54 protein-coding genes (2 of these 54 only partly in view) are annotated in these 55942 nt (G+C 68.5%); 26 read left to right on the top strand and 28 right to left on the bottom strand.

The window, feature by feature from the left end; translation table 11 throughout:
- From pqqF to NF616_RS16970, 4 genes are all read right to left on the bottom strand, one after another.
- On the bottom strand, positions 1 to 2250 hold the 5' portion of the coding sequence (gene pqqF / locus NF616_RS16985; protein WP_252274496.1) for a pyrroloquinoline quinone biosynthesis protein PqqF. It extends 210 nt beyond the left edge of the window; 2250 of the gene's 2460 nt are visible here — the first part of the coding sequence; the start codon lies at positions 2248 to 2250; its stop codon lies off the left edge, out of view.
- A 51-nt stretch (positions 2251 to 2301) separates the two neighbouring features.
- Positions 2302 to 2574, bottom strand: coding sequence for a hypothetical protein (locus tag NF616_RS16980; protein ID WP_252274494.1), 273 nt, complete (start codon positions 2572 to 2574; stop codon positions 2302 to 2304).
- A gap of 83 nt (positions 2575 to 2657) precedes the next feature.
- Positions 2658 to 2894 (bottom strand): hypothetical protein, encoded by a 237-nt coding sequence (locus NF616_RS16975; RefSeq protein ID WP_252274492.1) that lies wholly within the window; start codon positions 2892 to 2894, stop codon positions 2658 to 2660.
- Between the two features lie 86 nt (positions 2895 to 2980).
- Positions 2981 to 3271, bottom strand: a complete 291-nt coding sequence (locus tag NF616_RS16970; protein ID WP_252274491.1) for a transcriptional repressor — start codon at positions 3269 to 3271, stop codon at positions 2981 to 2983.
- Positions 3272 to 3561: 290 nt separating this feature from the next.
- On the opposite strand from NF616_RS16970, the gene NF616_RS16965 reads away from it, so the two are divergent.
- The 5 genes from NF616_RS16965 (at position 3562) to pdeM (ending at position 9951) form a co-directional block, all read left to right on the top strand.
- Positions 3562 to 3855 carry a hypothetical protein gene (locus NF616_RS16965; RefSeq protein ID WP_252274489.1) on the top strand — a complete coding sequence of 98 codons (294 nt, stop codon included), beginning with the start codon at positions 3562 to 3564 and terminating at the stop codon, positions 3853 to 3855.
- Between the two features lie 92 nt (positions 3856 to 3947).
- Positions 3948 to 4967: a ligase-associated DNA damage response exonuclease gene (locus NF616_RS16960; protein WP_252274487.1), complete on the top strand. Its 1020-nt coding sequence runs from the start codon at positions 3948 to 3950 to the stop codon at positions 4965 to 4967.
- Positions 4964 to 6685: an ATP-dependent DNA ligase gene (locus NF616_RS16955; RefSeq protein WP_252274486.1), complete on the top strand. Its 1722-nt coding sequence runs from the start codon at positions 4964 to 4966 to the stop codon at positions 6683 to 6685. Before NF616_RS16960 ends, NF616_RS16955 begins: the two co-directional genes overlap by 4 nt.
- Positions 6686 to 6702: 17 nt before the next feature.
- On the top strand, positions 6703 to 9261 hold the full coding sequence (locus NF616_RS16950) for a ligase-associated DNA damage response DEXH box helicase (protein WP_252274540.1): 2559 nt from the start codon (positions 6703 to 6705) through the stop codon (positions 9259 to 9261).
- 30 nt (positions 9262 to 9291) lie between these two features.
- Positions 9292 to 9951, top strand: a complete 660-nt coding sequence (gene pdeM, locus NF616_RS16945; RefSeq protein ID WP_252274539.1) for a ligase-associated DNA damage response endonuclease PdeM — start codon at positions 9292 to 9294, stop codon at positions 9949 to 9951.
- A gap of 331 nt (positions 9952 to 10282) precedes the next feature.
- Here the strand turns inward: pdeM and NF616_RS16940 are convergent, their stop codons facing one another.
- The 6 genes from NF616_RS16940 to NF616_RS16915 form a co-directional block, all read right to left on the bottom strand.
- Positions 10283 to 11443, bottom strand: coding sequence for a phospholipase D-like domain-containing protein (locus NF616_RS16940; RefSeq protein WP_252274484.1), 1161 nt, complete (start codon positions 11441 to 11443; stop codon positions 10283 to 10285).
- The gene (locus tag NF616_RS16935) at positions 11440 to 12027 is read right to left on the bottom strand and encodes a YceI family protein (RefSeq protein WP_252274483.1); all 588 of its coding nucleotides are present in this window, start codon (positions 12025 to 12027) and stop codon (positions 11440 to 11442) included. The genes NF616_RS16940 and NF616_RS16935 overlap by 4 nt, the downstream gene beginning before the upstream one ends.
- Before the next feature lie 90 nt (positions 12028 to 12117).
- A complete protein-coding gene (locus tag NF616_RS16930) occupies positions 12118 to 12447 on the bottom strand; it encodes an amidase (protein ID WP_252274481.1) in 330 nt (109 codons plus the stop codon).
- Positions 12444 to 13553, bottom strand: a complete 1110-nt coding sequence (locus NF616_RS16925) for a serine hydrolase domain-containing protein (RefSeq protein WP_252274479.1) — start codon at positions 13551 to 13553, stop codon at positions 12444 to 12446. The genes NF616_RS16930 and NF616_RS16925 overlap by 4 nt, the downstream gene beginning before the upstream one ends.
- A 134-nt stretch (positions 13554 to 13687) precedes the next feature.
- Positions 13688 to 14473 carry an oxygen-binding di-iron domain-containing protein gene (locus NF616_RS16920; protein ID WP_252274477.1) on the bottom strand — a complete coding sequence of 262 codons (786 nt, stop codon included), beginning with the start codon at positions 14471 to 14473 and terminating at the stop codon, positions 13688 to 13690.
- 661 nt (positions 14474 to 15134) lie between these two features.
- Positions 15135 to 16013 (bottom strand): acyl-CoA dehydrogenase family protein, encoded by an 879-nt coding sequence (locus NF616_RS16915; RefSeq protein WP_252274475.1) that lies wholly within the window; start codon positions 16011 to 16013, stop codon positions 15135 to 15137.
- 138 nt (positions 16014 to 16151) lie between these two features.
- Between NF616_RS16915 and olsB the strand changes: the two genes are divergently transcribed.
- Both olsB and NF616_RS16905 read left to right on the top strand, forming a co-directional pair.
- Complete coding sequence (olsB, locus tag NF616_RS16910) at positions 16152 to 16895, top strand: L-ornithine N(alpha)-acyltransferase (RefSeq protein WP_252274474.1); 744 nt, start codon at positions 16152 to 16154, stop codon at positions 16893 to 16895.
- Positions 16896 to 16989: 94 nt separating this feature from the next.
- Positions 16990 to 17763 carry a lysophospholipid acyltransferase family protein gene (locus NF616_RS16905; protein ID WP_252274472.1) on the top strand — a complete coding sequence of 258 codons (774 nt, stop codon included), beginning with the start codon at positions 16990 to 16992 and terminating at the stop codon, positions 17761 to 17763.
- A 139-nt stretch (positions 17764 to 17902) separates the two neighbouring features.
- Here NF616_RS16905 and NF616_RS16900 read toward each other — a convergent pair whose 3' ends face one another.
- Positions 17903 to 18478: an acyl carrier protein phosphodiesterase gene (locus NF616_RS16900; protein WP_252274470.1), complete on the bottom strand. Its 576-nt coding sequence runs from the start codon at positions 18476 to 18478 to the stop codon at positions 17903 to 17905.
- Positions 18475 to 19500, bottom strand: a complete 1026-nt coding sequence (locus NF616_RS16895) for an AraC family transcriptional regulator (RefSeq protein ID WP_252274469.1) — start codon at positions 19498 to 19500, stop codon at positions 18475 to 18477. Before NF616_RS16895 ends, NF616_RS16900 begins: the two co-directional genes overlap by 4 nt.
- A 125-nt stretch (positions 19501 to 19625) precedes the next feature.
- On the opposite strand from NF616_RS16895, the gene NF616_RS16890 reads away from it, so the two are divergent.
- From NF616_RS16890 to NF616_RS16875, 4 genes are all read left to right on the top strand, one after another.
- Positions 19626 to 20774 carry an alkane 1-monooxygenase gene (locus NF616_RS16890; RefSeq protein ID WP_252274467.1) on the top strand — a complete coding sequence of 383 codons (1149 nt, stop codon included), beginning with the start codon at positions 19626 to 19628 and terminating at the stop codon, positions 20772 to 20774.
- A gap of 179 nt (positions 20775 to 20953) precedes the next feature.
- A complete protein-coding gene (locus NF616_RS16885; RefSeq protein ID WP_252274465.1) occupies positions 20954 to 21259 on the top strand; it encodes an ArsR/SmtB family transcription factor in 306 nt (101 codons plus the stop codon).
- Positions 21260 to 21313: 54 nt separating this feature from the next.
- Positions 21314 to 22480: an MFS transporter gene (locus NF616_RS16880; protein WP_252274463.1), complete on the top strand. Its 1167-nt coding sequence runs from the start codon at positions 21314 to 21316 to the stop codon at positions 22478 to 22480.
- 17 nt (positions 22481 to 22497) lie between these two features.
- Positions 22498 to 23547, top strand: coding sequence for an alkene reductase (locus tag NF616_RS16875; RefSeq protein WP_252274462.1), 1050 nt, complete (start codon positions 22498 to 22500; stop codon positions 23545 to 23547).
- 193 nt (positions 23548 to 23740) lie between these two features.
- Here the strand turns inward: NF616_RS16875 and NF616_RS16870 are convergent, their stop codons facing one another.
- Both NF616_RS16870 and NF616_RS16865 read right to left on the bottom strand, forming a co-directional pair.
- Complete coding sequence (locus tag NF616_RS16870; RefSeq protein WP_252274460.1) at positions 23741 to 23929, bottom strand: hypothetical protein; 189 nt, start codon at positions 23927 to 23929, stop codon at positions 23741 to 23743.
- 117 nt (positions 23930 to 24046) lie between these two features.
- Positions 24047 to 24970: a LysR family transcriptional regulator gene (locus NF616_RS16865; RefSeq protein WP_252274458.1), complete on the bottom strand. Its 924-nt coding sequence runs from the start codon at positions 24968 to 24970 to the stop codon at positions 24047 to 24049.
- Between the two features lie 151 nt (positions 24971 to 25121).
- On the opposite strand from NF616_RS16865, the gene NF616_RS16860 reads away from it, so the two are divergent.
- The 4 genes from NF616_RS16860 to NF616_RS16845 all read left to right on the top strand — a co-directional run bounded on the left by NF616_RS16860 (position 25122) and on the right by NF616_RS16845 (position 28422).
- Complete coding sequence (locus NF616_RS16860; RefSeq protein WP_252274456.1) at positions 25122 to 26183, top strand: HlyD family secretion protein; 1062 nt, start codon at positions 25122 to 25124, stop codon at positions 26181 to 26183.
- Entirely contained in the window at positions 26180 to 27208 is a 1029-nt protein-coding gene (locus NF616_RS16855) for a DUF2955 domain-containing protein (protein WP_434091903.1), read from the top strand. Before NF616_RS16860 ends, NF616_RS16855 begins: the two co-directional genes overlap by 4 nt.
- Before the next feature lie 64 nt (positions 27209 to 27272).
- On the top strand, positions 27273 to 27959 hold the full coding sequence (locus NF616_RS16850) for an SDR family oxidoreductase (RefSeq protein ID WP_252274452.1): 687 nt from the start codon (positions 27273 to 27275) through the stop codon (positions 27957 to 27959).
- 61 nt (positions 27960 to 28020) lie between these two features.
- On the top strand, positions 28021 to 28422 hold the full coding sequence (locus NF616_RS16845) for a hypothetical protein (protein WP_252274450.1): 402 nt from the start codon (positions 28021 to 28023) through the stop codon (positions 28420 to 28422).
- Positions 28423 to 28424: 2 nt separating this feature from the next.
- On the opposite strand, the gene NF616_RS16840 is transcribed toward NF616_RS16845, so the two are convergent.
- The 8 genes from NF616_RS16840 to NF616_RS16805 all read right to left on the bottom strand — a co-directional run bounded on the left by NF616_RS16840 (position 28425) and on the right by NF616_RS16805 (position 36899).
- Entirely contained in the window at positions 28425 to 29798 is a 1374-nt protein-coding gene (locus NF616_RS16840; protein WP_252274449.1) for an MmgE/PrpD family protein, read from the bottom strand.
- 12 nt (positions 29799 to 29810) lie between these two features.
- Positions 29811 to 30419, bottom strand: a complete 609-nt coding sequence (leuD, locus tag NF616_RS16835; RefSeq protein WP_252274448.1) for a 3-isopropylmalate dehydratase small subunit — start codon at positions 30417 to 30419, stop codon at positions 29811 to 29813.
- A 1-nt stretch (position 30420) separates the two neighbouring features.
- A complete protein-coding gene (leuC, locus tag NF616_RS16830) occupies positions 30421 to 31842 on the bottom strand; it encodes a 3-isopropylmalate dehydratase large subunit (protein WP_252274447.1) in 1422 nt (473 codons plus the stop codon).
- A gap of 69 nt (positions 31843 to 31911) precedes the next feature.
- Positions 31912 to 32223 (bottom strand): DUF4387 family protein, encoded by a 312-nt coding sequence (locus NF616_RS16825; RefSeq protein ID WP_252274446.1) that lies wholly within the window; start codon positions 32221 to 32223, stop codon positions 31912 to 31914.
- A gap of 2 nt (positions 32224 to 32225) precedes the next feature.
- A complete protein-coding gene (locus NF616_RS16820; protein WP_252274445.1) occupies positions 32226 to 33593 on the bottom strand; it encodes an acyclic terpene utilization AtuA family protein in 1368 nt (455 codons plus the stop codon).
- Positions 33594 to 33595: 2 nt separating this feature from the next.
- A complete protein-coding gene (locus NF616_RS16815) occupies positions 33596 to 34609 on the bottom strand; it encodes a phosphoglycerate dehydrogenase (RefSeq protein WP_252274444.1) in 1014 nt (337 codons plus the stop codon).
- 100 nt (positions 34610 to 34709) lie between these two features.
- Positions 34710 to 35990 (bottom strand): CitMHS family transporter, encoded by a 1281-nt coding sequence (locus NF616_RS16810; RefSeq protein ID WP_252274443.1) that lies wholly within the window; start codon positions 35988 to 35990, stop codon positions 34710 to 34712.
- Positions 35991 to 36116: 126 nt separating this feature from the next.
- Positions 36117 to 36899: a MipA/OmpV family protein gene (locus NF616_RS16805; RefSeq protein ID WP_252274442.1), complete on the bottom strand. Its 783-nt coding sequence runs from the start codon at positions 36897 to 36899 to the stop codon at positions 36117 to 36119.
- A 136-nt stretch (positions 36900 to 37035) separates the two neighbouring features.
- Between NF616_RS16805 and NF616_RS16800 the strand changes: the two genes are divergently transcribed.
- The 3 genes from NF616_RS16800 to NF616_RS16790 all read left to right on the top strand — a co-directional run bounded on the left by NF616_RS16800 (position 37036) and on the right by NF616_RS16790 (position 41638).
- A complete protein-coding gene (locus NF616_RS16800) occupies positions 37036 to 38223 on the top strand; it encodes a citrate synthase (protein ID WP_252274441.1) in 1188 nt (395 codons plus the stop codon).
- Between the two features lie 290 nt (positions 38224 to 38513).
- Entirely contained in the window at positions 38514 to 40265 is a 1752-nt protein-coding gene (locus NF616_RS16795) for a DUF1302 domain-containing protein (RefSeq protein WP_350493498.1), read from the top strand.
- Positions 40266 to 40276: 11 nt separating this feature from the next.
- Positions 40277 to 41638: a DUF1329 domain-containing protein gene (locus NF616_RS16790; protein ID WP_252274439.1), complete on the top strand. Its 1362-nt coding sequence runs from the start codon at positions 40277 to 40279 to the stop codon at positions 41636 to 41638.
- A gap of 145 nt (positions 41639 to 41783) precedes the next feature.
- Here the strand turns inward: NF616_RS16790 and trxB are convergent, their stop codons facing one another.
- Positions 41784 to 42731 (bottom strand): thioredoxin-disulfide reductase, encoded by a 948-nt coding sequence (gene trxB / locus NF616_RS16785; protein WP_252274438.1) that lies wholly within the window; start codon positions 42729 to 42731, stop codon positions 41784 to 41786.
- A 219-nt stretch (positions 42732 to 42950) separates the two neighbouring features.
- Here trxB and NF616_RS16780 point away from each other — a divergent pair, with 219 nt between their 5' ends.
- The 4 genes from NF616_RS16780 to NF616_RS16765 all read left to right on the top strand — a co-directional run bounded on the left by NF616_RS16780 (position 42951) and on the right by NF616_RS16765 (position 47354).
- On the top strand, positions 42951 to 44924 hold the full coding sequence (locus NF616_RS16780) for a sensor domain-containing diguanylate cyclase (RefSeq protein WP_252274437.1): 1974 nt from the start codon (positions 42951 to 42953) through the stop codon (positions 44922 to 44924).
- A 33-nt stretch (positions 44925 to 44957) separates the two neighbouring features.
- Complete coding sequence (gene cysZ / locus NF616_RS16775; protein WP_252274436.1) at positions 44958 to 45704, top strand: sulfate transporter CysZ; 747 nt, start codon at positions 44958 to 44960, stop codon at positions 45702 to 45704.
- A 138-nt stretch (positions 45705 to 45842) separates the two neighbouring features.
- Positions 45843 to 46118, top strand: a complete 276-nt coding sequence (locus tag NF616_RS16770) for a DUF1652 domain-containing protein (RefSeq protein WP_252274435.1) — start codon at positions 45843 to 45845, stop codon at positions 46116 to 46118.
- A gap of 93 nt (positions 46119 to 46211) precedes the next feature.
- Positions 46212 to 47354 carry a glycosyltransferase family 4 protein gene (locus NF616_RS16765; RefSeq protein ID WP_252274434.1) on the top strand — a complete coding sequence of 381 codons (1143 nt, stop codon included), beginning with the start codon at positions 46212 to 46214 and terminating at the stop codon, positions 47352 to 47354.
- Between the two features lie 233 nt (positions 47355 to 47587).
- Here the strand turns inward: NF616_RS16765 and NF616_RS16760 are convergent, their stop codons facing one another.
- From NF616_RS16760 to NF616_RS16740, 5 genes are all read right to left on the bottom strand, one after another.
- Entirely contained in the window at positions 47588 to 48691 is a 1104-nt protein-coding gene (locus NF616_RS16760; protein WP_252274433.1) for an NADH:flavin oxidoreductase, read from the bottom strand.
- Between the two features lie 57 nt (positions 48692 to 48748).
- A complete protein-coding gene (locus NF616_RS16755) occupies positions 48749 to 49342 on the bottom strand; it encodes a TetR/AcrR family transcriptional regulator (RefSeq protein WP_434091897.1) in 594 nt (197 codons plus the stop codon).
- Between the two features lie 125 nt (positions 49343 to 49467).
- Positions 49468 to 50205 (bottom strand): nitroreductase family protein, encoded by a 738-nt coding sequence (locus tag NF616_RS16750; protein ID WP_252274431.1) that lies wholly within the window; start codon positions 50203 to 50205, stop codon positions 49468 to 49470.
- 90 nt (positions 50206 to 50295) lie between these two features.
- Positions 50296 to 50778: a glutathione peroxidase gene (locus NF616_RS16745; RefSeq protein WP_252274430.1), complete on the bottom strand. Its 483-nt coding sequence runs from the start codon at positions 50776 to 50778 to the stop codon at positions 50296 to 50298.
- A gap of 140 nt (positions 50779 to 50918) precedes the next feature.
- Positions 50919 to 51404, bottom strand: coding sequence for an FKBP-type peptidyl-prolyl cis-trans isomerase (locus NF616_RS16740; RefSeq protein ID WP_252274429.1), 486 nt, complete (start codon positions 51402 to 51404; stop codon positions 50919 to 50921).
- A gap of 14 nt (positions 51405 to 51418) precedes the next feature.
- On the opposite strand from NF616_RS16740, the gene NF616_RS16735 reads away from it, so the two are divergent.
- From NF616_RS16735 to yihG, 4 genes are all read left to right on the top strand, one after another.
- The gene (locus NF616_RS16735; RefSeq protein ID WP_252274428.1) at positions 51419 to 51697 is read left to right on the top strand and encodes a DUF3565 domain-containing protein; all 279 of its coding nucleotides are present in this window, start codon (positions 51419 to 51421) and stop codon (positions 51695 to 51697) included.
- 2 nt (positions 51698 to 51699) lie between these two features.
- A complete protein-coding gene (locus NF616_RS16730) occupies positions 51700 to 52887 on the top strand; it encodes an acetate kinase (RefSeq protein WP_252274427.1) in 1188 nt (395 codons plus the stop codon).
- A 17-nt stretch (positions 52888 to 52904) separates the two neighbouring features.
- Positions 52905 to 55004 carry a phosphate acetyltransferase gene (gene pta, locus NF616_RS16725; protein WP_252274426.1) on the top strand — a complete coding sequence of 700 codons (2100 nt, stop codon included), beginning with the start codon at positions 52905 to 52907 and terminating at the stop codon, positions 55002 to 55004.
- A gap of 384 nt (positions 55005 to 55388) precedes the next feature.
- Positions 55389 to 55942: the 5' portion of a 1-acylglycerol-3-phosphate O-acyltransferase, YihG family gene (gene yihG / locus NF616_RS16720; RefSeq protein WP_252274425.1), read on the top strand. Its footprint extends 355 nt past the window's final position; 554 of the gene's 909 nt are visible here — the first part of the coding sequence; it begins with the start codon at positions 55389 to 55391; its stop codon lies beyond the right edge, outside the window.

Here is a 55942-nt window from a genome sequence, read left to right as displayed (position 1 = left end):
GGCGTTCAACTCCTGCGTCGACAGGGTGTTGAGCCGTTGCAACTGCTGGTCGAGAAAGGACTCCAGGTGCGCCAGCAGCGCGGCGGGGTCGGTGTGCGGCGACTGGATGGCGAACAGCAGCCCGGCGCGCCCCTCCACCTGGCGAAAGCCGCTGAACAGCCCGTAGCCCAGCTGCAGCTCCTCGCGCATGCGCCGGTGGAAGGCCGGCGCCAGCCACTGGCCGAGCCAGCGCCAGGCCGCCTCGGTTGCCGGCTGAGCGTCGGCGGCCATGGCGAACACCAGCAGCGCATGATCACCGTCGGCCGGGCGCGGGTATTCGCGCCAGACGCGGCCGGTGTCGGGTGGCGATGGCCTCGGCGCGGCGTCACCCTGTCCCGGCAGCCGCGCCAAGTCCCCGGCCAGGCGCGACGCCAGCCCCGCCGGGCCGAGCAGCAGGCCGTGCCAGCGGCTGCCCTGCCACAGGCCGTCGGCGTGCTCCGGCACCTCGTCGGCGCCCGCCTCGCCCAGGCCCGCCACGGCCCGCGGCAATTGATCGAGCAGACGGCGGACCGGCATCTGCGCCTGCCGCCGCGCGCAGTCCTGGCGCTGCAGGCGCGCGGCCTGGATCACTTCCGCGCCGGTGCTGTCGGCCAGCGCCGGCAACAGCGCCCGCAGCGCCGCCGGCAACAAGTGTGCGGGGCCTTCGCAGCGCAACTGCCAGTCGCCCGCCAGCGCCTCGCCAACCAGGCGCATGCCGAGTCGTTGGGCGGCGGCGGCCAGTGCCAGCAAACGCCGCTGCAGCAGCCGTGCGCAAGCGCCGGGCAGCGCCGTTGGCCAGCTCCAGCGCAGCAGCAAGGTGGCCTGCTGCGCCGAGTGTTCGATGTGTCGCAGTGCCGCCGGGCATTCGCTTGCCGCCTCGGGCACCTCCTGCAGCAGGGGATTGAACGGTGGAGCGAGCACCACCGGCAGCGCCCAGGCGGGCGGCAGCTCGGCGGGCGCCAGGTGCAGCGCGAAGCCGCAGACGGTGGCGGCCGCCGGCCGCAGGTTGGCGCTGGCGCGCACGCTGATCAGCGCCGTCTCGTCGCAACCGACCAGCAGCGCCTGCAGGCAGGCCAGCGCGGCCTCGTCCGGCAACGCAGCGCCGTGCTGCAGCCAGAAACGTCCCAGCTCCAGCGGTGCCAGGGCGTCGAGCTGCCAGGGGCGTTCGGCGGCCAGCGTCTCACGCTCGGCGCTCCACGGCGCCTGGCCGGCGAAGGCGGCCAGCCATTCCAGCAGCGCGTGGCGAAGGTCGGCGCAGGCGCGGTCGTCGTCCTCCACCGGCGCCACTTCCAGCGCCAGGATCGCCTGGTCGGCATGGCGATAGGCGATGCGCGTCTGCCAGCCGTCGATCAGTCCGGCCTCGCGCAGTTGCTGCTGCAGGCTGCCGGGCAGATCGCTGGCGAGGATCTCCTCCAGCCAGGCCAGAGCGGCGGCAAAGCCCTCCCGCGGCCCCTGCAGCACCAGCCCCAGCCACAGCCGTGGCGCGCCTGCCTGGCCCAGGTGCCAGTGGCGGGCACGCAGCGGCAGCAGCGCCGGCGACGCCTCACGCCCATCGGCCGCGCCCGCGGGCAATTGCGCGGCGAGGCGCTCGCCGAGTGTCAGCAGCGTCGCCTCGTCCTGCGGGCCAACCAGCATCAGGCGGCAGTTGCCGGCCCGGTAGCAGCGCCGGTGGAAGGCCAGCAGGGTTTCGCCGAACTCATCACGCTCGAGCGCCAGGCTGGCGCCGTTGCCGGCGACGAAGGCGTGGGCGGGATGTCCCGGTGCCAGCGCATCGAGCAGCGCACACAGGCCCTGCTGCTGCGGATCGGCGCCGCGGGCCAGGTATTCGGCCTGCAGCACTTCGCGCTCGCCGCGCTGGGCCTCGGCCTGCAGCAACGGGCGGGCGAGCATGTCGATCAGGCGCTGTGCGGCATCCTCCAGATGCTCGGCCGGCACCTCGCAGTGGTATTCGGTGAGACGCGCGCCGGTACTGGCATTGACCCGTCCGCCGCAGGCCTGGACGAAGGGCATCAGCCGCTGGTCGCCGGCGAACGACTCGCCGCCAAGGAACAGTACGTGCTCGAGAAAATGCGCGAGGCCGGGCCAGGCAGCCGGCTCGTCATGACTGCCTGCGGCCACCTCGACGATCAGGCACGCGCGGCGGGCCGTAGGCCGGCTGATGACGGCGACACGGCAGCCACCGGCAGCGAGCCGCTGCACGGGGCGTGGAATTTCCGGGCGGCAGTCGGTCATCGGAGAGGGCCCGCAGACGGTCGGACTCGCAGGATCGGCGCCCGGCGCGAATCAGGCAATAGCGCTTTTGGCCAGGGGCTCACTCTGATCGGCCGAACAGATGTTGCGCACGTCCCGGGAAACGCAGCTGGAAACGGCACGGCGCACCTTCAGATAGGACTCCCGCGCCCGTGCGGCAGCCTGGCTGAGCGCCTCGCACTCGGCCTGCTGCTCCGCGGTGTAGGGACGCGGCGTCTCGTTCATGAAGTGGATCAGCGCCTGATGCGCCTCGGCGGAGAGCCGGGCGAGCCGGAACTCCTCCTGGGTGATGCGGGCCTGGTCCATTGATCGTTCTCCTGCCGGGGCTGTCTCGTTCTCGGCTTTTTGACGCCAAAATGTCTCCAGGTTCCGCACAAGGCGACGGCCGGCTAGCGCGGGTTGGGCACGCCGTCACGCTCGGCATGGTCCGGGTCGCCGACGACGCGCTCGATGTCGCCGCGATCTTCCTTCGTCGGCAGCTGCCCGTCGTTGTCGGGCAACTCGTCGATGCCGGGCTCATGCTCGGGGTCGAGATCGACCCGGCCGGGACTCAGCGGGTCCGGCTTGCCCGGCATGGGCGAATGGGGGTTCTGGTCTTCGGTGGGCTGGTAGGGATCGATGGACATGTTCGCCTCCACGGCCAGAAGAGGTCTGGCCCTGGAGTTTGGAGGCGAGTGCGGCGGGCGGGGTTCGGACGATCTGCCGGACGGCCTCAGCCGGCCAGGGCCACCGGCTTGCCCTGCGGCCGTTGCAACTGCAGGCGGTACAGGCCGTCGTCGTCGCGTATCACCAGGCGGCAGGAACACAGGCGGCTGAGCACCTGGCGCACGCTGAGCACGGAAATCTGCTCGTCGGCCTGCAGCAGGTATTCGTGCAGTTCCCGCGAGCGCAGGCCCTGCTCGTTGCGTTGCAACACCTCCAGAATCTTCAGCCGGACCAGGCTGACTTTGAGTCCGGCGCCCTGCAGCATGACTTTCAGTTGCTGGCGATCATCGGCGGTCATGGCACTTCTCCCTGTGCGTGCGTTTCCACGTCTTGTCAGTCTGGGGGAAAGCTGTCGCACTGAACAGCTCTTACCCTGTTAAGACGAACGAGCGACGGAAAACCTGCAGGCAAATTGCAACTTTTTTGTCTCGCCCCTGCCACCTCTTTGTGCTATTTCTCGACCGTTCCGGCTCCGCTGTCACGACAGGGTGCAAGCAGCGACTGATACCAAGAGCTGCACCACCGCCGGAACCACTTGCTAGGGGGGCGGCTCTGCCGCCTAAGACAGACAAGCCCGTGGGGAAAGCAATGAATAGGCTTGTGCTGCTGATGACCGCGCTGGCGCTCATCGCCGGCTGTTCCGCAACTGCCAATACATACGAAAAACGCGGCCGCAAAGGCCTCAACATCAACTGTTCCGGACTCACCTCCAGCTGGGAGCGCTGCGAAGAGCGCGCCGCCCGCGCCTGCGGCCCAGCCGGCTACAAGGTGCTGGCCCGGGCCGGAGAAGACCAGGGCGACGAAGACGACCCCGCGGACTTCCTCTTCGGCCTCAATCCCGCCGGCTTTTCCAGCCGCAGCCTGATCGTGCTCTGCAAGTGACCCGCCTCGCCGCTGCGCGGCGGCGAGAGCAACCTTTTGTCCGCCGCACCGGTCCATAGCCAGACCAGCCCCTGACAGAAGCGACAGTCCCCATGGATCTGGTGATCGCCCGACCCGAGGGCCTGTATTGCCCGCCCGGTGACTTCTACATCGACCCCTGGCGCCCGGTTTCGCGGGCGGTCATCACCCACGCCCACGGCGACCACGCGCGCACGGGCATGGGCCACTACCTGGCCGCCGAACCCGGTGCCGGCATCCTGCATGCGCGGCTGGGCCGCGACATCGACTTGCAGGCCCTGCGCTACGGCGAGCGCGTCGAGCACCACGGCGTGACCCTCAGCCTGCACCCGGCCGGCCACGTGCTCGGCTCGGCCCAGGTGCGCCTGGAATACCGCGGCGAGGTGTGGGTCGCCTCGGGCGACTACAAGGTCGAGCCGGACGGCACCTGCGCGCCCTTCGAGCCGGTGCGCTGCCACACCTTCATCACCGAGTCGACCTTCGGCCTGCCGATCTACCGCTGGCAGCCGCAGGCGCGGATTTTCGCCGAGATCGACGCCTGGTGGCGGCAGAACCAGGCCGCCGGCCGCGCCAGCGTGCTGTTCTGCTATGCCTTCGGCAAGGCCCAGCGCATTCTCCACGGCATCGACGCGAGCATCGGGCCGATCCTCGGCCACGGCTCGATGGAGCCGCTGCATCAGGTCTACCGCGACGCCGGCGTGGCGCTGCCGCCGACGCTGTATGCCGGCGACGTGGCGAAGAACGATCCGCTGTTGCGCCAGGCGCTGATCCTCGCGCCGCCGTCTGCCGGCGGCAGCAGCTGGATGCGCCGTTTCGGCGAGTACGGCGACGCCTTCGCCAGCGGCTGGATGATGCTGCGCGGCACCCGCCGCCGGCGCGGCGTGGACCGCGGCTTCGTGCTGTCCGACCATGCCGACTGGCCGGGCCTGCTGTGGGCCATCGAGCAGACCGGCGCCGAGCGGGTGTTCGTCACCCACGGCTCGGTCGCCGTGCTGGTGCGCCACCTGCGCGAGCGGGGCCTCGACGCCCAGGGCTTCGACACCGAATACGGCGACGAGGACGAAACCCCGGCCGACACGGAGAGCGAATCGTGAAGGCCTTCGCCGAGCTCTATGCGCGGCTCGACGCCACCACCTCGAGCAACGCCAAGCTGGCCGCGTTGCAGGACTACTTCCGCAGCGCCCCGCCGGACGATGCGGCGTGGGCGGTGTATTTCCTCGCCGGCGGCCGGCCGCGCCAGCTGGTGCCGACGCGCCAACTGCGCGAGCTGGCGATGGCCACCGCCGGGCTCCCGGAATGGCTGTTCGAGGAGAGCTATGCGGCCGTCGGCGACCTGGCCGAGACCATCGCCCTGCTCCTGCCGGAGTCCGAACATCTGTCCGAGGAAGGCCTGGCCACCTGGGTCGAGGAACGCCTGCTGCCCCTGCGCGGGCTGCCGCCCGCCGAGCTGGCCGAGCGCCTGCCACCGCTGTGGGCGCAGCTGGACCGCCAGGCACTGATGGTCGGCATCAAACTGATCACCGGCGCCTTCCGGGTCGGTGTGTCCAAGCTGCTGGTGACCCGCGCACTGGCCAGCCTGGCCGGGCTGGATGCCAAGCGTGTGGCCCAGCGCCTGGTCGGCTACACCGACCTCTCGCATCGCCCCACCGCCGCGGGTTATCTGCGGCTGATCGCCGCCGAGTCCGCCGACGAACACGCCCAGCGCGGCGGCCAGCCCTACCCCTTCTTCCTCGCCCACGCCCTGCAGCTGCCGGTGGAACGCTTCGACGAAGTCCTCGGCCCGGTCGAGGACTGGCAGGTGGAATGGAAGTGGGACGGCATTCGCGTGCAGCTGGTCAAGCGCGACGGCCGCCTGTGGGTGTGGTCGCGCGGCGAGGAATTGATCGGCGAACGCTTCCCCGAACTGCAGGTGCTGGCCGAGCGCCTGCCCGACGGCACGGTGCTGGACGGCGAGCTGGTGGCCTGGCTCCACGCGCCGGACCAGGCGCCGCCTCAGCAGGCTTTGCTGACGCCACCGGACCAGCAGAACGGGCAGGACGAGCAGGCGCCGCGCTACGGCATCCAGCCGTTCGCCCTGCTGCAGCAGCGCATCGGCCGCAAGACCCTGAGCAAGAAGCTGCTGGAGACGGTGCCGGCCGCGGTGCTGGCCTACGACCTGCTGGAGTGGCAGGACGAGGACTGGCGCAACCGCCCGCAGCACGAGCGCCGCGCCCGGCTGGAAACGGTGGTCGCCGCCTGCGCCGAGCCGCGGCTGATGTGCTCGCCGCGGCTCGAGGCCGGCAGCTGGGAGGCGCTGGCCGAACAACGCGCGGCGTCCCGCGCGCTGGGCGTCGAGGGCATGATGCTCAAGGCGCGCGACGCCCTGTACGGCGTCGGCCGCACCAAGGACATGGGCATCTGGTGGAAATGGAAGGTCGACCCGTTCAGCGTCGACGCCGTGCTGGTCTACGCCCAGCGCGGCCACGGCCGCCGCGCCAGCCTCTACACCGACTACACCTTCGCCGTCTGGGACGGCCCGCCCGGCGCCAGCGAGCGCAGCCTGGTGCCCTTCGCCAAGGCGTATTCGGGGCTGACCGACGAGGAAATGCGCCGGGTCGACGCCATCGTGCGCAAGACCACGGTGGAGAAGTTCGGCCCGGTGCGCAGCGTCACTCCCACCCTGGTGTTCGAGCTGGGTTTCGAGGGCATCGCCCTGTCCAAGCGGCACAAGAGCGGCATCGCCGTGCGCTTCCCGCGGATGCTGCGCTGGCGCCACGACAAGCCGGTCGAGGAGGCCGACACCCTCGCGCATCTGCAGGACCTGTTGCGGTGAGCCTGGCCTCGGACTGGATGCGCGCGCGCGGCTGGAAGCCCTTTCCCTTCCAGAAGGAGGTGTGGCAGGCGGTGGCCGCCGGCGAGTCCGGCCTGCTGCACGCCACCACCGGCTCCGGCAAGACCTACGCGGTGTGGCTGGCCGCGCTGAACGCCTTCGCCCGGCCCACGCCGGCGACCACGGCCGGTGGTCAGCCGCGCAAGCGCCAGCCCGCCGCCGCGCCGCTGGCCGTGCTGTGGATCACGCCGATGCGCGCCCTGGCCGCCGACACCCAGCGCGCCCTGCAGGCGCCGCTGGACGAGCTGGCGATTCCCTGGAGCCTGGGCCTGCGCACCGGCGACACCGGCAGCGGCGAACGCGCCCGCCAGGCGCGGCGACTGCCCAGCGCACTGATCACCACGCCCGAGAGCCTGACCCTGCTGCTCACCGCCGCGGACGCCCGCGAGCGCTTCGCCGGCCTGCGCATGCTGGTGGTGGACGAGTGGCACGAACTGCTCGGCAACAAGCGCGGCGTGCAGCTGCAACTGGCCCTGGCGCGGCTGCGGCGCTGGCACCCGGGTCTGATCGTCTGGGGCCTGTCGGCCACCCTCGGCAACCTGCCGCATGCCCGCGAGGTGCTGCTGGGCAACGTCGAGGGTCGCCTGGTGCAGGGTAAGCAGGACAAGAGCCTGCGTATCGACACCCTGCTGCCGCCGGGCATCGAGCGCTTCCCCTGGGCCGGACACCTCGGCCTGCGCATGCTGCCGCAGGTGGTCGACGAGGTCGAACACAGCGGCGCCTGCCTGCTGTTCACCAACACCCGCTCGCAGGCCGAGGTCTGGTACCAGGCGCTGCTCGAGGCCCGTCCCGACTGGGCCGGGCTGATCGCCCTGCACCACGGCTCGCTGTCGCGCGAGGTGCGCGATTGGGTCGAACTAGGGCTCAAGGAGGGGCGCCTGAAGGCCGTGGTGTGCACCTCCAGCCTCGACCTGGGCGTGGACTTCCTGCCGGTGGAGCGAGTGTTGCAGATCGGCTCGGCCAAGGGCGTGGCGCGCCTGCTGCAGCGCGCCGGCCGCTCCGGCCACGCGCCAGGCCGCCCGTCGCGCATCAGCCTGGTGCCGACCCATGCGCTGGAGCTGGTGGAGGCCGCCGCCGTGCGCGACGCGGTGGCCGCCGGGCGCATCGAGGGACGCCGCTCACCGGACAAGCCGCTCGACGTGCTGGTGCAACACCTGGTCAGCATGGCCCTGGGCGGCGGCTTCCATCCCGACGAGCTGCTCGACGAGGTACGCGGCGCCTGGGCCTACCGCGAACTGGGCGAGGCCGAGTGGGCCTGGGCCCTGGCCTTCGTCCGCCACGGCGGCCACTCGCTCACGGCCTACCCCGATTACCGGCGGGTGGAGCCGGACGAACACGGCGTCTGGCGCGTGCCGAGCGCCGCCCTGGCGCGGCGTCATCGCATGAGCCTGGGCACCATCGTCAGCGACGCCAGCATCGCCGTGAGATTCTGGGCCAAGGGCGGCAGCGGCGCCTCGCTGGGCAGCGTCGAGGAAAGCTTCATCGCGCGCCTGCGCCCCGGCGACTGCTTCCTGTTCGCCGGGCGCCTGCTGGAATTGGTGCGGGTCGAGAACATGGTCGCCTACGTCAACCGCGCCCAGGGCCGCAAGGCCGCGCTGCCGCGCTGGAATGGCGGACGCATGCCGCTGTCCAGCGAGCTGGCCGACGCCGTGGTGGAGCGCCTCGGCGCCGCCGCCGAGGGCCGCTACGATGGCCCGGAAATGCAGCTGCTGCGGCCGCTGCTGCAGGTCCAGCAGGACTGGTCGGCGCTGCCCGCGCCCGGCGCCCTGCTGGCCGAGACGCTGCGCTCGCGCGAGGGCTGGCACCTGTTCCTCTACCCCTTCGCCGGGCGCAACGTGCACCTCGGCCTGGCCAGCCTGCTGGCCTGGCGACTCGGCCAGCGGCAGCCGGCGACTTTCTCCATCGCCATCAACGACTATGGGCTGGAGCTGCTCTCGGCCGGCGCCGTGGACTGGTCGGCACTGCTCGACGGCAGCCTGCTCGACGAGGCCGACCTGTTGCACGATGTGGTCGGCAGCCTCAACGCCGGCGAGCTGGCACGCCGGCGCTTTCGCGAGATCGCGCGCATTGCCGGGCTGGTGTTCGGCGGCTACCCCGGCGCGGGCAAGAGCGCACGCCAGCTGCAGGCCTCCAGCGGACTGTTCTTCGACGTGTTCCGCCAGTACGACCCGCAGAACCTGCTGCTGGACCAGGCCCAGCAGGAGGTGCTGAGCCAGGAGCTGGACGTGGCCCAGCTGCGCCTTTGCCTGCGCCGCCTGCGTGGCCAGCGCATCGAATGGCGCGAGGTGCGCCGGCCCACGCCTCTGGCCTTCCCGCTGCTGGTGGAGCGCTTTCGCGAGAGCCTCAGCTCGGAGAAACTCGCCGACCGCATCGCGCGCATGCTCGCCGAACTGGAGAAGGCGGCCGGCCCCGGTGCCTACCAGGCCGACACGCAACCGCAGGTCGAGCGGGAGCGTCCGCGGGAACGCCGACCGCGCCAGGGCAAGGACGGCCGGCCGCGGGCCAAGCGCGCCGGCTGATCGATCAGGAGGAGCCCGAACATCGCCCCGATTCCCGCCCTCCCCGTACAGTTCGCCGGCCACGCGCTGTGGTTGCTGGCCGACAAGGCGCTGTACTGGCCCGCCGGCCAGGCGCTGCTGATTGCCGATATCCATTTCGGCAAGGCCGCGGCCTACCGCGCCCTCGGCCAGCCGGTGCCGAGCGGCACCACCCGCGACAACCTGCAACGCCTGGACACATTGCTGGCGCGGCATGGGTGCCGGCAGCTGATCTTTCTCGGCGACTTCCTGCATGCCCGCCACGCCCGAACGCAGGCCACCCTGGCGGCGCTGCAGGCCTGGCGCGAGCGGCATGGCGAGCTGGAGATCCTGCTGATCCGCGGTAACCACGACCGCAGCGCGGGCGATCCGCCGGCCACGCTGAACATCCGCGTCGTCGCCGAGCCCTACCTGCTCGGCCCCTTCGCGCTGCAGCACGAACCCACGCCGCACCCCAGCCACCCGGTGCTGGCCGGCCACGTGCACCCGGTCTGCCTGCTGCGCGGCCGCGCCCGCCAGCGCCTGCGCCTGCCGTGCTTCAGCCTCGACGAGCGGTTGTGCCTGCTGCCGGCGTTCGGCGCCTTCACCGGCGGCATGCAGGTCGACGCCGCGCCGGGGCGCCGCCTGTATGCCCTGGCGGATGGCGGGGTGTGGCCGATCCAGGCCGATTGAGAATCGGAGTACGCGCAGCCGCCAGCGGTGCGCACGGCGCACCCTACGGCAGCGACGAGGGCAGCCTCATGCCGCAGGCGATCACCGCACTCCGGGTAGGGTGCGCCGTGCGCACCAACGGTCTACCCCCGTGAACTCAACGCCGCCGGTCGAGCAGGTTCGCCACCAGGCAATCCAGCGAACCCCACAGGCGTTGCTTGAGCCGGTGTAGCAGCTGCGCCAGCGGTGCGCACGGCGTACCCTCGGCAGCGCCGGTGCAGTCGCGTGCTGCTGGCGATCACCGCACTCGAGGTAGGGTGCGCCGTGCGCACCAACGGTCTACCCGGTGAACTCAACGCCGTCGGTCGAGCAGGTTCACCACCAGACGATCCAGCGAACCCCACAGGCGTTGCTTGAGCCGGCGCAGCAGCGGGCGGCTGTGCCAATCGTCGAGGGTGATTTCCTGGCTGTGCTCGAAGTCGTCGATGAAGCATTCCGACACGGCCTGGGCCAGGCCCGGGTCGAGCGCCTCCACATTGGCCTCGAGGTTGAAGCGCAGGTTCCAGTGATCGAAGTTGCATGAGCCGACGCTGACCCAGTCGTCGACCAGCACCATCTTCAGGTGCAGGAAGCGTGGCTGGTACTCGAAGATGCGCACGCCGGCGCGCAGCAGGCGCGGGTAGTAGCGCTGGCCGGCATAGCGCACCGGCGGGTGGTCGGTGTTGCGTCCGGTGAGCAGCAGGCGCACCTCGACACCGCGCCGGGCCGCGCGAATCAGGTGGCGACGCACCTTCCAGCTCGGCAGGAAATACGGCGTGGCCAGCCACAGGCGCTGGCGGGCGCGACTGATGTTGCGCAGCAGCGACTGGACGATGTCCAGGTGCTGGTTGGCGCTGGCGTAGGCCAGGCGACCCAGGCCCTGCCCCACCGGCGGAATCGGCGGCAGGTGGTCCAGCCCCTGGCCCTGGCCCAGCTTCCACGGACGGCGTCCTTCGCAGGCCAGCCACTGGCGGTCGAACAGCTGCCGCCAGTGCGCCACCAGCGGCCCTTCGACCCGCACCATCACCTCGTGCCAGCAGTGCTCGGGCGCATCGGCATCCCAGAATTCGTCGGTGGCCCCGGCGCCGCCGACGAACACGCTGTGCTCGTCGATCAGCAGGATCTTGCGGTGGTCGCGGTACAGGTTGTGCAGGCCGCGACGCCAGCGAATCGGGTTGTACAGACGCAGCTGCACGCCCGCCGCGAGCATGCGTTCGCGCGCCGGGCGGCTGAGCTTGAGGCAGCCGAAATCGTCGAACAGGCACTGCACCTCGACGCCCCGCTCGCCGGCCGAGATCAGCGCCTGGATCAGCGCATCGCAACAGCTGCCGTCCTCGACCATGTACAGCTCGAGGGCGACGCGGCGCTCGGCGCGGGCGATCGCCACCAGCATGGCCGGCATGAAGGCCGGGCCGTCGACCAGCAACTCGAAGCGGTTGCCGGATTTCCAGGGGAAGATCGCGCCGTTGTTCATCGGGTGGTGAAGATCATCACGGCGCCGACCGGCACCGACAGGCTGATGCTGTCCAGCCGTGCAACCTCGCGCAGGGCCTCGATGCCCTTCTGCAGGCCGAAGTGCTCGGCGTGCAGTACCAGCGGCGCCAGGGTCACCACCTGGAAGCGGCGGTCGTCCAGGCGCGTGGCCAAAAGCTCGGTCATGTAGCCGTGCTTGCGGCCACGGATTTCCACCTGGATCGGCAGACGGATCTCGAGCTGCGCGCCAGGCGCCAGGCCGGTGATGGGCGCCAGGTCGATCTGCGCCATGATGCGCGCGTCGGGGTATTGCTCGGTGGCGAACAGCAGGTCGCGCAGGCGCTCGTCGCGCACCGGGATGCCGGTGCTCACCGAGTCCATCTCGACGCGCAGGCGCGCGGCGCCCTGCTCGTCGATGGTGCCGTGCAGGGTGAGGAAGCGGTGCACCTCGGAGAGATTGCCGGCCTTGGTCGAGATGAACGACAGGCGCGAGGACTCGTTGTCCAGGTACCAGTCGGCCTGCGCCGGCAGGGCCAGGCAGGTGGCGAACAGGACGCCGGCAAGGGCTGGAAGGATTCTGGCCATGGGCTCACGTGCATTGCGGTTTGAGCGCCACGATAGCGGGCCGCCAAGGCCTTGCCAAACGCCGAGCGGTTGCCGGATGTGGCGGGCCGATCACAGGGGATCGGCCTGCTCCTGCAACTGGCAGCCCTGGCGCGGGCCCAGCCAGGCTGCGGTCTGGCTGCTGCCCATGCCGGAGGCGGTCACCCGCTTGCGCTCGGCGTCGTCGTGGAACGTGCTGATCGGCACGTACTGCTCGACGTAGGCGGCGCAGTACTCGGCCGGGTTGCCGCTGACGTAACGGCAGGAGCAGTACTCCTTGGCCGTGTACGCGCCGATGATGCCGGGGAAGGCGGCGAGGTGGAGGCGGTTGAGCCAGGCCTGCAGCACCAGCCCGGCCAGCAGCAGGAGGAATACGGACAGCAGGGGACGACGCCGGATCATGGCTGTTCTCCGTAGGCGGCCAGCACGCGCTTTAGCAGTTCGTTGTGGTTGTAGCTGGCGTCGCGGTCGTCGGCGTAGCGCACCACCACCAGCTTCTGCGCCGGCAGCACGTAGAGCGCCTGGCCCCAGTGGCCGAGGGCGGCGAAGGCATCGTCCGGCACATCCGGCCAGGGCTTGCTCGCGCCCTCCAGCGTCGCGTTGAGCCACCACTGGCCACCGGGCACGGCATCGCCCGGCTGCTGCGGGTCGGGCCGGTAGTTGGCGAAGGGCGTGCGGTTGAACGCCACCCAGCTCTGCGGCAACAGCTGGCGCTCGCCCCAGCGGCCGTCGCGCTGCATCAGCAGACCGACGCGGGCCAAGTCGCGGGCCGTCATGTAGGCATAGGACGAGGCGACGAAGGTGCCGCTGGCGTCGCGCTCCCACACCGCCGAGGCGATGCCCAGCGGCTCGAACAGCGCGGTCCAGGGGTAGTCGGCGTAGGCCTGCTCGCCGACCATCGACTTGAGGCTGGCGCCCAGCACGTTGCTGTCGCCGCTGGAATAGCGGAAGCGCGTGCCGGGAATCGCGTCCAGCGCATGACCGGCGGTGAAGCCGGCCATGTCGCCGCGGCCGCGGGTGTAGAGCATGGCCACCACCGAGGACTTCAGCGGCGCGTACTCGTAGTCCTCCTGCCAGGCCAGGCCCGAGGCCCAGTTGAGCAGGTGGCCCATCTTCACGTCCGGGTGCGCGGCGAACGGCGGGTAGTGCTGAGCCACCGCGTCGTCCAGCTTGAAGTGGCCCTCGCCGTAGGCCACGCCGAGCACGCTGGCGAACAGGCTCTTGCTGATCGACCAGGTCAGATGCGGGGTCTGCGCCGTGGTGGGCGCGGCGTAGCGCTCGTGGACGATGACGCCGTCGCGGATCACCAGCAGCGCATCGCTGCGCACGCCGGTGCGGGCGGCATCGTCGCGCGGGGCGAAGGCGTAATCGTCCAGCGCCTGCACGGCCGGACTGGCGGCCGCCGGCTGGCTGCTCCATTCGGGGATCGGCCAGGTTTCCGCGGCCAGGGGGCCGGCGGCCAGCAGGCAGCCGGCGAGGACGGTGCGACGCAATAGGGCTAGGGGCATCGGGCTCGCTCGCAGTTCAAAAGGAGCCGACGCTAGCACGGCAAGCGTGACGGGAAACAGCGCCGATCACGCCAGAGTCTGCGGGTGATCCGCTCGGCGAGCCGATCTCCACGAAGCGGCTCGCGGCCGGCGGCTCAGTCCGGCAGGCGGTAGTCCTGCTGGGTCATCAGGTCCAGGCCGCACTCGAGCTGCTCGATCCACTCGAGGAAGGCGTTGATCATCTCCGTGCCCACGAAAGGCCGGCCGTGCTGCGGCACGATCATCGCCACGTCCATCTCGCGCACCATCTGCACCCAGAAGCGGCAGGCCTTGTTGCTGGCCATGTAGCGGCGGTGGAAGCCGGCCATGTTCGGCACGTGGGCGGCGAAGTCCTGCACCGGGCTGGCGTCGTCGACCATGGAGGCGCCCATGTCGCCGGAGAAGAGGATCTTGCTCACCGGGTCGTACAGCTGGAAGTTGCCCACCGAGTGCAGGAAGTGCGCCGGCACGGCCTTGAGCTGGCAGCGGCCGAGGGCGATGGACTGGCCGCGGTCCGGCAGCGCGATGATGCGGTCGTAGGTGCAGATGCCGTGGCTCAGCGACAGGTAGTTGGCGGTGAGGTGCGGCAGGAAGCGCGCCCACAGCTTGGAGCAGATCACCCGGGCGCGGGTGTGCAGCAGCCACTTGTCCAGCGAGGCGATGATGTCCGGGTCCTGGTGCGAGGCGAAGATGTACGTCAGCGCCTGCACCGGGATGTGCTTGGAGAGCTCCAGCGACAGCGGGGTGTAGGTCAGGTCACCGCCCGGATCGAGCAACAGGTACTGCTCGTGATCGATGATGAGGAACTGGTTGGATTGCACGCCTTCGCCGCTGACTAGGTCATCGAACATCAGGCATTGGTGGGTGCCGTTATCGAACAGCACGATGGGCTCGCGGCGCATGGATACCTCGGAGGAAAAACGCGCGGCGAGCTTAGGGCCATGGGCGATTGCGCATACTGACGTGGGTCAAGCGCGGCGAGGTTAGCGCCACTTGCTGCGGGAGAGGCCGGGCCGCTAGAGCAGAAGTGCCGCGGCCTTTTTCCAGACGCCTCTCGCGGGCCGTGCGGGCCAGCTCCATCCACGTAGGGCTGATGACGCTCTGCTCATCCGCCATGGCCCCCCGCGGTGGATCGATGAAGCGCGATCCACCCTACAGCTGCAGTGCTGCGTTGGCTTTTTCCAGGCGCTTCTCGCGGGCCGTGCGCGCCAGCTCCAGCCACGTAGGGCGGATGACGCTCTGCTCATCCGCCATGGCCCGCGCGGTGGATCGATGAAGCGCGATCCACCCTACAGCTGCAGTGCTGCGTTGGCTTTTTCCAGGCGCTTCTCGCGGGCCGTGCGCGCCAGCTCCAGCCACGTAGGGCGGATGACGCTCTGCTCATCCGCCATGGCCCGCGCGGTGGATCGATGAAGCGCGATCCACCCTACAGCTGCAGTGCTGCGTTGGCTTTTTCCAGGCGCTTCTCGCGGGCCGTGCGCGCCAGCTCCAGCCACGTAGGGCGGATGACGCTCTGCTCATCCGCCATGGCCCGCGCGGTGGATCGATGAAGCGCGATCCACCCTACAGCTGCAGTGCTGCGTGGGCTTTTTCCAGGCGCTTCTCGCGGGCCGTGCGGGCCAGCTCCAGCAGATTGCAGTCGCGTGCCCACATCGCGGCCCAGGGCTGCGGGCCGGCGGCGACGGCGGCGTCCAGCTGCGGGCGCAGGGCCTGGAACTGGGCGAACAGGCCGGCCAGCAGCAGGTGGCTGGCCGGCTCGGCGGCGCCGTGGCGGGCCACCTCGGCACAGCCGGCGAGCAGGCCGAGCAGACGCAGGCGCAGGTCGCGCGGCCAGTCGCCGTCCTGGCCGACGCCGTACAACCAGGCGGCGATGGCGGCCAGCACGTGCAGGTCCTCGATACTGCGGAACGGCTTGACGTAGCTGTCCCAGCCATCGCCCGGCAGCAACTCGCAGTGCACGTTGTCCAGGTGCAGGCGGGCGTGGCCGATGTCCGGCATCAGCGGCAGCGCCGGCAGCGGCTCGAGGCGCGCGCCCGGTGCACCGCTGCGCACCACGCCTACGGCCAGGCGCGGGGCCTCGTCGGCGTCCACCCGCGCTGCCACCAGCAGCCAGTCGGCCGCCTCGGCGGCGGTGACGAAGTCCTTGCGCCCGGACAGGTGCAGGCCGTTTAGGCGGGTCTGCAGGTCCGCCGGGCGGGTGCTGCGGTTCTCGGTCACGCACAGCGCGCCGAGGCTGCGCGGCGCCGCCGGCCACAGCGCGCGCAGGGCGCCCTGGTAGCCGGCGAGAAAGGCCAGCCCGGGCGTGGCGGCCAGGCGCCCGCCGAGCACCGCCAGGGCGAAGGGGCCGGCGTCGCCGACCCGCTCCAGCAGGGCGGCGTACCAATCGTCCAGGTGGCCCGCCGGCAGGCGGTCTCGGGTTTCCAGCAGGGTTTGCCAGGGCATCGCAAAAGGTCCTCGTCGTCTGTCACGCAAGCATCACCAAAGATTCATGGAGGTGACACCGGGTGTTCCTAGCCTGAGCTTGCCCAACAACATCGACCGGCCGCAACCCACCGCAGGCTGGCTCACGGAGGCCACTCGATGACCCAGATCGCCCGAACTGCCGAACGCCGCTTGCAAGCCGAACGCCTGATCGGCCCGGACGCGCTGCGCGAGGCCCAGGCCCTGCGCTACGCCGTCTTCAGCAGCGAATTCGATGCCAAGCTGAAAGGCGCCGAGCTGGGCCTGGACATGGATGACTTCGACCCGCACTGCAGCCACATCGGCGTGCGCGATCTCAACAGCGGCGCGCTGGTCGCCACCACCCGCCTGCTCGACCACCAGAGCGCCAGCCGCCTGGGCCGCTTCTACAGCGAGGAGGAGTTCAGCCTGCACGGCCTGGCCCACCTCGAGGGCCCGGTGCTGGAGATCGGCCGCACCTGCGTGGCGCCGGCCTACCGCAACGGCGGCACCATCGCCGTGCTATGGAGCGAGCTGGCCGAAGTGCTCAACGAGGGCGGTTACCGCTACCTGATGGGCTGCGCCAGCATTCCCATGCAGGACGGTGGCGTCCAGGCCCAGGCGATCATGCAGCGCCTGCGCGAACGCCACCTGTGCACCGAGCACCTGCGCGCCGAGCCGAAGACTCCGCTGCCGCACCTGGACGTGCCGGGCAACGTCATCGCCGAAATGCCGCCGCTGCTCAAGGCCTACATGCGCCTGGGTGCCAAGGTGTGCGGCGAGCCGTGCTGGGACCCGGACTTCCAGGTCGCCGACGTGTTCATCCTGCTCAAGCGCGACGAGCTGTGCCCGCGCTATGCACGCCACTTCAAGGCCGCGGTCTAGGTCTGCCGAGCCGGAGTCCGCGGCCTGTTCACCCGGCTCCGGCCCGACGCCCTTCGGCAGGCTTCATCCCTCGTCCCCTGAACCGAGAGCCACGATGAACCGACTGCGCTTCTACTTCCGCCTGGCCCGGCTGGCCGCGGTGCTGCTGCTGGGCGTGGCCCTGGCCGGCGTGGTCGCCGCCGCCGAGCGCCTGCGCCGCAACGACCTGATGGGGCTGCGTCAGCGCCTCACCCGCTGGTTCCTCGCCCGCCTCAGCGGCGCCCTGCCCTTCGAGGTCAAGGTGCGCGGCGAGCTGCCCAGCGGCCCGCACCTGTGGGTCGGCAACCATGTGTCCTGGACCGACATCCCGCTGCTCGGCCAGCTGCTGCCGATCTCCTTCCTGTCCAAGGCCGAGGTGCGCACCTGGCCGCTGGCCGGCTGGCTGGCGCACAAGGCCGGCACCCTGTTTATCCGCAGGGGTTCCGGAGATAGCGCGCTGCTGGCACGCCAGCTGCACCGTCACCTGGAGGCCGGACGCCAGCTGGTGATCTTCCCCGAAGGCACCACCACCGATGGCCAGCAGGTACGCACCTTCCACGGCCGCCTGCTGACCGGCGCCATCGAGGCCGGCGTGCCGTTGCAGCCGGTGGCCATCCGCTACCTGCGCGACGGCGAGATCGACCCCATCGCCCCCTTCATCAGCGACGACGATCTGCCCTCGCACCTGCTGCGCCTGTTCAAGGCCGAGCGCGCCGTGGTCGAGATCCAGCTACTCGCCCCCATCGCCAGCACTGGCCAGGAACGCAACGCCCTGGCCCGCCAGGCACAGCGCGCGGTGCAGACAGCCCTGTTCGGCGAAACGCCGCAACCCACACAACAAGCCGCCTGACCCCAGCCTGGGCTCGCTCTCAGGTCGCCCCGATTGCATCCCGCCGTAGGGCGGCCTCGCCGCGCAGTGGCGGCCCGCCATACCCGCCGAGCACAACGCTCGAACGCAGATCTCGTCACACCGAAAAGCGGCCGCCCGCCTACCGCGCCTCGGCCGAGACGAACGCCTGCAACTGCGGATAGAACGCGCGAAAGTCCTCGCTGAGCGGCTCATACAGCCGCTCCAGCTCGCCCATAGCGCCCGCCAGCATCTGCGGCCGCGACAGGCGCCGGCTCATGCCGAGCAGCACCTGCTCCAGCACGGCGAAGTCCGTGTAGCTGCCGAGCCAGTCCTGCGCCGCCATACGCGGGGCGATATAGGCCAGGCGCTCCGGCAGCTCCGCCTCGGCGGCCAGCACCCGGTAGACCCGCCCGGCGAACTGCCCCAGCGGCTCGTCGGCGAAGTCCGCCCAGTCGCGGGCCAGGCAGTGATCGAAGAACAGGTCGAGCAGAATCCCCGAGGTGCGCCGGCGCGCGGCCGGGAAGCGCGCCCGCGCCCGCTCGATCAGCGGGTGACGATCGGTGAAGGCGTCGATGCGCCGATGCAACTGGATGCCGGCCTCGATGCCGGCCGGAAAGCGCCCCGCCAGCGGCCCCTTGACGAAGTCGCCGTAGAGGCTGCCGAGCAGCTGCTGCGGCTCGCCGCCGCCCAGGTGCAGGTGGGCCAGGTAGTTCACGCCGCCCCCTTGCGCCAGGCGTTGGGCGTGATGCCCAGCCAGCGGCGGAAGGTGCGGCTGAAGTTGCTGGTGTCGCGGTAGCCCAGGCGCTCGGCCACCGCCTCCACGCTCAGCGGCGTGTTCTGCAGCAGCCAGCAGGCCAGTTCCTGGCGCACCTCGTCGAGCAGCTGCTGGTAATGCGCGCCCTCCTCGCGCAAGCGACGGATCAGCGTGCGCTCGGACAGGTGGAATTCCAGCGCCAGCTGTTCCAGCGTCGGATAGGCACCCTCGCAGGCCACCAGGCGCAGCTGCACCCGACGCACCCAGTCGCCGCCGGGACCGGCGCCCCGCAGCTGATGCTCGCAATCGCGCAGAGCAATGCGCGCGGCCTGCGGATCGGCGCTCAGGCTGGGGCGATCCAGCCACGCCAGCGGCAGGCTGACGCTGAAGCGCTCGGCGCCGAAGCTCGCACCCGGCCCGAGCAGCTCGCGATAACGCGCCGACCAGGGCGGCTCGGCGAAGGGAAAGGCGAACGCCAGCGACGCGTCCGGCAACGCGCCGCACACCGCCTCCAGCAGGCGCAGACAGACGCCGGCCAGGCTGGCAAGGATGTGCTCGCGCGCGTCGGCCAGGTCGAACAGCTCCTCAAAGCCGATGCGGTAGCGCTCACCCTCGACGGCCCCGTCGAGACGCAGGCTGGACAGGCGCAGCACGCTGAAGCGCTCCAGCACCGCCAGCACGCCGCGCAGGTCCGGGCACAGGGCGGCGGCGTAGCCCACCGGGCCGTGGGCCGACACCGGCATGCCGCAGCCCACTTCCAGCCCCAGCCAGGGGCAGTCGGTGAGCTGCAGCGCGCGGCGAATCAGGCGCTGCACCTGGGCGAAGTTGAGCGGGCGGTTGTCGCGGTGCAAGTGCGCCCAGTCCAGGCCGGTGCCGTGCAGGATCTGCGCCTCGTCGAAACCGCGCTGACGCAGAGCCGCGCACAGCAGGCGGGCGTAGATCGGATGCAGGCAGGGTTGCAGCGGGGCGAGGCTCGGGTCCATGGGGCAGGTCCGGCGCGAAGGCGAGCTGTCACCATAAGACGATTTTCTGCCCGCCTCAACGGTTCTGCGATTGACCGGGCCGACGCATGCTGGGTCCAGGTCGAAGAACCGCGGAGACAATAAAGATGGAAACCGCCCTGCCCTACCGTGACCGCAAGCGCCCGCTCTGGCTGCTGTCGCTATTCGTTCCTTGCCTGGGCCTGATCGGCCCCGCCCTGTACCTGCTGGTTTCACCGCACGACGCCTGGCTGTGGCTGTCGCCGGCGTTCTTCTACTTCGGCGTGCCGCTGCTCGATGCGCTGATCGGCGAGGACCCGAGCAACCCGCCCGAATCCGAGGTACCGGCCCTCGAGGCCGATCCCTACTACCGCTGGATCACCTACCTGCTGGTGCCGGTGCTGTGGGCAACCTTCATCGCCACGACCGCCTTCGTAGCCACCCAGCCGCTGGCCTGGTACGGCGTGCTGGCGATGGTCATCAACACCGGCGGCGGCCTGGGCTTCGCCATCAACCTCGGCCACGAGATGGGCCACAAGAAGAGCGCGCTGGAGCGCTGGCTCGGCAAGCTGGCCCTGGCGCTGGCCTGCTACGGGCACTTCTACGTCGAGCACAACCGCGGCCATCACCGCGACGTGGCCACGCCGGTGGACCCGGCCTCGTCGCGCATGGGCGAGTCGATCTACCGCTTCGTCCTGCGCGAGATGCCCGGCGGCTTCCGCCGCGCCTGGCGACTGGAGACGGAACGCCTGGCCCGCGGTGGCAAGCGCACCTGGAGCCTGGACAACGAGGTGCTGCAGCCGGCGCTGATCAGCCTGACCCTGTATGGCGGGCTGACCCTGGCCTTCGGCCTGGCGATCCTGCCGTACCTGCTGCTGACCGCCTTCTGGGGCGCCTTCCAGCTGACCTCGGCCAACTACCTGGAACACTACGGCCTGCTGCGCCGCCGGCTCGACAGCGGCCGCTACGAGATTTGCCAGCCGCACCATTCGTGGAACAGCAACCACCTGTTCTCCAACTGGGCGCTGTTTCACCTGCAGCGCCACTCCGACCACCACGCCAACCCGACCCGGCGCTACCAGTCGCTGCGCAACTTCCCCGACCTGCCGCGCCTGCCCAGCGGCTACTTCGGCATGTACCTGGTGGCCTACGTGCCACCGCTGTGGTTCCGCATGATGAACCCGCGGCTGATCACCGCCGTGCAGGGCGATGCGGCGCGCATCAACTTCCAGCCCGGCCAGCGCGACCACCTGATGCGGCGCTACGGCCTGACGTGAACGAACCCTGCCTCGCCTCGCCAGCGAGACGATCTGGCCCGAAACGAACCCGCGCGCATTTGCACGGGCGCCTTCTTCCGCATCATCCGCGTCGATAATCAATATCGGCGCAAAGCGATCTACATATCGGAGAGAGCCAATATAAAGTTCGCCTCACTCCGATATGCGACGACACCGGCATGAGCGATCCACTCGATCTCGACGACATCATCAAGGCCCTCGCCCACCCCGTGCGGCGGGAGATCCTGCAATGGCTGAAGGAGCCGGAAAAGCACTTCGCCGATCAGGACCATCCCCTGGAGCTGGGCGTCTGCGCCGGCAAGTTCGAGCGGTGCGGCCTGTCTCAGTCGAGCGTCTCGGCGCACCTGGCGACGCTGCAGCGCGCCGGCCTGGTGACCTGCCGCAAGGTCGGCCAGTGGAGCTTCTACAAGCGCAACGAGGAAGCGATTCAGGACTTCCTCGCACGCCTCGACCAACAACTCTGAACCCGCGCCCGCCAGCCGGGCTCTTCACTATCGATTCGCTTCAGGAGCCGGCCCATGCCGTTACCGCTTCTCGTCCTCGCCTTGTCCGCGTTCGCCATCGGCACCACGGAATTCGTCATCATGGGCCTGCTGCCCGAGGTCGCCCTCGACCTCGGCGTGTCCATCCCCGGCGCCGGCTGGCTGGTCACCGGCTACGCCTTGGGCGTGGCCCTCGGCGCACCGTTCATGGCCCTGGTCACCGCCAACTGGCCGCGCAAGCTGGCCCTGCTCGCGCTGATGGGCATCTTCGTGCTGGGGAACCTGCTCTGCGCCACCGCCGCCGACTACGAACTGCTGATGGTCGCCCGCGTGGTCACCGCGCTCTGCCACGGCGCCTTCTTCGGCATCGGCTCGGTGGTGGCCGCCAGCCTGGTGCCGGAGAACCGCCGGGCCTCGGCCGTGGCCCTGATGTTCACCGGCCTGACCCTGGCCAACGTGCTCGGCGTGCCGCTGGGCACCGCGCTCGGCCAGTACGCCGGCTGGCGCTCGACCTTCTGGGCGGTGACCGCCATCGGCATCCTCGCCTTCATCGGCCTGTGTCGCGTGCTGCCCAGCAACCGCGAGCAGCAGCCCGCCAACCTGCGCGCCGAGCTGGCCGCCCTGCGCGGCGCCGGGCTGTGGCTGGCGCTGTCCACCACCGTGCTGTTCTCCGCCGCCATGTTCGCCCTGTTCACCTACATCGCCCCGCTGCTCGGCGAGGTCACCGGCGTGTCGCCGCGCGGCATCACCTGGACCCTGCTGCTGATCGGCGTCGGCCTCACCCTTGGCAACCTGATCGGCGGCCGCCTGGCCGACTGGAACCTGGCCGCTGCGCTGGCCAGCGTGCTGCTGGCCCTGGCGATCCTCTCCACCCTGGTGCGCTGGAGCAGCCCGCTGCTGATCCCGCTGGAGATCAATCTGCTGCTCTGGGCCACGGCCGCCTTCGCCGCCGTGCCGGCACTGCAGGTCAACGTGATGATGTTCGGCCAGGCCGCACCGAATCTGGTGGCCACTCTCAACATCGGCGCCTTCAACCTGGGCAACGCCCTCGGTGCCTGGGTCGGAGGCCTGGTCATTGCCCAGGGCCTGGGCCTCACCGCGGTGCCGCTGGCGGCTGGTGCGCTGGCCGTGCTGGCGCTGATCGCCACCCTGCTCAATTCCTCCCTCGGCAGCGATGACGCCGCCGAGGCGCTGCTCGACTGACCCAAGGAGATAGCCCCATGACCACCCTGTTCGACCCGATCAAGATCGGCAGCCTGGAACTGCCCAACCGCATCATCATGGCCCCGCTGACCCGCTGCCGCGCCGACGAGGGCCGCGTGCCCAACGCGCTGATGGCCGAGTACTACGTGCAGCGCGCCAGCGCCGGCCTGATCCTCAGCGAGGCCACCTCGGTGACGCCGATGGGCGTGGGCTACCCGGACACCCCCGGCATCTGGTCAGAGGACCAGGTGCGTGGCTGGCTCGACGTGACCCGCGCCGTGCACGCCAATGGCGGGCGCATCTTCCTGCAGCTATGGCACGTCGGCCGCATCTCCGACCCGCTGTACCTGAACGGCGAGCTGCCGGTGGCGCCGAGCGCCATCGCCGCCAAGGGCCACGTCAGCCTGGTGCGACCGATGAAGGACTACGTCACCCCGCGCGCCCTGGAGACCGAGGAGATCGCCGACATCGTCGAGGCCTACCGCCACGGCGCCGAGAACGCCAAGGCCGCCGGCTTCGACGGCGTGGAGATCCACGGCGCCAACGGCTACCTGCTCGACCAGTTCCTGCAGAGCAGCACCAACCAGCGCAGTGACCAGTACGGCGGCTCGGTGGAGAACCGCGCGCGTCTGCTGCTGGAAGTCACCGATGCCGCCATCTCGGTATGGGGCGCCGACCGCGTCGGCGTGCACCTGGCGCCGCGCCGCGACAGCCATGACATGGGCGACGCCGACCCGCGCGAGACCTTCGGCTATGTGGCCCGCGAGCTGGGCAAGCGCGGCGTGGCCTTCATCTGCACCCGCGAGAAGCAGGGCGAAGACAGCCTGACGCCATTCATCAAGGAGCAGTTCGGCGGCCTGGTGATCGCCAACGAGCGCTTCACCAAGGACCAGGCCAACGCCTGGCTGGCCGAGGGCAAGGCCGACGCCGTGGCCTTCGGCATCCCCTTCATCGCCAACCCGGACCTGCCGGCACGCCTGGCCCAGGACGCCCCGCTCAACGAGCCGCGCCCGGAGCTGTTCTACGCCCAGGGCCCGGTCGGCTACATCGACTATCCGCGCCTGTAACCGCCGCCTGCGAAAAAGCCCCGCATCGCGGGGCTTTTTTTCGACCGTGAAACACCTCGAGCAGACCGTCGCCGAAGCCCACCGATGCAGCCGCTCGGCGAGCGGGCAAAAAAAGGCCGCTCGGGGGCGAGCGGCCGGAACCGGACGCCGATCAGGAGTGCATCGACGTCGGGAGGAGCGAAAAACGCGCGGATCAGCCGTCGCGGGCCTCGTCGGCGCGCAGCTGCCCGGCCAGGGAATGCGCGTCAACCACGGCGCTACGCTGCTGGGCCAGCGCTTCATTGTGCGCAACAAAGCCGGGCGATTCCTCGGCGAGCGTCAGCGGGGAGAAAAACAGGGAAAAAGCGGCGAAAACAGCAGTAAAAATCAGATTACGTTGCATATCTTGGACCTCTCTAGTGCGCTTCTGTCGAAACGTGGCGCCATCCTAAAAGGGTCGAGATCGGGGAAAAAGTGCGGTTTCAGTGAATGACTCTTTCGGCGACCGTAACAATGTCGCTCAGTCTGCCCAGTGTCGGGGGTCTTCCAGCAGTTGCTCGTCCTGCTCCAGCAGCGGCGGCAGCTCGGCTTTGAGGAAGTCCACCCAGGTGCGGATCTTGGCGTCGAGGAAGCGCCGCGACGGGTAGATCGCGTAGATGTTGCGCTGGCGCAGGCGATGCTCGGGCAGCACGCGCACCAGGCTGCCGTCGCGCATGGCCGGCGCGGCGACGAAGGACGGCAGCAGGCACACGCCCATGCCGGCCTGGGCCGCCTTGGCCAGCGACTCGGCGACGTTGACCTGGAAGCTCTCCGCGGGCCGCGGCTCGAACTCGGCGTCCACGCCGTCCTCGTACAGCGGGTCGAGCAGGCGCAGGTAGCGATGTCGATGCAGGTCGGCCGGCTGGCGCGGCACGCCGTGGGTCTGCAGGTAACCGGGCGCGGCGCACAGCACGCTGAACATCGGTCCCAGCAGCTGCGCCACCTTCTGTGAGCTGGGCAGCTCGCGGGCGAAGGCGATGATCAGGTCGTAGCCGTCCTCCAGCAGGTCCGGCGTGCGCTGCGACAGGCTCAGGTCCACCACCACTTCGGGGTGCTGCTCGGCGTAGCGGGCGATCAGCGTGGTCAGGTGCTGCAGGCCGAGCCCGGTCATGCTGTGCACCCGCAGCCGGCCGCTCGGCGTAAGGTGCGCGCCACGGGCCTCGGCGGCGGCCTCGTCCACCTCGTCGAGAATCAGCCGGCAGCGCTGCAGGTAGCGCTCGCCGGCCTCGGTCAGCGCCAGGCGCCGGGTGGTGCGGTGCAGCAGCCGGGCCTGCAGCCGTTGCTCCAGCTCCGAGACCAGCCGCGACACCTGCGCGGTGGACAGCTCCATGGCCATGGCGGCGGCGGTAAAGCTGCCGGAGTCCACCACGCGGACGAATACGCGCATGCTGTGCAGCGTGTCCATTGTTACCTCATCTGTAAGGCTGATTCTCGCGGCCGCGAGATTATCTTGCACTCGCCGATAAATATACTGGCGACCGTCCAGCGGCGCCGGCCGAGAGCCGCCCGTTTCCGCGTTTCCGCCCGTGCCGCGTTACGGGCCCTCCGAGAACCCTATGACCCCGGATCAGAGATTCGCCCGTCGCGTGCGGGCGGCCATCGTCCTCTTCGTCCTGCTGTTCGCCTATTTCCTCGCGGCGGACCTGTGGATGCCCATCACCCCCCAGGCCCAGCTGACCCGCCCGGTGCTGCGCGTCGCGCCGCGGGTGGACGGCCAGGTGCAGCACGTGGCGGTGCGCAACAACCAGCATGTCGCCGCCGGCCAGCTGCTGTTCCGCCTCGACCCCGAGCCCTTCCGCCTGGCCGTGCGCAGCGCCGAGCTGGCGCTGGAACAGGCCGGGCAGGACAACCGCCAGCTCGATGCCGCGCTCGCCGCCGCCCGTGCCGAACAGGCCGCGGCCCGCGCCAGCGCCCGCGAGCTGCGGCGCGAAGGCGCCCGCCTGGGCAAGCTGGTGCGGAGCCAGCACGTGTCCCGCCAGCTGTTCGAGCAGACCGAGGCGAAACGCCAGGCCGCCGAGGCCGAACTGGCCGCCGCCGGCGCGCGCATCGCCGAGCTGAGCGCCCAGCGCGGCACCAACGGCGAAGACAACCTGCGCCTGCGCCAGGCGCGCAATGACCTGGCCCTGGCGCGCCTGCGCCTCGCCTACAGCGAAGTGCGCGCCGAGCGCGCCGGCACCCTGAGCAACCTGCAGCTGTCCGTCGGCGCCTTCCTCGCCGCCGGCAGCCCGGTGGCCGCGCTGGTGGCGGACGAGGCGGACATCAGCGCCGACTTTCGCGAAAAGGCGCTGCACCAGGTGCGCCCCGGTGACGCCGCCTCGGTGGTGTTCGATGCCTTGCCCGGGGACATCTTCGACGCCCGCGTCGGCACCTTCGACGCCGGGGTCAAGGAGGGCCAGCTGGAGGCCAACGGCGACCTGGCCGCGCCGGTGGTCTCCGACCGCTGGGTGCGCGACGCCCAGCGCCAGCGCCTGCACGTGCGGCTCGACGAACCCCTGTCGCGGCCGCTGCCCAGCGGCGCCAAGGCCACGGTCCAGTTGTATCCGCACGACTCGCCGCTGGCCGAGTTCTGCGGCCGGCTGCAGATCGCGCTGATCAGCCTGCTGCACTACGTCTACTGATGCGCCGCGCGACCCTCACCGAGAACGACCTGCGCCAGTGCCTGCGCCTGGCCGGCGGCGGCACGCTGGGCCTGTTCGTGTGCAAGCTGATGGGCTGGGACAACGGCTCGTTCTTCTGCGTCTATCCCATGCTACTGCTGGGCCTCACCCCGCGCATCGATGCCCACGTGATCCGCCAGTTCCTGCTGCAGGCGGTGCTGGTGAGCCTGGAAGTACTGGTGATCTACGGGCTGTTCGGCGATCGCCCGCAACTGGTGGTACCGCTGGTGTTCCTCGCCTACCTGTGGCGCTTCCGCCTGATGGCCCAGGGGCCGCTGTTCATGTTCGGCGCCCTGGGCAGCGTGTTCCTCTCCATCCAGCTGCACTTCGCCAGCTACCCGGATACCCACCTGTACGACCTGGTGACCAGCAACCTGATGGCCGCCGGCCTGACGGTGCTGATCGCCTGGCTCATGTTCTTCCTGTTCCCCGACGCCGAGCCACGCCCGCCGCGCCAGCCACAGCCCAAGGATGTGCCCAGCCAGCGCCACGAGGCGCTGCTCGGCGCGAGCGTCGCCACCCTGTCGTTCATGCTGTTCCAGAGCCTGGACCTGCGCGACTCGCTGTCCGCCCAGGTCGCCTCGATCCTGGTGCTGTTCCCCATGCACTGGAACGGCATCCGCTTCGCCGGCCGCATTCGCGCCCTCGGCACCCTGCTCGGCTGCGCCATCGGCCTGCTGCTGCAGCTGCTGCTGTACAGCCACTACGACGTGCTACCGCTGGTGACCCTGGTGTACTGGACCGCCGCACTGTGCTGCGCGCGCATCCACGTGCTGGAACAGGCCCAGGGCATCGGCTTCGGCGCGCTCACCACCCTGGCCATCGTCTTCGGCCAGTACCTCACGCCGCAGCACGACGTGGTCTACTCCATCGCCTACCGCCTCAGCTCGGTGTGCGTGGCGGTGTTCGTCACCCTGGTCGCGGTGTTCGTCCTGCACCGCCTGCTCAACCGCTTCCCGAGCCTGCGCCACGCCAGCCACGCCTGAGGCGGGCAACATGAAGCCGGTCTGGGTATGATCCGGGCAGGTCCGACAAGACACGGAGCACAGCATGCACAACGTATTGATCGCCGGCGCCTCGCGCGGCATCGGCCTGGGCCTGACCCGCGCCAGCCTGGAGCGTGGCGACCGGGTTTACGCCGTGGCGCGCAATCCGAACGGCGAGGCGCTGGCCGAGCTGCAGCGGCAGTATCCCGAGCGCCTGATAGTGATCGCCGGCGACCTCACCGCCGCGGACGTCGCCCGGCCTATCGAGGCGGCGCTGCAGGCGCAGGCGCTGGACATCCTGCTGTTCAACGCCGGCATCATGGGCCCGCAGCACCAGGACGTGGCGCAGGCCACGCCCGACGAGCTCGCCACGCTGTTCCTCACCAACGCCGTCGCGCCCATGCGCCTCGCCCGCCAGCTGGCCGGACGGGTGCGCCTCGGCGGCGTGATCGCCTTCATGAGTTCGCAGATGGGTAGCGTGGCCCTGGCGCGTTCCGCCGAGATGCCGCTGTACGGCGCCAGCAAGGCGGCGCTGAACAGCCTGCTGCAGAGCTGGGACCGCTCCGCCGAGCGCCCGCAGGCCTGCCTGCTGGCCCTGCACCCCGGCTGGGTTCGCACCGACATGGGCGGCGACCAGGCCACGCTGGACGTCGCCACCAGCGCCGCCGGCCTGCTCGCGTCCCTTGATGCGCATCTGGACGCCAACGGCTGCCATTTCCTCGACTACCAGCAGCAGCCGCTGCCCTGGTAGGCGCCGGTTCGTCCGCTGCCCCTTGCGGGGCGGCGCCCGAACCTGGCTATGATCGCAGCCCATGACCCTGCCGCCACCGCTTCGCCAACCCTGCCCGCCCGGTGCCTGTGACTGCAGCCGCGACCAGCTGCTGGAAACGCCGGGCGCGGACGTGCGCATCCTGCTGCTGACCCGCAGCGAGGAGAAGCGCCTGCTGGAACGCCTGGAGAACCTGCAGAGCCTGGACGACCTGCGCCACCTGCAGCAGCGCATGTACCAGCAGCTCGGCATCCGCGTGGAAGTGACGCCAGGCTTCAACGAGGTACGCAGCATGCGCGGCATCGCCATCCACATCGCCGAGCACCCCGGCCTGTGCCGCAAGACCCGCCAGTCCATCCCCGCCGCGATTCGCCGCGGCCTGGAGCGACAACCGGAGATCGCCTACCGGCTGCTGGACTCCTTCGACCTGCTGGGCGGAGCCTGAGCCTACGCCGGCACGGCCATCGCCGCGAACAGCGCCGCGTAGTCGGTCTGTCGTTCCAGACAGGCAACGAGTTCGAGCACGCGGTCCTGGGCGTCGCCCTCGAGGTGCGGCGTCGCCATGCGGCGAAACTTGCGTTCGAAATCCGCGTCGGTCATCGGCGTCTCCAGCGAGCCGGGCCCGCTGATCATCTCGCTGGTAATGGTCTCGCCCGAGTCCAAGCTCACGCTGACCCGGTTCGCCAGGTGCCTCGGGAAGAGCTGCGTCAGAGCCGAGCTATCGCTCACCGTGGTCTTGTCCATCAGGGCAATGGCGCGTGGGTCCGTGATGCTTTCCCGGGAGTAGGAATCGAGGCTGATGTCGCCGTCCAGCAGCGCCCGCGCCACGTTGTACGGCAGGCTGTGGTCCGCCGTTTCGCGGGTACGTGGCCGCCACTTCTCGGCGTCGGCCAGCACCCGGTGGTTGAACTCCGAGGTCTCGATATGAATGGCCTCGATGTTGCCTAGATCGGCGATCTGCGGCCTAAGGTCGATCGCCGCCCACACCGCCGTGTGCAACTCGCCGTTGGTGGGAAAGGTCTTGGTCAGCGAGCGGAGGATGGCGAAGTCGCCGTTGTCGCGATTACCGAAACGCTCAACATCCAGGGCGAACTCGCCCGTCACCTGGCGGAAGAAGCCCATGTCGCCCTCGAACACCGGTGCCGGGCCGGTCATGCCGTGGCGCGCCAGGTTGGCGGCGAAGATGGCGTTGCGCGCCGCGTTGGCCGCCGAGCAGCCCTTCCAGTCGGACAGCGAGCCCGAGCGCACCTGGCGCATGGCCAGGTGCGCGCTGAGGGCGATGTTGATCGCCTGCTCGGCCTGTTCCTCGTCCAGTTTCATCAGCCGGGCCGCGGCGGCGGCCATCGCCACGTTGATGTAGTTGACGTGGTCCCAGCCGCGCTTGTTCAGGCTGGCGGCGTCCTGCAGGCGCATCTGGATCTCGTAGGCGATGACGATGGCCACCACCAGCTCGCTACCCGCGGCGCCTTCGGCCTCGGCCAGAGCCAGGCAGGCGGCAATGCTGTCGCTGGGATGGCCGGGCTCGAGACCCATGTAGCCGTCGTTGTAGTCCAGGAAGCGCACCATGATGCCGTTGGCGAAGGCGGCCAGTTCCGGCGTGGTACGCAGGTCGGTGCCGAACACGCTGGCCGCTGGCTGCCGTACCTGCGCCGCCACGGCGATGGCCGCCTGCACCGGCTTCGCGCCGTAGGCGCCGAGGATGCAGGCCAGGCTGTCGACGAAGCGCCGGCGCACGCAGGCGATCACCGTCTCGGGCAGTGCATCAATCGAAAGATCGCAGGCATAGCGGGCCAGGCGCCGCGCCAGTGTGGGGTCGGACATGAAGATTCTCCGTCAGGCCAGCCAGGGATTGGCGCGCAGATGCGCCGCCTCGAATGCGCGGATCTGCTCGGTGCGCTGCAGAGTGCTGCCGATGGCATCCAGCCCCAGCAACAGCGCCTGCTTGCGCAGTGGATCGATGTCGAAACGCACCCGCTCGCCATCGCCAAAACGGATCAGCTGCTCCTCCAGATCGATGCTGACGTGGGCGCCCCAAGGGTCGCTGACTACCCGTCCGATCCGCTGCAGATCGGCCTCGCCCAGCTGGATCAGCAGCACGCCGTTGCGCTGGCAGTTGTCGAAGAAGATGCCGGCGAAGCTGGTGCCGATCAGCGCGCGAAAGCCCAGCTGCTTCAGCCCCCACACCGCGTGTTCGCGGCTGGAGCCGCAGCCGAAGTTGGGGCCGACCACCAGGAAGCTGGCGCGATTCCACGGCACCTGGTTGAGCACGAAGTCGGGGTTTGGCTTGCCATCCGCAAGGAAACGCAGATCGAAGAACAGGCCGCGGTCCAGGCCGCTGCGGTCGATGCCCTTGAGGAACTGCTTCGGCATGATCACGTCGGTGTCGACGTTGGCCGCGAGCATCGGCGCGGCGACGCCGCTGACATGGGTGAACGGCTGCATATCAGCTCTCTTGGGACAGGCGGCGGACATCGGTGAGGTGGCCGCTGACGGCCGCCGCGGCGACCATCGCCGGGCTCATCAGGTGGGTGCGTGCACCGGCGCCCTGGCGGCCCTCGAAATTGCGGTTGGTGCTGGAGGCGCAGCGGTCGCCCGGGGCCAGCACATCATCGTTCATCGCCAGGCACATGGAGCAGCCGGACTGCCGCCACTCGAAGCCGGCGTCGCGGAATATCTGCGCCAGGCCCTCCGCTTCGGCCTGCTCGCGCACCAGGGTCGAGCCGGGCACGATCATCGCGCGCACATGGCTGGCCACGCGGCGCCCGCGCACGATCCGCGCGGCGTCGCGCAGATCCTCGATGCGCGCGTTGGTGCAGGAGCCGATGAAGGCGTGGCTGATGCGGATCTCCGTTAGCCGCTCGCCGGGCTGCAGGCCCATGTAGCGCAGGGCGCGCTGCAGGTCCTGGCGGCGGATCGGGTCGCCCTCCTCCTGCGGGTCCGGCACACGCCCGTCGATGGCGGCGGCCTGGTCGGGGCTGGTGCCCCAGGTGACCATCGGCTGCAGCGCGGTGGCATCCAGCTCTACCTCGCTGTCGTAGTGCGCGCCAGGGTCGCTGCGCAGCTCGCGCCAGCTGGCCACGGCCCGCTCCCAGAGTGCCCCACGCGGCACCCGCGGCTTGTCCTTGAGATAGGCGAAGACCTTGTCGTCGGGGGCCATGAAGGCGCCACGGGCGCCAGCCTCCACCGCCATGTTGCAGATGGTCATGCGCGCCTCGACGCTCAGCGCCTCGATGGTCTCGCCACAGAACTCGATGGCGTAGCCGGTGGCGCCGGCCGCACCGATGCGCTGGATCAGCGCCATGATGATGTCCTTGGACGTAACCCCCGGCCCCAGCTCGCCGCGCACCGTCACGCGCATGCTGCGCAGCTTCTTGTAGACCAGGGTCTGGGTGGCCAGCAGGTGCTCGATCTCCGAGGTGCCGATGCCGAAGCCGAAGGCGCCCAGGGCGCCGTAAGTGGTGGTGTGACTGTCGCCGGCGGCGACCATCATGCCGGGCAGGATGAAACCCTGCTCCGGCGCCACCACGTGCTCGATGCCCTGGCGCTTGTCCAGCACATCGAACAGCTCCAGGCCGAAGTCGCGGCAATTCTGCTCGAAATAGGAGACCTGCCGCGCACCGCCGGCATCCGGCATGGCGGCGATGCGTTCGGGCGCCGTGGGGTTCACATGGTCGACCACGCACAGCGTAGCGGCCGGGCGCCACACCTTGCGCCCGGCCTCGCGCAAGCCGCTGAAGGCCTGCGGGCTGGTGTATTCGTTGGCCACCTGACGGTCGATGTAGAGCAGCACATGGCCGTGGTCGTCCAGGGTGCAGACGGTGTGGGAATCGATGTGCTTCTCGTAGAGGGTTCGGGGACGATGCATGGCGGATCTCGCGCGGTCGTCGTGGAGAAAACCCCGGCCGGCACTGGGCGGTGCCGACCGGGGCGGTGGTCAGACGCCCGCGCGGGTCAGCGCATCGGCCAGTACATAGCCCCACTGCGCACCGTGCATGTCGCGGTCGGCCACCGAGCCCTGGACCACCGGACGCGGCAGGCTGATCTTGATCACGTTGAGCGGCTCCAGGAGGAAGGTGCGTACCTGGTTCGGGTCGCTGTGGAACATCGCGGCCATCGATGGCGCCGCCAGGACGGGGACGCCGCTGAGCCTGCGGAAGGTCTCGGCATCCGCGCAGAAGATGTCAAAGGTCAGCCAGAACGGACCGGCGCTTTTCGAGCGGATTTCGTATCCCTGGGACTGGATCATGTTCAGGCTCCTACGGTGGTGAAGTCGAAACGGAACGGGGCCAGCGGGTCGTCCACCACCATCACGTGGTTGAGCACGAATTCGTAGATCAGGCCGCGATCCATGGACGCTGGCGACAGCGGGAAGGCGTGGGTCGGCAGGTCTTTGTCATCGGGCAGCGGGAAATGCAGCATGTAGGGGTTGAGCAGCGCGAGGATGTCCTGGGTGCGCGAGGCGTCGGGGCTGGTGGCAATGGCCAGTACACCGATCTCCACCGGCTGGCCCACCTGCCGCTCCAACTCGCCCAAGGCGGAGTTCTTGCCGATGGCGCGGAACTGCAGGTCATAGTCGCCTGGGCCAATGCCGAGGTTCTTCTCGATGCGCTGGCGCATCACCCCATCCAGCAAGGCCAGCCATTCGTCGAAACGGGCAATGTATTCCGGCCCGCGCACCACGCTGAGCAGCACCGACTGGTAGCCGGCCGGGGCCGAGCCTTCGAGCTTGACCGTGTAGCGCTCGCTCGGCTCCCAGACGGAGCCCTCCACCCGTACGCGCTGCCCGTCCAGCGCGCGATACCTCGCCGCCTCGACGTTCAGTGCACCACCGGGCTCCACCAGCAGGTTGGGATTGCTATTCTCGTAGAGCATGTGCGCCATCACCGAATTCGGCGTGGCGCGGGCGCTGTCGCCCACGGCGATCAGGGTGAAACCCTGCTCGTCGATCTCGGCGATGACCATGGCGTCGGTAGGGGTCGTGGTGCACTGGGCGCCGCATTCCATGGTTTTGCCGGCATGCCAGGACGGCCCGGCCGGCGCACCGCGCATGATCGGCAGGCAGGCCAGCACCGCGGTATCGGTGGCACGTCCGGCGACGATGATGTCGGCGCCCTGCTCCAGCGCATGGATGAACGGCTCGACGCCCATGACCGCTACGATGCGCGAGCAGCGCTCGATTAATGCCTGGTCGATGGGCCGCACCGGATTCAACGGCAGCACGCGGCCGTCGTCCAGCGCCTGGGTCACCGTGGCCGCCTGCTGCTCACCGTAGATGGCGGCGATCTTCACGCTCTGCCCCAGCTCCGCCGCCAGCTCCAGGCAGATGCCGCGCAGCAGGTCCACTCCGGCGTCGGAACCGCAGGTGCCGCTGCTGCCGATGATCAGTGGCACACCCAACTCGGCGCGGGCCTTCATGTACACCTGCAGCTCGTCCTTGAGCACAGCGGCAGACGCCTTGGTCTTGCCGGTGCCGAGATAGTGCGGGCCGGAGTCGGTCGAGCCGCCGTCCATGGCAATCACATCGGGCTTTTCCAGCAGGGCCTGCTGGAACAGGTCCAGCCGCACGCCTGAGCCGATGCAGCCAGTAGGAGCGAGCACTTTTATGCTTTTGTTCATCTTCATTCCTCGGTTGAAAAGTGGCCACGGCCATCGGCGATAACGCAGGGGGCTGGCGGCGTGTCGCCATTCAGCACTGCGACTACGCACTGCGCGGCGATCAGGTTGGTGCGCTGCAACCCTTCGTGGGTCGAGGCACCGCTGTGCGGGGTGGCTACCACGTTGGGCAGGGCGAGCAGCGCGTCGGTGGTGGCGCGGTAGAGGGGGTCGGTCTCGCTGAGGAACACGTCCAGCCCGGCGCCGGCGATCACTCCATCGCGCAGTGCTTGTAGCAGCGCGCGGTCGTCGACCAGGCCACCGCGGGCGGTGTTGATCAGGAAGGCGGTGGGCTTCATGCGGCTCAGCGCGACATCGTCGATGAGCAGGCGCGTGTCGTCCTGCAGCGGCGCGTGCAGGGTCACGTAGTCGCTCTCGGCGAGCAGGGTATTGAGGTCGACGTAACGGACCCCGGACTCACGACCGTAGCTCCAGTCCGGTTGAGGGCTGTAGGCCAGTACCTGGGCGTCGAAGCCGGCCAGACGCTTGACCACGCCACGGCCGATGCGTCCGATGCCGACGACGCCGACGGTCTTGCCGTACAGGTCGCGGCCCAGGGAAATGGCCCAGTCGCCGCGCACCATTCGCGCCTTCGCCTCGCCCAGGCGCCCCAGCGCCAGCATCATGGCAATGGCGTGATCGGCGACGCTGGCGTCGTTGCCGCCGACCGCGATAGTCGCAACCTTGCCCGCTGCCTGCACCGCGTCGACATCCACCCGTTCGTAGCCGACACCGCGCCGGGCGATCACCTGCAACCGTGGCAGCCGGGCCAGCAGCGCGGCGTTGATCCAGGCGTGGCCGACGATCCAGCCATCGGCCTCGGCCAGCAGCTCCGCCAACCGGTCCTCGCTCAGGTCCCCGTCGCCCTGCCCGTCCGCCAGGCTGGCGATGCACACCTCGCAACCGTTGGCCTTCAGGTAGGCCAGGCTCTCGGGATCGAAGAAGCGCTGGGTCACCAGCACCTTGCGTTGCTCGGTCATGCTTTACCTCGTCTCGACTAAGGTTTTCGCGGCAAGCCGCCGCCCATCCCCCGGCCCGTCGAGGCCGAAGGCGTAAATGCTGTCGAAAGAAGCGGCTTCGCTAAGTGATCGCGCCCGTGGCCAGCGCCGCAAGGATCAGCACCGCGGAGCTGCCCAGCGCCCAGATCAGGCAGTAGCGCTGCAGCTCGCCCATGTCGCGCTTGAGCAGCCCGGCCAGCAGGTAGGGCGCGGCGATCAGCGGACTCAGTGCGTGCACCGGCTGCCCCAGCACCGAGGCGCGGGCAATGTGCAGCGGGTCGACCCCATACTGCGCCCCAGCGCCGTTGAGGATGGGCAAGATGCCGTAGAAGAAGGCGTCGTTGGACATGAAGAAGGTAAAAGGAATCGCCGCCAGCGACGTGATCACGCTCATGTACGGGCCGGAGGCTTCCGGCACCACGTCGAGAAAGGCCTTCGACATGCCGTCGACCATCCCCGAACCCGCAAGGATGCCGGTGAAGGCACCGGCAGCGAAGATCAGCGCCACCACGTTAAGCACATTGTCCGCATGGGCGGCAATGCGCTCCTTCTGGTCGGCCAGCTGCGGGTAATTGATCACCAGCGCCAGCGCCAGGCCGATCATCATCAGTACCGGCAGCGGAGCGACGCCCATCCCCATGGAGGCGACCAGCGCCAGGGTCAGCGCCAGGTTGACCCAGAACAGCCGTGGTCGATGGCTGGACTTGGCCGCATACGCCTGTACCGGCTCCTGGGCCGCCTGTCCGGCCACCCAGCCAAGGCGCCTGCGTTCGCGCTTGCCCAGCCACCAGGCCGCAGCAAAGGCGTAGCCCAGGCCAAGCAGCATGGCCGGAATCAGGCCGACGAAAACGTCCATGGCGTCTACGTGCAGCGCGCTGGCAGCACGCGCCGTCGGCCCGCCCCAGGGCACGATGTTGATCACGGTGTTGGTCAGCAGCAGCATCACCGCCAGGATCAGCGGGTTCATGCCCAGGCGCAGGTATACCGGCAGAAATGCGGTGACCACCACCAGCACGGTGGTGGCGCCGTCACCGTCGAGGGAAATGATCGACGACAGCGCGGCGGTACCGAGGGTGATCCGCAACGGATCGTCCCCGACCCAGCGGATGATGCGCCGCACCGCCGGCTCGAACAGGCCGGCGTCGAACATCACCGCGAAGTACAGCAGGGCGAACATCAGCATCATCGCGGTGGGTACCACCTTGACCACGCCGTCCATGATCATTTCGCCCATCTGCGGGCCGATGCCGATGGCCAGCCCGAACACGACCGGCACTAGGATCAGCGCGACGATGGCCGAAAGGCGCCGCGTGAGGATCAGCAGCATGAACACCGCGACCATCGAGAAACCAACCCAAGCCATTCTGTTGTCCTTGTTCTTGTCAGGTAGGAGCGCACATGGGCCGGCCAGCCGGGCCACATGTGCACGATGCGCGAAAAATACACATTGATTAATTAATTAGTAAATCTGTATTTTTTCCGTACACCCTTAATCGAAGACCCAGGAAAGTCCCACCCTCACTCCCACCCGGCCGGAGTCGCCTTCGGTCAGCGGGCTGTCGGTGATGCGGCCGGGCAGCCGCTGATAACTGGCTTCGGCGTTCAGCAGCCAGCGCTCACCGAGCGGCTTCGACAGACCGAGGGCAACACCCGGCACCACGGCACTACCCGGCCGATAACGAGAGACGCCACGCGCCTCCTCTTCCTTCAAGGTGCCGTAGTAGTAGTCGGCGAGCTTGTCCGAGAGATAGCTCACCGTCAGCGATGGCATCAGCGTGGCATCGGCCATGTGCAGAGGGTAGCCGTACTCCAGCGCCAATTCGTACCCGTCGCTGGCACCACTGACATCCCCTCGGGCCGTCGCCTGCAACTCGCCGGCCGCCCCCGTCCATGTGGCGCGCAGGCCCAGGTCGACACCATCGTCGCGATCCTCCAGCAGATCGCGATCGATACCGTTCTCGGCGAGCTCGTCGCGTCCGAAGTCGTCGGCATCGATGCCGTCGAAGCGGCCGCTGATGATCGCGTCCAGGCCGAAGCCATCGCGCTCGATCAGGTGGACGCCGCCGGTCAACCCCCGCCAGAACAGGCGTTCGCCCTCGTAGTGGATCAGCGGCAACGGCGATAGCGAGCCATCCGCGCCGGCATAAGGACTCGGGGAGTAGGACAGGCCCAGTCCGAGGGACTGCAAGCCCGGCTCGGAATCGGCCTGAACGGCAGATGACAACATCAGCGCAGCTGGCGCGAGGGATAGGACGAGATGGATCGGTTTCATCGGAACAGCCTCTGGATCATGGTTCGACCGGCACCGGAGGCGTTGAACTAGACGCTTCCGGCTATGATTTACAAGACTGTAAACAGTCGACTAATATTCGTAAATCTGTACTAAAAACGTCCACACGAAGGATGCCATGGCCAACCAAGACGAGCTCTATCTTTCCGCCGAGGAGGCCGCCGGCCTGCTCGGCGTCAACCTGCCGACGCTGTATGCCTATGTCGGCCGCAAGAACATCCGCTCGGTGAAGATCGAGGGCTCGCGCAAAAGACGCTATTGGGCGGCGGACATCCAGCGCCTGGTCAAGGGCAATAAGGGTGGTGAAGGTGTGCCGGGCAAGCGCGGCGCCGATTCTCACAGCTCGCTGACGCTGCTCACCGAGGATGGCCTCTACTACCGCGGCCGCGACGTCAACGAACTGGTGGAAACGGCCACGGTGGAGGAAGTCGCGGAGATGTTCTGGCAGGTGCCGGGCGCCTTCGGCGAGGCGCTCCCGCATATGCCGTCCGGCGTGGCGCAGTTGCTAGAGCTGTTCGGCCACACCACGGTGATCGAGAAGGCCATCGCGCTGTTTCCGCTGGTGGAGCGGGAGAATCCCAAGGCATTCGACCTGTCGCCGGAAGGCTACGCGCGCACCGGCGCCGATGTCGTGCGCTGGTTCGCCGCGCTGGTGGTGGGTGCCGAGGCGCCGCAGGCGCGTCCGCTGCATGAGTTCATCGCCTCGTCCTGCGGCGTCGGCAAGCGCTTCGCGGACCTGATCCGGCGCATGCTGATCCTGTGCATCGATCACGAACTGGATCACTCCACCTACAGCGTGCGCGCCGCAGCGAACACCGGAGTCACCCCCTATTACGCGGCCATCACCGGCCTGGCCACGGCACGCGGTCGTCGCATCGCCTACGGCCGCAACGAGGCGGTCAGCCGCCTGCTCGATGATGTCTGCAACGCCAAGGACCCGGCCGAGCCGATCCTCCAGTACTACAGCCAGGGCGGCGACATTCCCGGCTTCTGCGCCAATGTGCACAGCATCGCCGACCCGCGCGCCGTCAGTCTCAAGGCCACCCTGGACGGTATGTTCGCCGAGGATGCGGAGTACCTGCGCCTGCTCAAGGCCATGAAGGTGGCCGAGGAGCTGGTGCAGCGCCCGGCCGAGTTCATTCTGCTGGTCAGCTTCGTCGGCCGTAAGCTGAATCTGAGCGGCCAGGAACTGGCGCTCGCCGCCGTCGCCCGCCTGATTGGCTGGATCGCCCACGCCAGCGAGCAGTACAACCAGCAGCCGCTGGTCCGCCACCGCGCCCGCTACACCGGCACCCTGCCCGACTGACCGTCTCGCGCCGGTGGCCTCGCTGCCACCGGCCCCGTACCGCCTTCCCTCCTTCGCCTCTGCCATGCCCGACATGGCCGGAGGCGCACGTATGCACGTAAATCGTACAGATTTACATCGAGACCACACATGTATAGCGTCTTGTCGAGCTCAGTTCATACATATATGTATTAACACCGTACATGTACGTTCTGAGTCCCACGCCTAGGGATGACCGGGAGCGCTCGCCGCCCCGCATCGAAAACAAGAAAAGGTGAAGAGACGTGAAACTAACCATCAAGCGGCCCAGTATGCCTGGCGTAGCCGTTCTGGCAGTGGCAACGGCGGGTTACATGACCGGCGCCCAAGCGGTCAATTTCAATATCGGCGAAGTGGAAGGGAAGTTCGATTCCGCCCTCTCCATAGGCGCGAGCTGGGCGGTCCGAGCGCCTGACCGGGACTTCATTGGCGCCGGAAACGGCGGCAAGGGCGACACCCGTACCTCCGACGATGCCCGCCTGAATTTCAAGAAGGGCGAGACCTTCTCGAAGATCTTCAAGGGCATCCACGACCTTGAGCTGAAATACCGCGACTCCGGAGTCTTCCTGCGCGGCAAGTACTGGTATGACTTCGAGCTGAAGGACGAGCACCGCCTGCTCTACGACATCCGCGACGACAACCGCAAACGCGGCGCCCAGTCGTCTGGCGTGGAGCTGCTCGACGCCTTCGTCTACCACAACTATGAGGTCGCCGACCTGCCCGGCTCGGTCCGCGTCGGCAAGCAGGTGGTGAGCTGGGGCGGCAGCCTGTTCATCGGCGGCGGCATCAACAGCATCAACCCGCTGGATGCTAACGCACTGCGCCGCCCGGGCTCGGAGCTCAAGGAGGGCCTGTTGCCGGTCAACATGATCTATCTGCAGCAGGCTCTGGCCGAGGATGTCAGTGTCGAGGCGTTCTACCAGCTGGAGTGGGATCAGACCGTCGCGGACAACTGCGGCACCTTCTTCGCCAGCTCGGACATCGTCGCCGACGGCTGCGACGATCGCTACGTGGTGAGCGGCAGGGACATGGAGCCGGGCCAGTCGGACAATAGCGGCCTCAACGGCAATACCATTTACCTGCCCCGCGGTGGCGACCGTGACGCCCGCGACAGCGGCCAGTTCGGCGTCGCCCTGCGCTGGTTCGTGCCCGAGCTGAACGACACCGAGTTCAGCCTCTACTACCTGAACTACCACAGCCGCACGCCGGTGGGAAATTCGGTCATCAGCAGCGCTGACGACCCCTTTTCAACCCCGGGTTTCGGGGCGGCATACGCCAGGTACTTCCTCTCCTATCCGGAAGATATCCGCCTGTATGGCCTTAGCTTCGCCACCTCGGTGGGTACCGCCTCCGTGGAGGGTGAACTCAGCCACCGGCCGAACATGCCACTCGGCGTCGACGACCTGACCTACGCCACCCTGCGACTGGCGCCTGTCGTGCCGAGCATCATTCCGAACTCGGGCATTCCCGGTGATGAGGTCCAGGGCTATACCCGCGTGCCCATGACTCAAGGGCAGGTCAGCGTGGTGCAGACTTTCGATCAAGTGCTGGGAGCCAGCCGCCTGAACCTGATCGGAGAAGTGGCCTTCAACCACCTCAACGGCATCAGCGAGGGCAAGTGGGGCGAGTTCCGGTTCGGCCGCGCCAGCCACTTCGGACCTGGCGAGTACTTCGGCGAAGACGGTACCGATCTGTGCCGAACCGTACTCAGCAGCCTGCCGGAATACTGCAACGACAAGGGGTTCTTCACCCGCAACTCGTGGGGTTATCGCCTGCGCGCCGGCCTGACCTACAACGGCGTGATCGGCGGACTGGACCTCAGCCCCAGCCTCGCCTGGTCGCACGACGTGGACGGCTACGGCCCCAACTTCATCGAGGGCAGCAAGGCCGTCAGCATCGGTCTCGGCGCCAAGTACCTGAACAACTACGAAGCCAGCATCAGTTACACCGATTTCTTCGGTGGCGACTACGCCACCAACGGTGACCGCGACTTCATCAGCGCCAGCATCGGCGTGACGTTTTGAGGATGCTCCACATGAATCGACCCAACCTCTTCTCGCGCTGCGCGATCTCGCTGTGCCTGTCGTTGATCCTCAGTACCGCTCATGGCGCCGTGGATGCCGCGCTGGCGGACAGGCTCGGCGCCAGCCTCACCCCAGTCGGCGCCGAGCGCGCCGGCAATGCCGCAGGCAGCATTCCCGAATGGACCGGCGGCCTGCCCAAGGATGCCGGCAAGGTCACCGACGGCTTCCGCGAGGATCCCTTTGCCGGCGAAACGCCACTGTTCACCATTACCGCGCAGAACCTCGACCAGTACCGGGAGCACCTGAGCCCGGGCCAGCTGGCGCTGTTCGCTCGCTACGCCAGTACCTACAAGATTCCCGTGTACCCCACTCACCGCAGCGTCGCCTGGCCGCAGAAGGCCTATGATGTCGCTCGCCGTAACGCAACCGCCACACAGACGGTGGAAGGCGGCAACGGCCTGGTGAACTACTCCAGCCCGCTGGCTTTTCCCATTCCGGAAAACGGTCTGCAGGTGCTGTGGAACCATATCACTCGCTACCGCGGCGGCAGTTTCACCCGGGAAACCACGGCCATCATGACCACTCCCGCTGGCGACTACTCGTGGAAGACCGAGCGCGACCGCCTGGCCTACAGCGAGGAACTGCTCGACTACGATCCCAGGAAGTCGAAGAACATCCTCTACTACTTCACCTCCGAGAACATCGCGCCGGCGCGCGACGTGGGCGGTGTGTTGCTTGTCCACGAAACCCTCAACCAGGTGAAGGAGCCGCGGATGGCATGGCAGTACAACTCCGGCCAGCGCCGTGTGCGCCGCGCGCCCCAGGTGGCTTACGACAGCCCCGGCCCCGGCAACCTGCGAACCACCGACCAGACCGACATGTTCAATGGCTCGCCGGATCGCTACGACTGGAAGCTGATCGGCAAGCGCGAGATGTATGTGCCCTACAACAGCTTCCGCTTGGCCGACCCGGCGAACAGCTACGACGAGTTGATTACCCCGGGACACCTCAACCAGGACAAGACGCGCTACGAGCTGCATCGGGTCTGGGAAATTGTCGGCACGCTGAAGGAGGGGCAGCGGCACGTCTACTCCAAGCGCCACCTGTTTATCGACGAGGACAGCTGGACCATCGTCGAGGCCGACCATTACGACGCCCGTGGCAACCTCTGGCGCGTCTCGGAGAACCACATCCTGCCGCTGTATGACGTACAGACCCAGATATCAGCCGGCGAAATGACCTACGACCTGATCTCAGGCCGCTACCTGGGCAACTACATGTTCAACACCATAAAGAATGCCTACCAGTTCGGCCTCAAGGCCAAGACCGCGGACTTCACTCCGGCAGCGCTGCGTGCCATCGGTATCCGCTGAGCCGGACAGGCGGATATAACCCCATCTCTAGCGCTTCCTGTCATCGACGCAGGTTAGAGATCCTCGCCGCCCTCCCGGGCGGCTTTTTTATGTCCTCAGAAAGGCAGAAGCCCCGCATGTCGGAGCTTCTTTCGGTGACGCGGTGCTACAGCGAATCCAGATACCGCTCTACATCCAGCGCCGCCATGCAGCCGGCGCCGGCCGAGGTGATGGCCTGGCGGTATACCGAGTCGGCCACGTCGCCGGCGGCGAACACGCCGGGGATGCTGGTGGCGGTGGCATTGCCGTCGCGCCCGCCATTGACCACCAGATAGCCGTCGCGCAGCGCCAGTTGGCCCTCGAACAGCGAGGTGTTCGGCGTGTGGCCGATGGCGACGAACAGGCCGTCCACCTTCAGCTCGCTGCCGGCACCGTCGTTGTGCTTCAGCCGCACGCCGGTCACGCCGCTGGCATCGCCCAGCACTTCGTCCACCTCGGCATTCAGGCGCAGCTCGATCTTGCCCTCGGCGATGCGGGCCTTGAGCTTGTCCTGCAGGATCTTCTCGGCGCGGAAGGTCTCGCGGCGATGCACCAGGGTCACCTTGCTGGCGATGTTGGCCAGGTACAGCGCCTCTTCCACGGCGGTGTTGCCGCCGCCAACCACCGCCACTTCGCGGTTGCGGTAGAAGAAGCCATCGCAGGTGGCGCACGCGGACACGCCCTTGCCCATGAACGCCTGCTCCGAAGGCAGGCCCAGGTAACGGGCGCTGGCGCCGGTGGCGATGATCAACGCATCGGCCGTGTAGGTGCCGCTGTCGCCGATCAGGGTGAAGGGCTTGCCGGCCAGGTCCACGGCGTTGATGTGGTCGAAGACGATCTCGGTCTCGAAGCGCTCGGCGTGCTCCTGCATGCGCTGCATCAGCGCCGGGCCGGTGAGGCCATGGGGGTCGCCGGGCCAGTTGTCGACCTCGGTGGTGGTCGTCAGCTGGCCGCCGGCCTGGATGCCGGTGATCAGCAGCGGCTTGAGGTTGGCGCGGGCGGCGTACACGGCGGCGCTGTAACCGGCGGGGCCGGAGCCGAGGATGATGACGCGGGCATGGCGGGTGGCGGTCATGACCAACTCCTGAAGAAAAAGGGACCGTCCGAAGCACTAGGGGAAGGCTTGGGACTGGACGGCCCCGGCAAGGGGAATTGAGCGCAAGGCTATCGGCGCGCCGCAAAGGACGAAAATGCCCATTCTCAATGTTGCCGATAGCGCCGACCTATCCGCGCCGGGCCGCCAGGTGCCCTCGACTATACTGACCCGACTCCCCGCTCCCACGGCTACGACGGCATGACTCTGCGCAAACGTCTGTTCTGGCTGTTCGCCCCGCTGCTGTTGCTGGCTCTGGGCTTCGCCTACCTGTTGTCGCAGAACCTCATTCTCAGCCGCTTCGACCGCCAGGACGCGGCCCTGCTGGATGCCGAGGCCAGGCGTCTGCAGGGCCTGCTCGACCACAACCTCAAGCGCAACCTCGACCTGGTGCTGAGCTACGCCAAGTGGGACGACAGCTACGACTTCATGCGCGGCCAGCGTCCCGACTTCGTGCGTCGGAACATGGATGCGGAGGCGCTACGCCAGATCAACTTTGACTTCATGCTGCTGCTCGATCTGGACGACCAGGTCCGCGCCGAACAGTGGCTACCGCCCGATCTGCCGGACATGCTCACCCTGGGCACGCAACGGCCAGGCAGCCACGAGTCGCTGCGCACGGCCATTCTCAAGCAGGTGCGACGCCTGCGGCAACCGGGCAACCGCGAGGACCTGCGCGGTCAGATCGTCGTCGTGCAGGGCGTGCCGCTGGTGCTGGCCATGGGCGGCATCAGCAACAACCAGAACAGCCTGCCGAACCTCGGCACCCTGGTGGCGGGACATTTCATCGACGGCGAACGTGCCGAGCAGTTGCAGTCCCAGGTCAACGCCGTGCTGCGCCTGCTGCCGCCGAAGGCCGGGCGTGATACCTGGCGCGAGCTACCGACGGTCGCGAGCGTGACCCTCAACCGCATCGAGGTCAGCCCGCGCCGGGTACTCGACGAAGAGCGCCAGCAACTGGACCTGCTGGTGCACAACAGCCTCGGCGAGCCACAACTGCTGATGGAGCTGACTCGCGAGCGACGCCTTTACCAGGAAGGCCGCAAGGCCATCGCCATCTTCCTCGCCCAGGCCACCGGCGTGGGCCTGGTGGCCTGGCTGCTGATCTACCTGGGCCTAGACTTCGGCATCCTGCGCCGGGTCATGCGCATGCACCGCGACATCGCCGCCATCGGCCCGGAGTCGAGCAACCTGCGCCTCATCGACGACGGCAACGACGAGCTGGGCCGGCTGGCCCAGGAGGTCAACCGCATGCTCGAACGTCTCGAGCTCAGCGAGGCACGCGACCGGGTGATACTCGACGCGATCCAGGACGGCTATTTCGAGCTCGACCGGCAGGGGCACATCAGCGCCACCAACCGCGCCCTCTGCGCCATGCTCGGTTACGACGCCGAGGAGCTGCACGGCAGCAGCTTCGAGCGGCTGCTGGAACGCGAGGACATCGAGCGGGCGGTGGCCCTGTTCACCCGCGCCCATCACAACGGCGAGAACATCAGTTTCTCCGCGCCCTTCCGTCGCCGCGACGGCAGCCAGGGCTATTACGAGACACGCTTTTCCCTGGTCCAGGACGGCCAGGGTAGGTTCGCCGGTTATCGCGGCATCCTGCGCGACATCAGCGATCAGGTGGCGTACCAGAACCAGCTGCTGGACATGGCCTACCGCGACCCTCTCACCGGCCTGGGCAATCGCAAGGCCTTCACCGAGCAACTGCGCCTGACCCTCGACCAGGCGCGACACAACGGCGAGCACCTGGCGTTGTTGTACCTGGACCTGGACCGTTTCAAGGAGGTCAACGACCGCCATGGTCACGACATCGGCGACCTGCTCCTGCAAACCGTCGCCGACCGCCTGCGCGGTGCCATGCGCCAGCCCGACCGGGTCTACCGCCTGGGCGGCGACGAATTCACCCTGATCGTCAGCGCCAGCACCACTGAGGTGGCGGAGCGGGTCGCCCTGCGCCTGCTGGACGCCCTGAAGCAGCCGGTGGTGATCGACGAGCTGGTCATCGACTTTGTTACGCCGAGTATCGGCATCGCCCTGTTTCCCGAGCACGCGGACGACGCGGAGAGCCTGGTGAAGGCCGCCGACCGGGCGATGTACGAGGCCAAGCGTGAGCGCAACCGCGCCTGCCTGTATCGCCTCCAGCGGCTTTCCTCCACCCGGCAAAGTGGTTAAGGTCGGCGCGTTTCCACCGCTGCGGAGATCGCGATGCTCGCCCCTGCCCTGTCCGGCCCCCAATACCTCAGCCAAGGCCTGAAGCTGGTGCTCAGCCCGGGCCTGCGCCTGTTCGTGTTGCTGCCCCTGGCGGTCAATACGCTGCTGTTCGTCGGCCTCATCGTGCTGGCCATGCAGCAGTTCGGCGGCTGGGTGGACGGCGTGATGCCGAGCCTGCCGGACTGGCTGAGCTTCCTCGAATACGTGCTCTGGCCGCTGTTCGTGCTGCTGGTGCTGGTGCTGATGTTCTTCACCTTCACCCTGCTCGCCAACATCATCGCCGCGCCCTTCAACGGCTTCCTCGCCGAGAAGGTGGAGGTGGTGCTGCGCGGCCGGGACGACTTCCCGCCGTTCAGCTGGTCCGAGCTGATGGCCATGATGCCGCGCACCATCGGCCGCGAGATGCGCAAGCTGGCCTACTTCCTGCCGCGCGCCATTCCGCTGCTGATCCTCACGTTCGTGCCAGTGCTGAACCTGATCGCCGCCCCGCTGTGGATCCTGTTCGGCGTGTGGATGATGGCCGTGCAGTACATCGACTACCCGGCGGACAACAACAAGCTGGGCTGGAACGAGATGCTCGCCTGGCTTCGCGAGAAGCGCTGGCAGAGCCTGGGCTTCGGTGGCTCGGTGTATCTGGCGTTGCTGATTCCCTTCGTCAACATCCTGGTGATGCCCGCCGCGGTGGCCGGGGCCACGCTGTTCTGGGTGCGCGAGCGCGGCGCGCAGGCAACGAGCGGCTGAGCCAGCGGCGGCACGCGGTCAAAAAAGTGTGCCGAACCGCTCTATCTCTGCATTTTTGCGATGGAAGGGGCGGCACGCGACGTTTCCGACTGCTATGGTCAGGCATCTATCACCTCTTCCTCGCACGGAGGCCATCGGATGGGTCAGTCGCTGAACAACCTGGCACTGAGCAGGCGCATCGAACACGCCTTCCTGCCGCTTCGCTGCGTCTGCAGCGTGCCCGACGGCCGCTTCCTGACCCTGCAGCTGCTGGCCGAGCGCTCCGGCGAAGTGGAGTTCACCGTGGTGGGCATCGACACCGGCGACCTGCACTCCGAGGACAGGATCGCCCGGCTGGTGCACGACATCGGCATCGAATACGAGCTGGCCAGAATCGGCTACCGCATGCCGCTGGAACTGCGCCCCTCCGCCTGACCCGCCGCTCTCTGCCGCTCCGCCCAGGCGCTCGTCATCCGAGCGTCACCGGCCCGTCATGAACCGGACACGACGCGGTCCCAGACTCATGCCATGAATGTCACGAGTCTGCACATCGCCCTGGTCAGCGAGACCTTTCCCCCGGAGGTCAACGGCGTAGCCAATACGCTGGGCCGTCTGTGCCAGGGTCTGCGCGAGCGCGGCCACCGGCTGCAGCTGGTGCGCCCGCGCCAGGCCGACGAGGCGCCGCGCAGCGACGAAGAACTGCTGCTCACCCGCGGCTGGCCGGTGCCCGGTTACGCCGGCCTGCAGTGGGGCCAGTCTTCCCAGCACAAGCTGCTGCGCCGCTGGCAGCGCAACCGCCCGGACGTGCTGTATATCGCCACCGAGGGTCCGCTGGGCCTGTCCGCCCTGCGCGCGGCGCGGCGCCTAGGCATCCCGGTGGTCAGTGGCTTTCACACCAACTTCCAGCAGTACAGCGATCTCTACGGCTTCGGCCTGCTGACGCGGCTGCTGACCGGCTACCTGCGCTGGTTCCACAACCGCTCGCGCATGACCCTGGTGCCGAGCCCCAGCCAGCGCGTCGAACTGCAGCGCCGCGGCTTCGAGCGCCTGGAGCTGCTGGCGCGCGGCGTCGACGGCCAGCTGTTCCACCCGTCGCGACGCTCGGCCGCGTTGCGCGCGCAATGGGGCCTGGCCGACGACGACATCGCCGTGCTGCATGTCGGGCGCCTGGCGGCGGAGAAGAACCTGGCTCTGCTGGTGCGCGGTTTCCGCGAGCTGCAGCGGCAGCTGCCGCAGCGGCGTCTGCGCCTGGTGCTGGTGGGTGACGGCCCGCAGCGCGTCTCGCTGCAGAGCGAGCTGCCGGACGCGTTGTTCTGCGGCGTGCAACGCGGCGAGGCGCTGGCCGAGCACTACGCCAGCGGCGACCTGTTCCTCTTTCCCAGCCTCTCCGAGACCTTCGGCAACGTGGTGCTGGAGGCGCTGGCCTCGGGCCTAGCCGTGGTGGCCTTCGACCAGGCCGCGGCGGCCCAGCACATCCGCCACGGGCACAACGGCGCCCTGGCCATACCCGGCGACGAACAGGCCTTCATCGAGGCTGCGCGCTGGCTGCTGGAAGACCCGGAGAACATGCGCCGGGTCCGGCTCAACGCCCGCCAGCACGCCGGCAAGCAGGGCTGGCCGGCCATCGTCGAGCAGTTCGAGGAACACCTGCTCCACGCCAGGCAATCCTAGAGAACGGCGGGCGCGCCGTTCTTCGACGTCCGCTCCAGCCAGCCACGAGACATGGTGCGCACAGCGCACCCTACGAGCTCACCCGAACCGTAGGGTGCGCCATGCGCACCGCTTCAACGCCATCCAACCTGCCACAGCACCGCCATGCGGGCCCAGCGGCGGGCATAAAAAAGCCCCGGTGTGTCGGGGCTTGGAGGGACGCGCCAGAGGCGCGTCGGGGTAATGCGATCGGCTCAGACCAGGGTCTTCAGGGCCTCGCGGCTGAACGGCAGGATGTCGCCTTCGCGGCCATCGCGCACTTTTACCGCCCAGTCCGGATCCACCAGCAGGGCGCGGCCCACGGCCACCAGGTCGAACTCCTGCTTGTTCAGGCGCTCCAGCAGCTTCTCCAGGCTGGCCGGCTCGGCGACCTTGTCGGTGTTGACCATGAACTGCAGGAACTCGCCGTCCAGGCCGACGCTGCCCACGGTGATGGTCGGCTTGCCGGTCAGCTGGCGGGTCCAGCCGGCCAGGTTGAGGTCGGAGCCTTCGAACTCCGGCTCCCAGAAGCGGCGGGTCGAGCAGTGGAAGATGTCCACGCCGGCATCGGCCAGCGGCTTGAGGAAGGCGCCCAGCTCCTCGGCGGTCTGTACCAGACGCGCGGTGTAGTCCTGCTGCTTCCACTGGGAGAAGCGGAAGATGATCGGGAAGTCCGGGCCGACGGCGGCGCGCACGGCCTGGATCAGCTCGATGGCGAAGCGCGAACGCTGGGCCAGGTCGCCACCGTATTCGTCGGTGCGCTTGTTGCTGCCTTCCCAGAAGAACTGGTCGATCAGATAGCCGTGGGCGCCGTGGATCTCCACGCCGTCCATGCCAATGGCCTTGGCGTCGCGGGCGGCCTGGGCGAAGGCGGCGATCACCTCGGCGATGTCCTGCTGGGTCATGCCGTGCACGACCACATTGCCGTCCTTCACCTTCTCGCTCGGGCCATAGCCCGGCACGCTGGCGTCCGGCTCGGTGCCCAGCTTGCGCACGTTACCCACGTGCCACAGCTGCGGAACGATCTTGCCACCTTCGGCGTGCACCGCGTCGACCACCTGCTTCCAGCCAGCCAGGGCGTCTTCACCATAGAAGCGCGGCACGTGCGGGTAACCGTTGGAGGCCTTGTGGCCGACGGTGGTGCCCTCGGTGACGATCAGGCCGACGCCGGCCGCGGCGCGGCGACGGTAGTACTCCACCACCTGGGCGCCGGGCACGCCACCCGGGGAGAAGGAACGGGTCATCGGCGCCATCACCACGCGGGTCGGCAGCTCCAGGCTGCCCAGGCGGAAGGGTTCGAACAGGGCTTGTGCGGTCATGGATTCTCCTTGGGGCCGGCCAGCTGACCGGTCGTCTCGTCGATGGGCAAAAAACGGTCAGGGCCGCAGCAGCAGCTCCAGACGATGAATGAAAGCTTCCAGCGGTTGCAGGCTGCGGCCGACCTTGAGACGCGCCAGCACGCCCTGCCAAGCGTTGGAGATGAAGGTCGCCAGGTTCTCGCAGTCCTCGTCGGCGGCCAGCTCTCCGGCTGCCTTGGCCTGCTCCAGGCAGCCCTGCAGGATCTCCACCGAGGCCTGCTGGATGCGCTCCACCTCGGCGCCGATGGCCGGCAGCACCTCGCTCATCTCGAAGCTCAGGCTGCCGATGAAGCAGTGATACTCGGGCTGCTCCTGGCGGGAAAAATGCGCCAGCAGCTCGCGGTAGTAACCGAGGATGCGCGCGCTGGGGCTCAGCGCCGTGTTGCCCAGAGCCTCGGCGTATCGCGTCAGACGCGGGCCGTAGAGGAACTCCAGGGCCTGCAGGGCGAAATCTTCCTTGCTGGCGAAGTAGTGATAGAAGCTGCCCTTGGGAATGCCGGCGGCCTGGACGATCTCCATCACGCCGGTGCCGTGGTAGCCGCGACGCGTCATCACCTGCGAGCCCTTGGCCAGGATCAGGTCACGCTTGTCGAGTCGGATGCTGCTGTTCATGGCGGCGAGCATATGACCGGTCGTCTCGCCCAGCCCAGCACTATTGATTTCGGTGATTGACCGCTACAACGCGCCAGGTTGCGCCGGTGCGTCGCGAGACAAACGGTGCCGCATACGGCGCACATCTACAGCCAGGTGATGTGCTGCTCCAGAGGAAAGCGCATGCGCGGGTTGTACACGCCCTTCTCGCCCTGGCGACCGACCGCCAGCAGCATGATCGGGATGGCCTGGCGCGGGATATCCAGCACCTTGCGCAGGCGCACCTCGTCGAAGCCCTCCATTGGGCAGGTGGCGTAGCCGTGGCTCTGGAAGGCCAGCATCAGGTTCTCGGCGGCCAGCGCCGTGGACTTCACCGCCCAGAGGCGCATGTCGGCGCGGCTGTTGGGTGTGCGCATCAGCGGTTTGCGCAGCGCTGCCAGGCGCACCAGTTGACGCTTCACCAGGCCTAGCAGGCCTAGCGGGCCCTGGCTGTACTGGAACGGTGCGGTCTTGGCGTAGAAGTAGCGGATGCGCGCCGGCACCTCGGGCTCGGGCCAGTAGTCGACGACGTTGGCGCAGGCCTGCCTCCAGGTATCCGGGCGCGCCAGCACGGCGATGATCAAGGGCGCCTTTGCCGCGTTCTGGCTCATGCACACCGGGTGCAGCCGCGCCAGCAGCGCCGGGTCGCGCACCACCTGGAAGCTCCACGGCTGCAGGTTGCAGGAATTGGGTGCCAGCACGGCCAGTTCCAGGCAATCGCGGATCACCTCGTCCGGCACGGGCTCGGGCAGAAAGCGGCGCACCGCGCGACGGCTCTCGATCAGCGCGCGCAGCGCCTGTGGCGAGGCCGTGGGGTTGAGATCGTCGGGGGTGAAGCTGGTCATCGCTGTCTCCTCGGCAGAGGCCCCGATTAGGCTACCGGGACGCCGAGGGGACAAGACGCGGCGGGCAAATCGGCCGCAGGAATGGCGCAATCAGCCCAGGGCTTTCTCGATGGCCTGGACCAGCGCCGGGTCGTCCGGCGTGGTGCGCGGCGAGAAACGCGCCAGCACGCGGCCGTCGCGGCCGACCAGGAACTTCTCGAAGTTCCAGCTGATGTCGCCGGGGAACTCGGCGCCCTCGCCCGCCAGCAGGCGATACAGCGGATGGCGGCCGGGGCCGTTGACCTCGAGCTTGCTGCCCAGGGGAAAGGTCACGCCATAGTTGAGGCTGCAGAACTCGCGGATCTCGTCTTCGCCGCCCGGCTCCTGGCCGGCGAACTGGTTGCACGGCAGGCCGAGCACGGTGAAGCCACGCTCGCGGTACTCCTGATAGAGCTTTTCCAGGCCGGCGTACTGGGGGGTGAGGCCGCATTTGGAGGCCACGTTGACCACCAGCACTATCTGCCCCTTGTACGGCGCCAGCGGCAGGTCCTGGCCGTCCAGCGCACGCAGATTGAGATCGTGAAAGGCACTCATGACTGACTCCTTGGGCATGACGGAAGCCCCAGCGCGGGACAAAAAAGGCGCCCGCGGGCGCCTTTTTCGGTTAGCTGAGCTTAGCAGCCGAGGCCGGGCATGGAACGACCATAAGTCGTATTGCTCGGCCGCGTCACCGATCAGTGATGGTGACCGCCTTCGCCATGGATGTGACCGTGGGCGATCTCTTCGGCATTGGCCTCACGCACGTCGACCACCTTGACCTGGAAGTTCAGGCGCTGGCCGGCCAGCGGGTGGTTGCCGTCGACGATCACGTCGTCGCCCTCGATGTCGCGGATGGTGACGATCTGCATGCCGCCGTCCGGACCGGAGGCGTGGAACTGCATGCCTACTTCCAGCTCTTCGACGCCTTCGAACATGCTGCGGTTGAGGGTGGCGACCAGCTCGGCGCTGTACTCGCCGTAGGCGTCGGCCGGCTCGATGGCCACGCTCAGCTCGTCACCGGCCTGCTTGCCCGCGAGCGCCTTCTCCAGGCCGACGATGATGTTGCCGGCACCGTGCAGATACACCAGCGGAGCGCCACCAGCGGAACTGTCGATCACCTCACCGGCATCGTTGGTCAGGGTATAGTCGATGGACACGGCCTTGTTGGCGGCGATCTGCATGGAGGGAAAACCTTTTGCAAGAGAATGGAAGGGGGCCAAGTCTACTCGCCACGCCCGCTGAAAGCGACCGCGGTACTGACGGACGGGCCACGCGCCTGCTGGGCTTCCACCAGGACGAGGACGGTCATTGGGTGGCAGAACTGTCCTGCGGCCATACGCAGCATTTGCGGCATCTGCCACCGTGGCAGAATCGGGCCTGGGTCCTGGACCCGCTCGAGCGCCAGCGTCTCCTCGGCCAGCCCTTCGCCTGTGGCTGGTGCGCGAACGAAACGGAAACAGCCTCTAAGGAATAGTCATGCCGGCACGCAATATTCTGGTCATCAATTGCGGCAGCTCGTCGATCAAGTTCGCCCTGGTCAACGAGGCCCACTCGCAATTCACCCTGAGCGGCCTGGCCGAGCGCCTTGGCAGCCACGATGCCGTGCTGCACTGGCAGCGCGGCGGCGAGAAGGACAGCCTGATGCTGCCCAACGGCGACCACCGCGCCGCGCTGCATCAATTGCTGCCGCTGGTGCAAGGCGCCGCCGGCGGCAAGCTGCACGGCATCGGCCACCGCGTGGTGCACGGCGGCGAGCAGTTCACTGCCGCCTGCCGCATCGACCCGCACAGCCTGCAGGCGATCCGCGCCACCGCGCCGCTGGCACCGCTGCACAACCCGGCCAACCTGCTGGGGATCGAGGCGGCGCTCAAGCTGTTCCCCAACCTCACCCAGGTGGCGGTGTTCGACACCGCCTTCCACCAGAGCCTGCCCGAGCACGCCTACCGCTACGCCGTGCCGGAGGCGCTGTACCGCGATCATGGCGTGCGCCGCTACGGCTTCCACGGCACCAGCCACCGCTATGTCAGCCGTCGCGCGGCGGAGATGGCCGGCCTGTCCCACGGCGACAGCAGCTGGCTGTCCGCCCACCTGGGCAACGGCTGCTCGACCTGCGCCATCGTCGACGGCCAGAGCCGCGACACCAGCATGGGACTGACCCCGCTGGAGGGCCTGGTGATGGGCACCCGCAGCGGCGACATCGACCCCAACCTGCACGGCCACCTGGCCCGCACCCTGGGCTGGAGCCTGGAGAAGATCGACGCCATGCTGAACAAGGACAGCGGCCTGCTCGGCCTGTCCGGCCTGTCCAACGACATGCGCGCGCTGGAGCAGGCGCGCGACCAGGGTCACCCGGGTGCGGCCCTGGCCATCGAGGTGTTCTGTTACCGCCTGGCCAAGTCCCTCGCATCCATGAGTTGCGCCCTGCCGCAGCTGGACGGCCTGATCTTCACCGGCGGCATCGGCGAGAACTCACCGTTGATCCGCAGCAAGACGGTGGCCCACCTGAAGCTGTTCAATCTGGCCCTCGACAAGGAGGCCAACGCCCGCTGCATCCGCGGCGTCGGTGGCGCCATCCAGGCCCACGGCCACCCGCGGGTGCTGGTGGTGCCGACCAACGAGGAACGGCAGATCGCCCTCGACACCCTGGCCCTGCTGACCGCCTGACCGCCCAAGGAACGCCCATGCACACCTTCTTCATCGCCCCCACCGGCTTCGGCGTCGGTCTCACCTCCATCAGCCTCGGCCTGGTCCGCGCCCTGCAGCGCGCCGGGCTGAAGGTCGGCTTCTTCAAGCCGATCGCCCAGCCGCATCCCGGTGACTCCGGCCCGGAGCGCTCCAGCGAGCTGATCGCCCGCACCCACGGCCTGCTGCCGCCCCGCTCGCTGCCACTGGCCCAGGTCGAACGGATGCTCGGCGACGGCCATCTGGACGAGCTGCTCGAGGAGATCGTCAGCCTGCACCAGCAGGCCGCCGAGGGCATGGACGTGCTGATCGTCGAGGGCATGGTGCCGACCCGTCACGCCAGCTACGCGGCGCGGGTCAACGTGCACCTGGCCAAGAGCCTGGATGCCGAGATCATCCTGGTCTCTGCTCCCGAGGGCGACGAGCCGGAGAAGATCACCGAGCTGTCCGACCGCATCGAGATCCAGGCCCAGCTGTTCGGTGGGCCGAAGGACCCGAAGATGATCGGCGTGATCCTCAACAAGGTGCGCCACCCGAAGGGTGTCGAGGCCTTCACCGACGAGCTTGGCCGACTCTCTCCGCTGCTGCGCAGCGGCGACTTCCGCGTGCTCGGCTGCATTCCCTGGCAGGACGAGCTGAACGCCCCGCGCACCCGTGACGTGGCCGATCTGCTCGGCGCCCAGGTGCTCAACGCCGGCGACTACGAACAGCGGCGGGTGAACAAGATCGTGCTCTGCGCCCGCGCCGTGCCGAACACCGTTCACCTGCTCAAGCCCGGCGTGCTGGTGGTCACCCCGGGCGACCGCGACGACATCATCCTCGCTGCCAGCCTGGCCGCGATGAACGGCGTGCCCCTGGCCGGCCTGCTGCTGTGCAGCGACTTCCCGCCGGATGCGCGCATCATGGAGCTGTGTCAGGCCGCGCTGCAGGGCGGACTGCCGGTGCTGACGGTGAGCACCGGCTCCTACGACACGGCGACCAACCTCAACCGCATGAACAAGGAGATCCCGATCGACGACCGCGAGCGCGCCGAGAAGGTCACCGAGTTCGTCGCCGGCCATATCGATCTGGACTGGCTGAAACAGCGCTGCGGCACTCCGCGCGAGCTGCGCCTGTCGCCGCCGGCGTTCCGCTACCAGCTGGTGCGCCGCGCCCAGGCGGCGAACAAGCGCATCGTCCTGCCGGAGGGCAGCGAGCCGCGCACCGTGCAGGCCGCGGCCATCTGCCAGGCCCGCGGCATCGCCCGCTGCGTGCTGCTGGCCAAGCCGGAAGAGGTCCACGCCGTGGCCAAGGCCCAGGGCATCGAGCTGCCGGAAGGGCTGGAAATTCTCGACCCGGAGGCGATCCGCGAGCACTACGTCGAGCCGATGGTCGAGCTGCGCAAGGGCAAGGGGCTCAACGCGCCCATGGCCCTGGCCCAGCTGGAGGACAGCGTGGTGCTGGGCACCATGATGCTGGCGCTGGATCAGGTCGACGGCCTGGTTTCGGGCGCCATCCACACCACCGCCAATACCATTCGCCCCGCCCTGCAGCTGATCAAGACGGCGCCGGGCTACAACCTGGTGTCCTCGGTGTTCTTCATGCTCCTGCCGGACCAGGTGCTGGTTTACGGCGACTGCGCGGTGAACCCCGACCCCAACGCCACCGAGCTGGCCGAGATCGCCCTGCAGAGCGCCGCCTCCGCCGAGTCCTTCGGCGTGCCGGCGCGAGTGGCGATGATCAGCTACTCCACCGGCGATTCCGGCAGCGGCGCCGAGGTGGAGAAAGTGCGCGAGGCCACGCGCCTGGCGCGCGAGGCGAACCCGGCGCTGCTGATCGACGGTCCGCTGCAGTACGACGCCGCGGCCATTGCCAGCGTCGGCCGGCAGAAGGCCCCGAACAGCCCGGTGGCGGGACGCGCCACGGTGTTCGTGTTCCCCGACCTGAACACCGGCAACACCACCTACAAGGCGGTGCAGCGCAGCGCCGACTGCGTCAGCGTCGGGCCCATGCTGCAGGGCCTGCGCAAGCCGGTGAACGACCTGTCGCGCGGCGCCCTGGTGGACGACATTGTCTTCACCATCGCCCTCACCGCGATTCAGGCGGCGGCGAAGCACTGACGGCACATTTGCGTCATGGATGCGCATGCTATCCGGCGTTTACGTAGCGACAGGGCGCACGGCGCACCCTACGGCTCCGGCATCCGAGCGCTGAACCCGGCGCCTGGCAGGGTGCGCTGTGCGCACAAAGCGGTGCCACACTGGCCACGAGTACCAGGGATGCTTCGCGCGACGCGTCATCACAGCGTCTCCGGCCTTGCGCTAAAATCCGCGCGCCCGGCGCACGGACCGGCGGAATGACCTGGCGGTCCACCCTGGTACTTGCCGTTCAGTGTACAAGCGTTAACCTAAGCGCCGGACCGACTTGCCGCAGGAAGTGCTGCAGGTATCTCGACCGTACGGGGCTCACCCAGAAAGCCCCCTGACCAGGAGCCTCTCGAGCCCATGCTGCATTTTCTGCCCGCCCCCTTGCGCGGCCTCATCAGCGCCCTGCTGCTGGCCCTAAACACCCTGATCTGCTGCTGGCCGCTGTTCGCCGTGGCGCTGCTCAAGCTGCTGCTGCCTTTCCCCCCGGCTCAGCGCCTGCTCCGCAAGGTGATGCACGGCATCGCCGAGTTCTGGATCGGCTTCAACAAGTTCTGGATGCGCCTGGTCCGCGACACCCGCTGGGACGTGGAAGGCCTGCAGGGCCTGGACATGCGCCACTCCTACCTGGTCACCAGCAACCACCAGAGCTGGGTGGACATCCTGGTGCTGCAGTACCTGCTCAACCAGCGCATGCCGCTGCTCAAGTTCTTCCTCAAGCAGGAGCTGATCTGGGTCCCGGTGATCGGCCTGTGCTGGTGGGCCCTCGAATTCCCCTTCATGAAGCGCTACACCAAGGAGTACCTGGCCAAGCACCCGGAGAAGCGCGGCCAGGACCTGGCCACCACCCGCCGCGCCTGCGCACGCTACAAGGGCAACCCGGTGTCGGTGTTCAACTTCCTCGAAGGCACGCG

This window comes from Pseudomonas subflava (assembly GCF_023823685.1).
GTDB classification, from domain to species: Bacteria; Pseudomonadota; Gammaproteobacteria; order Pseudomonadales; family Pseudomonadaceae; genus Aquipseudomonas; species Aquipseudomonas subflava.
This window is presented reverse-complemented; position numbering and strand designations above follow the sequence as displayed.

Excerpts from the sequence above, each read along its gene's own strand:
- NF616_RS16980 (WP_252274494.1), bottom strand. The coding sequence starts at position 2,574 with ATGGACCAGGCCCGCATCACCCAGGAGGAGTTCCGGCTCGCCCGGCTC.
- NF616_RS16975 (WP_252274492.1), bottom strand. The coding sequence starts at position 2,894 with ATGTCCATCGATCCCTACCAGCCCACCGAAGACCAGAACCCCCATTCG.
- NF616_RS16970 (WP_252274491.1), bottom strand. The coding sequence starts at position 3,271 with ATGACCGCCGATGATCGCCAGCAACTGAAAGTCATGCTGCAGGGCGCC.
- NF616_RS16965 (WP_252274489.1), top strand. The coding sequence starts at position 3,562 with ATGAATAGGCTTGTGCTGCTGATGACCGCGCTGGCGCTCATCGCCGGC.
- NF616_RS16960 (WP_252274487.1), top strand. The coding sequence starts at position 3,948 with ATGGATCTGGTGATCGCCCGACCCGAGGGCCTGTATTGCCCGCCCGGT.
- NF616_RS16950 (WP_252274540.1), top strand. The coding sequence starts at position 6,703 with ATGCGCGCGCGCGGCTGGAAGCCCTTTCCCTTCCAGAAGGAGGTGTGG.
- NF616_RS16940 (WP_252274484.1), bottom strand. The coding sequence starts at position 11,443 with ATGAACAACGGCGCGATCTTCCCCTGGAAATCCGGCAACCGCTTCGAG.
- NF616_RS16935 (WP_252274483.1), bottom strand. The coding sequence starts at position 12,027 with ATGGCCAGAATCCTTCCAGCCCTTGCCGGCGTCCTGTTCGCCACCTGC.
- NF616_RS16930 (WP_252274481.1), bottom strand. The coding sequence starts at position 12,447 with ATGATCCGGCGTCGTCCCCTGCTGTCCGTATTCCTCCTGCTGCTGGCC.
- NF616_RS16925 (WP_252274479.1), bottom strand. The coding sequence starts at position 13,553 with ATGCCCCTAGCCCTATTGCGTCGCACCGTCCTCGCCGGCTGCCTGCTG.
- NF616_RS16920 (WP_252274477.1), bottom strand. The coding sequence starts at position 14,473 with ATGCGCCGCGAGCCCATCGTGCTGTTCGATAACGGCACCCACCAATGC.
- NF616_RS16915 (WP_252274475.1), bottom strand. The coding sequence starts at position 16,013 with ATGCCCTGGCAAACCCTGCTGGAAACCCGAGACCGCCTGCCGGCGGGC.
- olsB (WP_252274474.1), top strand. The coding sequence starts at position 16,152 with ATGACCCAGATCGCCCGAACTGCCGAACGCCGCTTGCAAGCCGAACGC.
- NF616_RS16905 (WP_252274472.1), top strand. The coding sequence starts at position 16,990 with ATGAACCGACTGCGCTTCTACTTCCGCCTGGCCCGGCTGGCCGCGGTG.
- NF616_RS16895 (WP_252274469.1), bottom strand. The coding sequence starts at position 19,500 with ATGGACCCGAGCCTCGCCCCGCTGCAACCCTGCCTGCATCCGATCTAC.
- NF616_RS16890 (WP_252274467.1), top strand. The coding sequence starts at position 19,626 with ATGGAAACCGCCCTGCCCTACCGTGACCGCAAGCGCCCGCTCTGGCTG.
- NF616_RS16885 (WP_252274465.1), top strand. The coding sequence starts at position 20,954 with ATGAGCGATCCACTCGATCTCGACGACATCATCAAGGCCCTCGCCCAC.
- NF616_RS16880 (WP_252274463.1), top strand. The coding sequence starts at position 21,314 with ATGCCGTTACCGCTTCTCGTCCTCGCCTTGTCCGCGTTCGCCATCGGC.
- NF616_RS16875 (WP_252274462.1), top strand. The coding sequence starts at position 22,498 with ATGACCACCCTGTTCGACCCGATCAAGATCGGCAGCCTGGAACTGCCC.
- NF616_RS16870 (WP_252274460.1), bottom strand. The coding sequence starts at position 23,929 with ATGCAACGTAATCTGATTTTTACTGCTGTTTTCGCCGCTTTTTCCCTG.
- NF616_RS16865 (WP_252274458.1), bottom strand. The coding sequence starts at position 24,970 with ATGGACACGCTGCACAGCATGCGCGTATTCGTCCGCGTGGTGGACTCC.
- NF616_RS16860 (WP_252274456.1), top strand. The coding sequence starts at position 25,122 with ATGACCCCGGATCAGAGATTCGCCCGTCGCGTGCGGGCGGCCATCGTC.
- NF616_RS16850 (WP_252274452.1), top strand. The coding sequence starts at position 27,273 with ATGCACAACGTATTGATCGCCGGCGCCTCGCGCGGCATCGGCCTGGGC.
- NF616_RS16845 (WP_252274450.1), top strand. The coding sequence starts at position 28,021 with ATGACCCTGCCGCCACCGCTTCGCCAACCCTGCCCGCCCGGTGCCTGT.
- NF616_RS16840 (WP_252274449.1), bottom strand. The coding sequence starts at position 29,798 with ATGTCCGACCCCACACTGGCGCGGCGCCTGGCCCGCTATGCCTGCGAT.
- leuD (WP_252274448.1), bottom strand. The coding sequence starts at position 30,419 with ATGCAGCCGTTCACCCATGTCAGCGGCGTCGCCGCGCCGATGCTCGCG.
- leuC (WP_252274447.1), bottom strand. The coding sequence starts at position 31,842 with ATGCATCGTCCCCGAACCCTCTACGAGAAGCACATCGATTCCCACACC.
- NF616_RS16825 (WP_252274446.1), bottom strand. The coding sequence starts at position 32,223 with ATGATCCAGTCCCAGGGATACGAAATCCGCTCGAAAAGCGCCGGTCCG.
- NF616_RS16820 (WP_252274445.1), bottom strand. The coding sequence starts at position 33,593 with ATGAACAAAAGCATAAAAGTGCTCGCTCCTACTGGCTGCATCGGCTCA.
- NF616_RS16815 (WP_252274444.1), bottom strand. The coding sequence starts at position 34,609 with ATGACCGAGCAACGCAAGGTGCTGGTGACCCAGCGCTTCTTCGATCCC.
- NF616_RS16810 (WP_252274443.1), bottom strand. The coding sequence starts at position 35,990 with ATGGCTTGGGTTGGTTTCTCGATGGTCGCGGTGTTCATGCTGCTGATC.
- NF616_RS16805 (WP_252274442.1), bottom strand. The coding sequence starts at position 36,899 with ATGAAACCGATCCATCTCGTCCTATCCCTCGCGCCAGCTGCGCTGATG.
- NF616_RS16800 (WP_252274441.1), top strand. The coding sequence starts at position 37,036 with ATGGCCAACCAAGACGAGCTCTATCTTTCCGCCGAGGAGGCCGCCGGC.
- NF616_RS16795 (WP_350493498.1), top strand. The coding sequence starts at position 38,514 with ATGCCTGGCGTAGCCGTTCTGGCAGTGGCAACGGCGGGTTACATGACC.
- NF616_RS16790 (WP_252274439.1), top strand. The coding sequence starts at position 40,277 with ATGAATCGACCCAACCTCTTCTCGCGCTGCGCGATCTCGCTGTGCCTG.
- trxB (WP_252274438.1), bottom strand. The coding sequence starts at position 42,731 with ATGACCGCCACCCGCCATGCCCGCGTCATCATCCTCGGCTCCGGCCCC.
- NF616_RS16780 (WP_252274437.1), top strand. The coding sequence starts at position 42,951 with ATGACTCTGCGCAAACGTCTGTTCTGGCTGTTCGCCCCGCTGCTGTTG.
- cysZ (WP_252274436.1), top strand. The coding sequence starts at position 44,958 with ATGCTCGCCCCTGCCCTGTCCGGCCCCCAATACCTCAGCCAAGGCCTG.
- NF616_RS16770 (WP_252274435.1), top strand. The coding sequence starts at position 45,843 with ATGGGTCAGTCGCTGAACAACCTGGCACTGAGCAGGCGCATCGAACAC.
- NF616_RS16765 (WP_252274434.1), top strand. The coding sequence starts at position 46,212 with ATGAATGTCACGAGTCTGCACATCGCCCTGGTCAGCGAGACCTTTCCC.
- NF616_RS16760 (WP_252274433.1), bottom strand. The coding sequence starts at position 48,691 with ATGACCGCACAAGCCCTGTTCGAACCCTTCCGCCTGGGCAGCCTGGAG.
- NF616_RS16755 (WP_434091897.1), bottom strand. The coding sequence starts at position 49,342 with ATGAACAGCAGCATCCGACTCGACAAGCGTGACCTGATCCTGGCCAAG.
- NF616_RS16750 (WP_252274431.1), bottom strand. The coding sequence starts at position 50,205 with ATGACCAGCTTCACCCCCGACGATCTCAACCCCACGGCCTCGCCACAG.
- NF616_RS16745 (WP_252274430.1), bottom strand. The coding sequence starts at position 50,778 with ATGAGTGCCTTTCACGATCTCAATCTGCGTGCGCTGGACGGCCAGGAC.
- NF616_RS16740 (WP_252274429.1), bottom strand. The coding sequence starts at position 51,404 with ATGCAGATCGCCGCCAACAAGGCCGTGTCCATCGACTATACCCTGACC.
- NF616_RS16730 (WP_252274427.1), top strand. The coding sequence starts at position 51,700 with ATGCCGGCACGCAATATTCTGGTCATCAATTGCGGCAGCTCGTCGATC.
- pta (WP_252274426.1), top strand. The coding sequence starts at position 52,905 with ATGCACACCTTCTTCATCGCCCCCACCGGCTTCGGCGTCGGTCTCACC.